Below are 57,671 nucleotides of genomic sequence, written 5' to 3' on the forward strand. Positions count from 1 at the left end.
AGGGGTTAGATAACTGACTTATAGCTGAAAGCTTTACTGAACCCCCAGCCTAGCTGGGGGTTTTCTCTATACAAAAAGAGCGCCAAGTTATGGCGCTCTAAGATCTGTCTGCATGTTAACGATCAAAAAATCGGCTTATCGAGTAATAACCTAGATTGATTTATGAAGTTAAAATCTTATCAATTAATTTTTGAGCCTCAGCTAAATAGTGACCACCAAACTGGTTGTAATGGTTGAGCAGATGATAGAGGTTATAAATATCTTTGCGCTCTTCATAGCCCCAATCCAGTGGCCAGATACTTTCATAGCCTTGAAAAAACTCCGGCTGGAAACCACCAAAATATTCGGCCAGCGCAATATCACACTCTCGATCGCCCCAATAACAGGCGGGATCAAAACATAAAGGTCCATTGACCGAATGGGCAACATTGCCAAACCACAGATCGCCATGCAATAGCGATGGGCGTGGTGAATGATTGGCTAAACGCTGTTTGATCAGTTCTACAAACTCATCAATATTGATCAGTACAATCCCTTTTTCTTGCAGCAATTGTAGCTGCCAACCAATCCGTTGTTCGGCAAAAAACAGCGGCCATTTTTTGTGCCACGGATTGGGCTGCACCGTGGTACCAATATAGTTATCAATATCGAAACCAAACTCTTTTTGTTCACCCCAACGGTGTAAATGAGCCAGTTCAACCCCCAATTGATAGCTTTTTTTCGCATCATCCAGTGGTTTTATCGGTAAATAGTTGAGGACCAAATAAGCGTGGTTTTTACTGATACCATGCAGAAGGTAATCAGGTACTTGCACGGTATTTGTTTCACGCATGATGCGCAAACTCACGACTTCAGCTTCAAATTTACTTAATAATTGACGCTGGTTCACTTTGACAAAATAACGATCAATACCATCGCTCACCATAAAACATTGGTTAATATCACCACCATGCACTTTCTCTTTTTCTACGATGTGAAAAGATTTGCCCATCTGTTCAGATAGTTGTTGAATAATGGCTGACCACATAATTCAAGCCCTCGGTTATTGACTCTACTTATTGGTTAGTGTAGGTCAAGCGAGATAATATAAAAGGTTATCCTGATATATAAATCTCTCTTGAGTAAAAATTGCAGCAACAGAAACCGCTAACTGTGATTTAACGCATAAAATCATCATGTTCACTTTCGTACTATCAGGTTCCCAGTCAGATTGGTATTGGGTGCAGTACATAAATGTCAATAATCAAATGACAAATCTCTAAGCAAGATGATTCTGGCTGATAATTGATCGGTTTCAGCCGAGTTTGATTATGAATCTCATCACTCACGTTTACTTCTGTGCAGATGACATTCGATGGCTTAGTATGATAAAACCAAGCATAAATCAACTGGCGAACAGCAGCCGTAAAATGGAGAACAAATGTGGTTGTAGAAACCGATGGCTACCTAGCCTTGATTGAACATCTTTCATTTAATATCAATGTATTTACTCAAGAAGGGGATACTGGTAGTGAAAGTGTTGAAGATGTCATCACCGATATGGTGGCCAGTAACATTATGGCTATTTTTGAACAAAACCCAGAGCTGCATTCCAGTGTCCGCTTCCAATTATTAAAAGAAGCGGATGCAGTAGTCGACGATTTAAGTGAAGTGTTAGCTGGTGTTTGGTTACGTCCTGCCACTAATGAGCAGATTGTTTTTTTAGATGAATATATCGCGTTAGTAAAAAACTTATTTGATTCCGCGGTAGCTAAATACGACTAGCTGGCGGCCAATTCCTCATCTCACTGGTTTAATTTTGCATCAATGGCGGGTTTTCAACTCGCCTGAAATGCCATAACTTAGCCGCCCAATATTGATTATCGATGCGCGAGATAATGACGCCTTTTGAGGTCGATGCATGCATAAACTGCTGATTGCCTAGATAAATTCCAACATGAATATTAGTGCGAGAGGTTTTGAAAAAGACCAAATCACCATACTGAGCTTGATGATGGGCAATCCGAGTTCCGGTTTGCGCTTGAGATACCGTGGTTCTAGGTAAACTTAGTTGCCATGCATCACGGTAAGCTTGTTGTACAAAAGCTGAACAATCCACGCCGCGTTTATTATTGCCACCCAATCGGTAAGGCACACCTTGCCACTCACTAAATACATTCGAAAAATGGCTCGCTGCGGGTTGATTGGCGACTGAAGTGGATGGTGTTAACTCTGCCTCTTTCGGTGGAGTCGCACTACACCCCGCTAAGATCAGCATAATAAATAGGGAAAACGTTGGCTTAAACGTCAACATAAGTCACCTTTTTGACAAAAAAATGAAATAAAACTGCAATCGATACTGCCTACCATGACGTCGACTCTCAAATTTAAGACGCACATACATGGCTTTGACAAAAAATCTTTCCTTAACGCAAACCCTTGGCGCAGTGTTGCTGTGCATTACCATACTGATGATCGCATTATCTGTCACCAGTTTGCGCGGTATCCAGCGGGTTGGCGCGCAATTTAGCCAACTGTCTGAGCAAGCGTTACCCTTTGCGCTCAATAATGCCGCGTTAACCCAAAATTTGCTGGAGCAAGTGCAATACCTTGGTTATGGCACGCGCAGTCAAAGCGAAGCCGAACTTAACCAAGTATTGGCTGAATGGCAAAGGCTGGATGTGCAAGCCCGTGATCAAATCGAGCTTTTACTGCAAAATGTTCAGCAGCAGGGTAGCGCACAGCAAGAATCGATCTCATCATTGCAAAATGTGATTGCTCGTTTTCAGCAGTTAGCACAATCCATCCTCTCGTTACAGCAAATCCAATTGAGCAAATCGGTTCAGATCGATCAGCAAGCACAGCAATTTCGTTATGGCTTGAGTTCGATTGGGCCAGAAATGAGTCGTATCGCCTCCTTTTTAGCGTTAGAAAATCCAGAAGCGATGGATGCTGCCAACCGTTTTACCGCCAGTGCCAGTGCGATGGAGAGTGCATTTTTATTGTTGTTGATTGAACAAGATAGACAAGTTGCACAGCAATATCGTCAAGAGCTGAGAAATCGCCAAGCGGGCTTAGCATTGGCCTTTGATGATTTCCAAGAGTGGTATCCAGAAATCAGTGAGTACGCTAGTTTAACCGCCCCTTATGCTATGGTGTTAGAGGGTTTTAAAGCCCAAGCTGTTATCGAACAAATCATCAATAAACTGCAAGATGCCCAACAACAAAATACCGATTTTGCTCATGCCTCTATTGCAGCACAGCAATTGATCACGCAACTTAATCAATGGTCGATTATGGCTCAGCAGCAGATTGTGCAAGATAAACAAGAGGTCAGCGCGACCATCGCTACAGTGACAAACATAGTGCAAGCCGGTGGGGTGCTTTTAGTCGTGGCGATCTTGATGGTGTGGTTTGCTCTGCGGCGCTGGATTGGCCGTGCGCTGTTCAATATCCGATGCCATCTTGAACGATTGACTCAGCATCAACTCAATCACTCACTTGCGCTGGTCGGGCCCAAAGATTTTCAAGATGTAGCGCAGCAGTTAAACCAAGTGATTGCCTCAACTCATGAATCGTTGGCTTTAGTGACCCGTAACTGTGAAACGCTTTATCAAACTGCAGAATTGAGTCATGGCTCGGCAGAGCAATCTAATCACAGCTTGGCTGCGCAAAATCAAGCTTTGCTGGCGATGGCGGCCACCATTAATCAGTTGGAAGCCTCGATTCGTGAAATCGCCGGGGTCAGTAATGATTGCCGCAGCGATTCTAGCCAAGCGGCAGAGTATTCTGCGCAAGGGGTAACCGTGGTTGAACAAAACCAACAACGCTTACAAGCGCTGGAAAATACCTTAAATGTCAATGATGCGGCGATGTCTGAGCTTAATCAGCGCGTTACCCGTATCCGTGAAATGGTCGATATGATCAGTGGCATTGCTGATAGCACCAATCTGCTGGCGTTGAACGCCGCAATTGAAGCCGCCCGCGCAGGAGAACAAGGCCGTGGCTTTGCGGTGGTAGCCGATGAAGTGCGTAAACTGGCCAGTGATACCAGCAAACAGACCACCAATATCCGCGATATGATGAATGAACTAGTTAGCTCCGCGAACCGTTCTCGTCAAGCGGTGGACGAGTCGCGCCATGAGATGATCTCTGCATTACAATCGAGTGAAGAGGTGAAAACCACTTTTGTCCAGATTGAACGTGCAGTGGCGCATATTCGTACGCGAGTCGCACAGATTTCCGCTGCGACCGAAGAGCAACAGCGTGCTACTGCTGATGTGAATCAAGCGGTCACTCAGATCTCTGATCAGGGGCAGCAAACCAAATTCCAATTGGATGCGATGTTAGAAAGTGCTGAGCAAGTGGCCGATATTGCCGGTCATCAGCAAGCGATGCTGCATAAATATCAATTGAACTGATCACTTTAGTTACGGCCTTTATTTTGCCACTGTCGAGTAGTGAGTAGCGCAGTGACAAAATAATCGCTGATCATCGTTAGTTTAGTGTGACGCAATTAGACCGCGATTCTTTACTGGCACAAAACCGCGTGGCTCAGTAAAATCGCTGCCATTTTTCAGTCAATTGCACTCGCCATGAGAATCCACGCCTTTCATCACTTATACCAATATCGCCTCGCGCGTTCCACTAAGCCATTTCTGGCTCGTGGCGGCAAAATTAAACGCTGTGCTTACTGCATGGTAGAGGTGAGCCACTGTTTGTGCGCACATCAGCCTGAGATTGATAGCCAAATAGCGGTACTGTTGATCGTATCGGAAAATGAAGTGTTTAAACCAAGTAATACAGGGCGTTTAATTGCCGATACCATCAAAGCCACCCATGTTTATCAGTGGAGCCGCACTGAGCCCGATCCGCAGATGCTAGCTCTGATCGCGGATCCTCAATATTATCCAGTTTTGATTTTCCCCGCCGAAACGGAACAAGACAAAAGCCGCGTGCTAAATCCAATCCCCAGCGATTTTGCTGGTAAGCAACCCCTGTTAGTGTTGATTGATGGCAGTTGGCGTGAAGCGAAACGTATATTTCGCAAATCGCCGTATTTGGCGCAATTGCCGCTGGTTTCTGTGGAGCCAGAACGCTTGTCGCGTTACATGATGCGCAAATCAGACAATGAACAACATCTGGCCACCGCAGAAGTCGCCAGTTTAGTATTGTCGATGTTTGGGGAACATAGCGCCGCCACCACGTTAGAACTGTGGTTTGAAGCGGTCAAAGAAACCTACTTAATGTGCAAAACACGCAATAAGCCCAATCATGCCAAGCCGGCACTACAGACATGGATTGCTCATCAACAAACCACAAATCATCGCTAAATCTTGATTGTGACTGGTCACTTGTTGCGCAATCAGTGCTGCTCGCTGGATAAATCCGTGCTTTGTCACGGACTGCAAGCGGTAGCTGGTGGATAATGCGCCTCACTTTTGTGTTTTTATTTTTTCCCCAAGACTGGGATAGGAAATTGAGGAGAGAAGGCCATGTATTACGGCTTTGATGTTGGCGGTACCAAAATTGAATTTGGTGCGTTCAACGCACAGTTACAACGAGTCGCCACTGAGCGTGTTGCAACCCCAACCGATGATTACCCTAAATTGGTGGATACCATTGCTGGTTTAGTACACAAATATGATGAGCAATTTGGTGTCGAAGGCGCAGTTGGATTAGGCATTCCAGGCATGGAAGATGCTGATGATGGTTGTGTACTGACCGTTAACGTGCCAGCCGCTAAAGGTAAGCCGCTGCGCGCTGATCTCGAAGCAAAATTAGGTCGTACGGTCAAAATCGAGAATGATGCAAACTGTTTTGCGCTCTCTGAAGCGTGGGATGATGAATTAAAGGATGCACCCTCAGTGATGGGGTTGATCCTCGGTACTGGTTTTGGTGGTGGTTTGATCTACCAAGGCAAAGTATTTTCCGGACGTAACCATGTCGCTGGTGAAATTGGCCATATGCGTTTGCCGATCGATGCTTGGTTCCATCTTGGCGACAACGCTCCGTTACTCAGTTGTGGCTGTGGCAACAAAGGGTGCATGGATAATTATCTCTCTGGTCGTGGCTTTGAGCTGTTGTATGAACACTATTATGGTGAACACAAAAAAGCGATTGAGATCATCACAGCACAGAAAGAGGGTGAAGCCAAAGCCGTTGAGCATGTTGAGCGCTTTATGGAGCTGCTGGCGATATGTTTTGGCAATATTTTTACCGCCAATGATCCCCACGTCGTTGTGTTAGGGGGGGGGTTGTCGAACTACGATCTGATTTATGACGAAATGCCAAAGCGTGTACCTAAGCATCTGCTTTCGGTAGCAAAATGCCCGAAAATCGTCAAAGCCAAACATGGCGACTCTGGCGGTGTGCGTGGCGCTGCTTTCCTCAACATTAAATAAATTGAAGATAGACTCCATAAATTAAGGGCTTGCAGTGCAAGCCCTTTTTAGTCTTCCGACTTGAAATTACAGCTCCAAGTCGTTTGGTAATGAATGTTTTAAAGTTACCGCTAAAGCTTGTTGGCTTAGCGAGTCGCTTTTGGTTTTTTGCCGACGCCAAAGTTTTCTTTCGGTTGCAGAGTGATTAAGCTAAAACCCAATTTTTTAAAATGGTTATCGCGGAAATTGCGTACCGATTTTGTATCTGAAATCGCTTCTAGCTGCATCTCCATCTTCAGAAATTCTTTCAGATCAATGCCTTCCGCTTCAGCCACCGCTTCATGAATGTTGTGATGCTTTTCGTATGAGAAAGTCAGGGTTTTCTCTTGGTTTTTGTAGGTGTAGATGATGGTACGCGCCATGGTTCTCTCTCAACACTAAATTAACGGGCTAAATTCTGCCTTGAAGTGGGATAATTGTCACGCTTTCACCCGCCTTTACCGTATCAATCGCCGGAGCAATCTCAATCAAGCAGTTTGCTTCACTCATTGAGCGTAAAATGCCAGAACCTTGTTTGCCCGTGGTTCGTACCGTCATCTGTCCTTGGGTGTTAAAAGCGTAAACGCCACGACTGAACTCGGTTCTGCCTTGGCGAGAGCGCAAATCTTCCAGCGCAATCGCATTGATTTTCAACGCTTGCCAACCTTGCTCACCTTGCATTTTGCGCAGGGCTGGTTCAACAAAATTGATAAAAGAAACCATCACTGCAACTGGGTTGCCCGGTAGACCGAAGAAGGGTTTGCCGGCCAGTTGACCAAACGCCAGTGGGCGGCCGGGGCGCATATTGATCCGCCAAAAATCAATTTGCCCCAGTTTCTCCAGTGCGGATTTGATGAAATCCGCATCGCCCACCGACACGCCACCAGAAGTGATCACCACATCGGCTTGTGCAGCAGCTTGCTCAAGCCATTGCATCATTTTGGTTTCGTCATCTTCAATGATGCCGAGATCGATCACTTGGCAACCGAGTGATTGCAGTAGCCCGGTCAGGGTAAAGCGGTTGGCATCAAAAATAGAGTTTGGTTTAATCTCCACGCCCGGAGCTTGCACTTCATCACCGGTTGAGAAAATCGCCACTTTAACCGGGCGCAAAACTTCTGCGTGCGCAAAACCCAGTGACGCGAGCATGCCCATTTCTGGAGAAAGTAAACGTTGGCCAGAGTGAAACACCGCTTGGCCTTGTGCCACATCTTCACCCGCTTGGCGCACGTTTTGTCCGGCTTGGATGTTCGCACCGGCAAAACTCACCATCTCAGCGTTTTGTGTGGCTTGTTCACGCATCACTACCGTATCTGCGCCTTGCGGCATGGGGGCGCCAGTCATAATTTTCACCGCTTCGCCGCGCGCAACGGTTTTCGGGTAATGACGGCCGGCCAGCACTTCTGCGACCACACGATAACGGTTTCTTTCAAGATCATCACTACGTAACGCATAACCATCCATCGCCGAGTTACAATAGGCTGGCACATTGATTGGCGAGTCTACTTGACGGGCTAAAACCCGTTGATAGCACTGTTGAATCGCGACCGATTCTGTTTCTGTGACAGGCGACATTAGCGCAAGGATCTGCTCGCGAGCTTGTTCGACAGAGAGAAAAGCAGGCGATAAGCTGTCGCAACAGGCCGCCACACGGTTTTTGGCATCGGAAGCAATCGATAGCTGCGTTTGCTGTTCATGCCACTGATCTACATAGTGAAGAACGAAATCGGCGATCGCATCAAGATGATTAATATTCATTTGTGGCAGAACTGTTTCGACCATTTCATCAGCGGCAATCGCAATGATGTTTTGATCATGAGGATAAAGCCAAGGTTTACCCACTTCAGTGCGGTGCAGCTCTATTTTGGGAAAGGCGATGTTTTTACAGCCTTCCACTAAAATCACATCAAGCTTGGTTGCATCAAATCGTGTCAACAGATAATCAAATTCTGCTTCGGCATCCGGAGTCTCGCTCATCAGAGCATGACGATTGCGCGAAGCAATCAGCATTTGTGAGGCGCCCGCTTTACGCAAGCGATAACTGTCTTTACCCGGCTTATCAACATCAAAATCGTGATGCGCATGTTTGAGCAAGCCAATTCGTAATCCGGCGGCAGTCAATTTGGGTAGCAACGCTTCCAATAGTGTGGTTTTTCCGGTACCAGAATAAGCAGCGAAGCCAAGTAATGGCAGGTTAGGGCGTTGAGGATTCTGGTTTGCAGAACAAATCATGGGTGTAACGCTCCAAATTGTGCCAACTCTTGTGGCGTATTCAAATTAAAAAAGCAGCTCGGTGCATCGCTAAAATCGACGTAACAGGTATGGCACTCATCATAAAGTAAGATGATTTTGCGATCGCCACGCGCTAAAAAGGCGCTGAGTCTGGGTAACACACGTTTGTGCCAAAGAGTAAAAACCGGCTGCTGATGTTCACCATCATGAGCGACTAAAATTTCACTATCCGGCTGTACCGCTTGGCAGAAACGGGCAACCAAATCATCACAAATTAATGGACTATCACAAGGCACAAAACCGACCCAATCGGTCGGAGCATGGGTTAAGCCGGCATGTATACCGCCTAATGGTCCTGGGTAATCGGCAAATTCATCGCTAATCACCGGAGCAAATTGTTGGTATTGGCTTTGGTTGCGATTCGCGTTGATCAGCAGAGTCGGCGTTTGTGGGGCCAGTTTGTCGAGCACATGCTGGATCAGTGGTTGGCCATTGAGCAAAATGAGCCCTTTATCTTGTCCTCCCATGCGGCTGGCTTGTCCGCCGGCGAGAATGACCCAACTAGTGTCTGAAGGTTGAAGAGTGGGAAGTGCTTGTGTGGTTATCATGGTTTTCTTTCACAATCTGCAGCAAAGGTGACTCAATCAGTTGACGATCTTTAATCCACCACTGTTTGTTACACAGAGCGGTCAGAGCGTTAGTTTGGTGACTGGTGATCACTAAACTCGCGCCACGCGCTAATAAATCTTGCGCCATTATAACCAATCTGGCGATAGATTCTTGATCCAATGATGCACTGGGCTCATCCATCAATAAAATTGAAGGTTTAACGATCCAAGCTCGTGCCATCGCCACCCGTTGCTTTTCACCACCAGAAAGCACGGAAATATGTTCGTCGGCCAGGGTTTCTAATCCAACCATACGTAGGGCGGTGATCACTTGGGCGCGTTTTTGATGGGTTGATAAACCGCTAAAGCGGATGCCATACACCACATTTTGGTAAACACTATCGTCAAATAGGTAGGGCGTTTGATGTAAATAAACCACGTCGCTTGTTGCTGAGGTGAAATACCAGCGCTGCCACCATGGTTTACCCGTCAGAATTTGACCGCAGGTTGGTGATAATAGGCCTGCGAGAATTTTCAGTAGTGTGGTTTTTCCTACTCCATTATCACCTTTAAGGTAAATCGCATCATTGGGACCAATCGATAGCTTAGGAATGTGAAATAGCACGCGATCTTTAAAGCGCATGGCCAGCTGCTCGGCCGTCAGTTTTATCGTCATGGTATTTCCTTATGTCCGTAAGTAACCTTTGCCGCGTAGAGAAGAGAGTAATACGTTGAGCCCTAATGCGAGAGCCAATAGCACGATACCGAGTGCTACCCCTTGCGCAAAGGCACCTTTGTTACTTTCCAGCGAGATGGCGGTCGGAATATTGCGGGTTAAGCCCATGATATTGCCACCGACCATCATCGAGCAGCCCACCTCGGTAACAATTCGAGAAAAACCAGCAATTGTGGCCGCCATGATCGGAAAGCGCGCCTCGCAAATCAAGGTTGCAAACAGCCTTGGTAGAGTTGCGCCAAGCGTGATTGCCGTTTCAAGTGCGCGGCGATCGGTCGATTGCAACGCGCCGTGCATCATAGCGACCAAGATCGGAAAACAGATCAACGCTTGGCCTAACACCATCGCTTGCTGAGTAAACAGCATTCTCCAATCGCCAAGCGGGCCGGCGCGCGACAGCAGCATATACAGCAACAAGCCAATCACGACCGTGGGCACTGCTTGCAAGGTATTGATCAAGGAAAGCAAGGCCCATTTACCACGAAAATCGCGGTAGGCGAGTATAAAAGAGAGCAGTACTGCGGGGAGTAGTACCAATACAATCGCGGTGAGCGAAACGCTAAAGGAGACCGCCACGATCTCCCATAGCTTAGGGTCTAAACTCACCAACAGATGCAAAGCATCAAGGGTTGTTTGCCAAAGACTCATTGAGATTTACTGCTTATCCGCATTAGCGACAAACAGTGCTTGACCATTGACGGTGAACTGATTGATCAACTGCTGGCCTTTAGGATCCACCAACCAGTCGCTAAACACTTTCGCGGCTTGGTATTGTGTGGTCGGGTAACGCTCAGGATTAACAATGATCACTTGGTAAGGGTTAAACAGTTGTTCATCCCCTTCAAACAACACTTTGAGATCCAGTTTATTGTTATAAGCCAGCCAAGTACCACGGTCGGTGAGGGTATAAGCTTGCATTTCAGAGGCCATATTCAGCGTAGGTCCCATTCCTTGCCCGATAGAGCGGTAGCCTCCGAAATTGGGTTCTATTTTATTTTGTGCCCAGATGGTGAGCTCTTTTTTATGGGTGCCGGAATCATCCCCGCGTGAAATAAATACTACGCCGCTATTGGCAATATTTTCAAATACTTGTGCAATGCTCTTGTGATCGGCGATGCTGGCTGGATCGTCTTTAGGGCCAACGACGACAAAATCGTTGTACATCAGCTTGCGTGGCAATACGCCGTAACCTGCGGCCACAAAGCTGGCTTCGGCTGCGGGTGCATGGGTCATCACCAAATCGACATCACCATTTTCACCCATTTTCAGTGCCTTACCAGTCCCGGTGGCAATCACATCTACTTTATACCCCGTATCTTGCTCAAATTTTGGCAACAGGTAATCGAGCAGGCCTGAATCGTAAGTACTGGTGGTCGTCGCAAGACGAATACGAGTGTCGTCGGCACTGGTTGCCGAATAACTGATTAGAATTAATGCTGCGGCAGCGAAACTGAACGTGGTTTTTTTCATAATACATTCCATGACTGAGTTGTTGATGGGAGAGCTTGTGAGCCGATGTGATGAGTGCCAATTAAGCACAGTACGCCATCAAGCATTAAAATAAGTGTACGTGAAACAGGTATATAGCAAATGGGATGCCAACATCATTCTGAGTGATTAAGTGACAAATTTACTTTTAAATCCTGCCAGATAGCACAGAATTTGCTGCCCAGCGATGACTCTGCTGTACGATTGAGACAAAATGTCTCAGCTTAGCCACCCGCTATGTTTAGCGTATTGCATCGTTGTGTCTCAATCGGTTATGGAAGTTCTCTATGTCGTCCTCAGTCTTAGCTCTTAAACAACCCCACTTATATCAAGCTTTCTCCGTGTTGGTTGTTGATGATGAAGTCGGTATGCAAACGGTGCTGAAAAAAGCGTTGAGCCAATGGTTTTCTCGGGTCGATTCTGCGGGCAGTATCGAAGACGCGGAAGCGCTGCGTAGTCAGCAACATTATGATCTGCTGATTTTAGATATCAATTTACCTGGGCGTTCTGGCATTGAATGGGATGAGGCATTTAGCGATCCTAATCATCGTGCCGAGGTGATTTTTATGACCGGTTATGCGGATTTGGAAACGGCGATCAGTGCGCTCAAATTAGGGGCGAGTGATTTTATCCTCAAACCCTTTAATCTCGAACAGATGCTGCAAGCCGTCCAGCGCTGCATGGATAAACGTCTTCATCAGCGTTTGCACTATGCTTTGCAGCGCGATGTGCAGCGCCACTGTACCACGCAAATTATCGGCAAATCGGCGCAAACTGAGTTACTTAAACAGCATATTGTCCAATTTGCGCCGTCTCGCGCTTCGGTACTGATTGAAGGCGAATCGGGTACGGGCAAAGAGTTGGTGGCCAGAGGGCTGCATGAAGCCAGTGGTCGTCAGGGGCCATTTGTTCCAATTAACTGCGGCGCGATTGCGCCAGAGCTGCTGGAAAGTGAACTGTTTGGACATACTGCAGGGGCTTTTACTGGGGCGAAAAAAAGTCGTGAAGGGCTGTTTCGGGTGGCGAATGGTGGCACTCTATTTTTAGATGAAATCGGCGAGATGCCGCTGACCATGCAAGCCTCTCTACTGCGCGTATTAGAGCAGCGTACTCTGCGCCCGGTGGGTTCGGAAAAAGAGGTGAGTGTCGATGTGCGAGTGGTGGCCGCTACCAACCGTAATCTGCAACAAGAAGTGGAACAGGGGCGTTTTCGCGGCGATCTCTACTACCGGCTCAATGTGCTCAAAATTCAAGTCACTCCACTGCGTGAACGTAAGCAAGATTTGTATGAACTACGGCCGTTTTTTACCCAAATGCTCTGTGCTGAACTGGGTATGCCAATGCCGAAATGGGCTTATGAAGATATTTCATCTATGCAAGATTATGCTTGGCCTGGCAATGTTCGTGAGCTAAAAAACTTAATTGAGCGCTGCTTACTGCTTGATAAACCCCCTGCGCATTATTGGCGCGAATTAAATGGTATACCACTCCAATCTGAACAGCCTGTGACAATGTCACAAGAGTTTATCGCTGAGCCTGCAGCACCGCTGGATGACGTTAAGCCGGAGCACCTCAAGCATATCGGCTATCCCGTCGACTGGCTGCTGCGTGATGTTGAAAAAGCGCATATTCAACAGGTGGTGGCATTGCATGAGGGCAATAAATCGGCCGCGGCGCGCGATTTAGGCGTAGCGCGTAAGACATTGGAACGGAAGTACAAAGAGTGGCAAAGCGGGGAGACCAGCCATGAAAGCTAAATGGGTCTGGTGGCAAAAATGGCGACAACGTTTTCAAACGACGGTGCGTTATCGACTGCTGATTTTGACCTCGGCGCCGATTATTTTGACGCTATTGGCACTGATTGCCATCAGCTTATATTGGTCACTGCATTACACTTGGAACAGTGCCTTAATGGATGTCGAGGAACGATTAGCTGTGGCGCAAAATAGCGTGACGCTATTGCAGCAGAATCAAGCTCACCAAGTGCGAGCATTTGCCGAATCCTATGATTTTCGCCAGCGACTGCAACAAAGCGAAGCTCTTGATACCTTGCCCCAATGGGTTCAGCAACAGAAAACGCGCTATGGCTTAGATTTCCTCAGTTTTGAGCGGGTCGATAACATTGAGCAAAAATTTCGCTATCTCGATCTTACTAAGCGAGAGTCTTTTTTTGATGTACTGAACGCCAATCAGCTAGCAATGCTGGATCCGAATTTAGCCAAGCAAGCGCAAATCCCGCTGCTTAACACGCAGCAAATCGAAACTCGTGGTTTAGTCAGTCGAACGGTGATCCCGGTAGCCAATCAATTCGGCGACACCATCGGTTTTCTCGATGGTGGATTGCTGCTCAATAACAGCAGTACGCTAGTGGATCAAATTCGCGATCTCATTTATCCAACTTATCAAGATCAGCTTCGCCCGATGGGCACTTTAACTCTGTTTTTGGATGACTTACGTGTGAGTACCAATGTACCGTTGGACAGCACCATGCACACTGGGCGAGCAATCGGCACGCAAGTCTCACCAGAAGTGTTGCAGCAGGTACTGAAACAAGGTCAGCGCTGGGTTAATTTGGCCTATGTGTACGATGCTTGGTATATCACGGCGTATGAGCCGATTCGCGATCAATACCATAACGCCATCGGCATGTTGTACACCGGTTATCCCATGTGGCCATTTTTAACCCGCTATATGACGAATTTGTTGGAAGTGGGGATCATCACCATACTGTTATTAATCACTTCTGGATGGTTGGTGTATCGCGGATCGCGCGATCTATTTTGGCCGATTGAGCGTATTCATCGAGTGGTGAAAATGGTGCAACTTGGTAAGAACCAACGTATCGGTCACATTGGGCTGGACGATAAACACGAACTCGCTCAGCTAGCCAAACAGTTCGATAATATGCTCGATCAACTGCAACTGGGTAATCAACAAATTGTCCAAGCAGCACATGAACTAGAAGAAAAAGTGCAATCGCGCACGGCAAGTTTGCAAGAAAAAACCGCGCAGCTTGAGCACCACATTACCTTACTCAATCAAACTCGTCATAAATTAGTGGTGCACGAAAAGCTGGCGGCACTCGGTGAGCTAACAGCTGGCATCGCTCATGAGATTAATAATCCAACCGCGGTTATTTTAGGTAATACCGAATTGATCCGCTTTCAACTGGGTGAGCAGGCGAGTCAAATTGCTGAAGAGATCGATGCCATCTTGTTGCAAATTGAGCGGATCCGTAATATCACGCGCAGTTTGCTGCAATACAGTCGTCAAGGCGGCGTGCAAGATGAAATCACCTGGCAACATGTCAATCCGATCATTGATGAGAGTGTCACTTTAGTCAAAACCGGCTCGAAAAAGCGTGATATTGAATTTGTGCTGGAACTGCAAGCCCATACTTCGGTGGAAGTGAACCGCCATCAATTATTGCAAGTGTTAGTCAATTTACAGATGAATGCGATCCATGCCATGAACGGCAAAGGCCGCATTACTATTCGCAGCCAAGATTGGATTGAAGAACAGCAAAATCGGGGCGCAGTGATCCACATTGAAGATCAAGGCTGTGGCATTAAGCCAGAAAACCTCACCCGTATTTTTGATCCCTTTTATACCACTAAGCGTGATGGCACAGGGCTAGGGCTGGCGGTATCACAGAGCCTACTTAGCCAATCTGGTGGTGAAATTAAAGTGCAATCGCAGTGGGGGATCGGCAGCGTGTTTAGCATTTACCTGCCTTGTAAGCATGAGACTAAACTGCGAGAAAGTTTGTTCATTCAATAGACTCCGCCCTAAAACACTGACCTTAGATAGATGTTCCTTACCGTGATGGCCAAATTTTATCCCAATTATGTAAAACAGAGCTTGTAGTCTGCGCGCTGAACAAGTACCGTTGCGCAGATTTTTTTATTTGTGATCCCTGTCAGCTTAATTGGCGCGCCGAAAGGAGTCCGTGTTAAGAGGCAGGCATGTTAACCCACTAAGGTACAGGCTTTGATTTCTACAGCGAATATCACTCAACAATTCGGCGCTAAGCCACTGTTTGAAAACATTTCAGTTAAGTTTGGCGAAGGTAATCGCTACGGTTTAATCGGCGCAAATGGTTGTGGTAAATCCACTTTCATGAAAATCCTCAGTGGTGAGTTAGATCCAACCGGCGGTAACGTAAGTTACGATCCGAATGAGCGGGTTGCCAAGCTGAATCAGGATCAGTTTGCCTACGAAGAGTTCACTGTGATTGACACTGTGATCATGGGTCACAAAGAGTTGTGGAAGGTTAAACAAGAGCGCGACCATATTTATGCGCTACCAGACATGACTGAAGAAGACGGCATGCGCGTGGCCGATCTTGAAGTTGAATTCGCCGAGATGGATGGCTATATGGCCGAATCCAAAGCGGGTGAACTGCTGCTGGCGGTTGGTATTCCACTAGAGCAACATTACGGCCTAATGAGCAGTGTTGCTCCGGGCTGGAAACTGCGGGTACTGCTGGCGCAAATCCTGTTTGCTGATCCAGACATCATGCTGCTCGACGAACCGACCAACAACTTGGACATCGACACCATTCGTTGGTTAGAAGATACGCTGAATGCCCGTAATTGCACCATGATCATCATCTCGCACGACCGTCACTTCTTAAACTCTGTGTGTACCCACATGGCGGACTTGGATTACGGCGAACTGCGTATTTACCCAGGCAACTACGATGAGTACATGACTGCCGCGACTCAAGCTCGTGAGCGCCTGTTGTCTGATAACGCCAAGAAAAAAGCGCAAATTGCTGAGCTACAAACCTTCGTAGCGCGTTTCTCGGCCAACGCATCGAAAGCCAAACAAGCGACTTCTCGTGCAAGACAGATTGATAAGATCAAACTCGATGAAGTGAAGGCATCTAGCCGTCAGAACCCATTCATTCGTTTTGAGCAATCGAAAGAGCTGTTCCGTAACGCTCTGATTGTGGAAAATCTTAGCCAAGGTTTTGATAGCGATCTGTTTAGCAACTTCAATGCGATTTTTGAAGTGGGTGAGCGTGTGGCGATCATCGGTGAAAACGGGGTGGGTAAAACCACGCTACTCAATACCCTAGCCGGGATACTTGAGCCTCGTAGCGGCCTGTACAAATGGTCGGAAAACTCGAACATTGGTTACTATGCACAAGATCATGCGCATGAATTTGAACAAGACATGAAGCTGATGGAGTGGATGGGACAATGGCGTCAAGAGGGTGATGATGAGCAAGTGATCCGCAGCTTCTTAGGTCGGATGCTGTTTGGTCAAGATGACATCAAAAAATCCGTGAAAGTGCTGTCAGGTGGTGAGCAAGGCCGGATGTTGCTTGGTAAACTCATGATGCACAAACCTAACATTCTACTGCTTGATGAGCCAACTAACCACATGGATATGGAATCGATCGAGTCTTTGAACAACGCACTGGAGCAGTACAAAGGTACGCTGTTCTTCGTCTCTCATGACCGTGTGTTTGTTGATTCATTGGCAACTCGTATCATTGAAATTCGTGATGGTAAAATCACTGACTTCAAAGGAACTTACGCTGAGTTCCTGCGCTCACGTGGCGTTGAGGGTTAAGCATTTAACTTGCGCAATCCGGTATTGAAAAGAGCCTCAATTGAGGCTCTTTTGCTATCCAGCACAGCGATCAGAAAATGTGTTCAACGACTATTCAATAGCTTACTTATGCTTGTTCAAGCAAGCCTTTCACATCAAACACCACTTTGTCGGCACCACTGTAAACATGGAAACGACGACCAGAAGCACGGGCTATGGTGGTAATGCCAAAACGCTGAGCTAACTCAAGCCCCATTTGAGTGACACCAGAGCGAGAGAGTAGAACTGGAATGCCCATCTGCGCCACTTTGATCACCATCTCTGAGGTTAAACGCCCGGTGGTGTAGAAAATTTTGTCATCTCCACGCACGCCATTGAGCCACATTTCACCTGCCAAAGTATCCACGGCATTGTGGCGACCGACGTCTTCTACAAATGAGATCACTTGATTGTGTTGGCAAATGGCACAACCATGCACCGCCCCGGCTTTTTTGTAAGTGTCGTTGTAGTGGGTCAACGCCTCCAGTGCCGCGTAAATCTGTGACTGTTTAATTGGCTGTTGTGGAACTTGGTAATTTTCTAGCTGCTGCATTACGTTGCCATACATGGTGCCTTGACCACAGCCGGAGGTTACGGTTTTTTTCTTGAGAGCAGGTGCCAAATGATCCAGATTTTCACGTGTGATCACCGCAGCAGAATGGGTTTGCCAATCGATGATCACGGAATCAAGGGCATCAGGATCAGAAATAAAACGTTGGTTTTTCAAATAACCGAGCACTAAAGCTTCTGGGCGTGAGCCAAGCGTCATCAAAGTGACAATCTCTTGCCAATTGAGCAAGACCGTCAGCGGGCGTTCGCAAGCGATCGATTTCACCAGTTTTTCGCCGTACTCGTCATACACTTCAACGTCAATGGTTTGCAGCGGATCGACGCTAGTTTTGATGATGGAAGGTTTAGTCACGCGGGATTCCTGTGTGTTACATGTTTGAGCTTCGATAATCCTTTGCTCAACTACGAATAAGAAAAGTCTCGTCAATCTAGCAAAAAAAGTGCCGAAGAAAAAATGACCTTAACTCAAATGGCGCAATTATTGCTTTAATTTAGATTGTGACGATTCATCGAGTCTGAGTTATGACTGAACAAACTTCTCCTCCATTTTTAATCGATACCCTATATCGCAAGACGGATAGCGCTTGGTCGCTGGCTTGCCAGCTTGAGCCTCATCTTGTCTTGCGTGGCCGTTGGCAAACCACTCAGTGGTTGTTGCACGGTTTCAGCTTAAGGTCAGAAGAGACAAGTCAATATATTGCAACCGTGCATTTGCATCTTGATGAGCGCACCGACTATCGTTTTAACCTCAGTTCACAAGCGCCGAAACTGTTTTTGATTGCAGAAAACCCCAATGAAGATCAACCGCTGAAAATTGTGCAATTGACCGCATCACAAGCGCTTGCTAGCCGCTATATGGACAGTGATTATCTGGTGCTTTCGGCCGATATGCCATTGCCAGTACAGGCGTGGATAGAAGCTTATATTGGTCGCCATGGTGAGCTACTCGAAATCCGCCGTAAGAAACGCGACGGCGCGGGGAGAGCTTGTGGCAACTGAGCCGTTCTTTTCCCGTTGGTCACAACGTAAATTAGCCAGAGAGCCAGAGCAAAAATCACCCCTTGAGCTATCAGAGGAGTTGGCTTGCGAGCCTGCACAAATCGCGCAGGAACCATGTGAATCTGATCATGGACGGGAAAGCCCCGCGTTCAAACCAAGCGATGTAGAAGAGGCTCAACAACCTAGCGTGGCGAGTTTGTTGGTCTCTGATGCAGCGCCAGCGCTGAAAAAAGCCGCGCTGCGTAAGCTGTTTTTGAGTGGCGAGTTTAACCAAATCTGTATGCTGGATGATTACAACGCGGATTACCGTAATACGGCAACACTCACCACCCAAGTGGCACACACTTTACGTCAATGGTGCCATGAGACACAAACGGTGCCAGAGATTGAACCAGAGCAACCGCCATCAAATAATGATGATGTGCTTGCAACCGTCACTCTCGCCGAAGATTCAGCGCCGCGAATTGCACCTAAGCCGCGTTCAGTTTGCGATACTGAAGTAGAGAGCGACCTATCTGATCCATAGCCGATGAGACAAAATTGACCATATCACGCTCAGGGACATTTTGACTTATTCTGCCATAGATAGGGTGAGACATAATGTCTCACTCTTATTCTGTGGGTTGATGGCTTATCGCTACCATCAAGAAATATTGTTATTTTTCAATAAAATAGTTTTGGAACGCTATTTGCTAACGCTACTTACTATCGATGGCTTGTTTAAAACGAGCCAACTCGGTTCGTGATTCTTATCAACGGAAGCAAGCAATGTTAAACCTCCTACAACAAGCGACGTCTGCCAACGCTCGGGCGCGACAGTATGCCATCGAGCATACGGTTGAGCTGACTAATCTTATTCCGCCTACGGTCAGCTACCAAAGTGGTGGCGACACGTTAATTATCGGTCCCACCACGCTGATTGAACGGATTGCCGAGCAGCTCAGCAGCATGACTTCCATCACGCTATTGTCGGTGGATGGTGAGCCCGGCACCCAAAGCAATCTGTACTATGCCGATACGCTAGAAATCAGTGGCTTTCTCGGTGCATTCACGGTCAGCGTGGAAAATCATGGCAAGCGCATCAATTTGGCGCAAGCTGCGCTCGCGGCCAACAGCTTTGATCTTGTTTTAGATATGTCGCTCAATGGTTTGATGCGTGAAGAGGTTCCTGTCCCCGGCTATTTTCCGGTCGGGCGCGGCTATCCAACCCTAGCCGATGCACTGGAACAAATTCCAACCCTGATCGGCACTTTTGATAAGCCAAAATATTTTCGTCTCGATACCGATCTGTGCGCGCATAGCTCTCGTGGCGTGAAAGGGTGCCAACGTTGTGTCGATGCGTGTCCGGCCGGCGCGCTGTCGAGTGAAGGATCGGATCAAACCGGGCATCGCATTCAAATTAACCCTTATTTGTGCCAAGGAGTAGGGACCTGTGCGACCGCTTGTCCGACCGAAGCGATTCATTACGCACTGCCCAATCCTACCGATACACAAAAATTCATTGAGCGCTTACTTGCCAATTACCAGCAAGCTGGCGGTGAGAAACCGATCGTGCTGATCTGCAGTTCACGCCATGAAAGTTACAACGTTATGGCACTCAAGCGGTTGCCAGACAATGTGATTCCGGTGGTGGTGGAAGAGCTGCCTTCGGTTGGTATCGACAGTTGGTTTGCCGCATTAGTGAATGGTGCAACTCAAGTGTTGTTTGCGGCAAGTCACCATATGCCGCCAACCATTCAACGCATTCTCAACCAAGAGGTGAGCATGGCGCAGAGCCTACTGACTCACTTAGGTTTGGCCAAAGAGACGATTGATATTGTTTATCTTGAATCGCTGCGCGAGGGGATGCCGGTTCTGTGTGAACAGCCGCTGGGACTTCATTTGGGGGATTTAGTGGGTAATAAGCGCGAGCGCCTGTTTACCGCGCTGGATGGCTTAGCAAAAACACTCGATGCGCCGCTGAGCGTGCAACCTCTCAGCCTCAATGCGCCTTATGGCACGATTGCATGCCAAACCAGCGATTGTACTTTATGTATGAGCTGTGTTGCGGTGTGTCCAACCGCAGCGCTGCATCCAGCGGGAGATAGCCCAGCCTTACATTTTATTGAACAACAGTGCGTGCAGTGTAGTTTATGTGTCAAAGCTTGCCCAGAACAAGCGCTGAGTGCTATTCCGCAGCTAAACTGGAACCCAACGGCACGCCGATCTGTGGTGACTTTACATCAAGAAGAGCCCGCTAAGTGCCTGCGCTGTCATAAGCCTTTCGCACCGCAATCGATGATCTCTCTGTTACAGAGCAAGTTACGTGGTCACTCTCATTTTGCTCATCCTGCAGCCCTGAATCGGATTGCGATGTGCGAAGACTGTCGAGTCATCGACCTGTTTGAAGCCATGGCCGATGATCCTGAGCAGCAGCTCAACTACTGAGGAGAAAGCAATGCAACCGCAATCTATGCATTCACCATCAATGCGCGCCGACATTTACCTATTGCTCGCCACACTGCTGCGTGATGTGCCTGGTGCCGATCTGTGTACTTTTTTAGCCGAATTGGAATTTGAAGCCAATGGCACCGAAATGGCACAAGCGTGGCAGGCGCTCGCCGCTGCTGCACAAAATGCTCGATCAGACTCCTTAGCTGAGGAGTATCAACAGCTATTTATTGGTATTGGCCGTGGTGAGGTGGTGCCTTTTGCCTCATGGCATTTAACCGGTTCGCTGATGGAAAAGCCGCTGGCTGAGATCCGTGAGGATTTGACCAGATTGGGGCTAGAGCGAGAGAAGCAAATCCGAGAGCCTGAAGATCACATCGCGGTGCTGTGCGAAACCATGGCTTATTTGTGTGAGCAAACCGAGGGGCAAGAGGACGTGTTTTTCTACCGCCATATTGCACCGTGGTTTGGCAAGCTAACCTGTCAAATCCGACAAGCACCTCATGCGCAATTTTATCTTGCCGTGGCCGAGCTTTTGGACGCGTTTTTGAGCTTAGAACAAGTGGCGATGACGCATGTCCCAAGCAGTCGCAACAATCGCTATCGGATCGAGGTGAAAAACCTGACCGATAAAGTTGAGCAGTAAACAGACTGGGATCAGAAAGTAGACGTCTTAAGACGCACAGTTAAGTTTTTAAAACTTAAGCAATAAGGAAGCAATCAATGAAAAAAGAGCACCAAGTAGACCACAGCAGACGCGATCTGCTGAAAGGATTAGGCACCGCGGTTGTTGCTGGTGCTGTCGTCGCTGGAGTCAGTACAACAACGCAGGCCAGTGATGTGAACGCCGAGAGTCAACCGCCATTAAAAAAAGGCTATCACGAAACGCAACATATTCGTGATTACTACAACACGCTATAGGAGCCAATGCGATGAGACTGATCAAACGTGCAGACAGCGTGACCAAACGGCCAAATCAGCTCGGTATTAGCCGCCGGGCCTTTATGAAAAACACGTCTCTGGCTGCCGGTGGCGCAGTAGTCGGAGCCTCTCTGTTCACCCCGAGCATGATCCGTAAAGTGCAGGCTAGCGACGTGCAACGCAGCGCGAAAACCGAACTAAAGCGCACTATCTGTTCGCACTGCTCGGTAGGTTGTGGGATCTACGCGGAAGTACAAAACGGAGTATGGACCGGTCAAGAGCCGGCTTTCGATCATCCATTTAATGCTGGTGGCCACTGTGCGAAAGGCGCAGCCTTACGTGAACACGGCCACGGTGAGCGGCGCTTGAAATACCCAATGAAGCTTGAAGGTGGTAAGTGGAAGAAGATCTCTTGGCAACAAGCCATCAATGAGATTGGTGACCAAGTGCTGAAGATCCGCGAACAGTCAGGTCCGGACGCGGTGTACTTTCTCGGTAGTGCTAAACACAGCAATGAGCAAGCGTATCTGTTTCGTAAAATGGCTTCGCTGTGGGGCACCAACAACGTTGATCACCAAGCGCGTATTTGCCACTCCACGACTGTGGCTGGCGTGGCCAATACTTGGGGCTATGGTGCGATGACCAACTCATTCAACGATATGCAAAATTGCAAGTCAATGTTGTTTATTGGATCCAATCCGGCAGAAGCACACCCGGTGGCGATGCAGCATATTTTGATCGCTAAAGAGAAAAATGGCTGCAAGATTGTGGTCGCCGATCCGCGGCGCACTCGTACGGCCGCCAAGGCCGATCATTTTGTTGCTCTGCGGCCAGGTACCGATGTGGCCTTTATCTGGGGCATCTTGTGGCATGTATTTAAACATAACTGGCAAGATCAAGAGTACATCCAGCAACGTGTGTTCGGTATGGATGAAATCCGCGCTGAAGTCGCGAAATGGACGCCAATCGAAGTTGAACGTGTCACAGGCGTAAGCGAAGAAGAAGTCTACACCACTGCGAAAATTCTGGCCGAAAACCGTCCGGGTTGTGTGATTTGGTGTATGGGCGGTACACAACATACCACCGGCAACAACAATACTCGCGCTTACTGTGTACTCGAACTGGCATTAGGCAACATCGGAAAATCCGGCGGCGGGGCCAATATTTTCCGCGGTCACGATAATGTGCAAGGGGCTACTGATTTAGGCGTGTTGTCCGATAGTTTACCTGGTTATTACGGCTTAACCGAAGGCTCATGGCAACATTGGGCTAAAGTCTGGGATATTGATTTCTCATGGCTCAAGCAGCGTTTTGACCCGAATATCTATCACGGCGCACTGCCGATGGAAACACCGGGGATCCCGGTTTCACGCTGGATCGATGGCGTGCTGGAAAGTAAAGACAACCTGCAACAACGAGAAAATATTCGCGCGATGTTCTATTGGGGCCATGCGGTCAATTCGCAAACCCGCGGCGTGGAAATGAAAAAGGCAATGCAAAAGCTGGATATGATGGTGATTGTTGACCCATACCCAACCGTTGCGGCAGTAATGAATGAGCGCTCCGATGGTGTGTATCTGCTACCGGCGACCACTCAGTTTGAAACCTATGGTAGTGTGACCGCCTCTAACCGCTCAATTCAATGGCGAGATCAGGTGATTGAGCCGTTATTTGACTCTAAACCCGATCACGAAATCATGTACCTGCTCAGTCAAAAACTGGGGATTGCGGATCAACTGTGTAAACACATTCAGGTGGTAAATAATCAGCCACTGATTGAAGACATCACCCGTGAATTTAATCGCGGCATGTGGGCAATCGGCTATACAGGCCAAAGCCCTGAGCGATTGAAAATTCATCAGCAACATTGGCATACCTTCCATAAAGTAAGCTTAGCCGCAGAAGGCGGACCTGTGCATGGTGAGACTTATGGCTTACCTTGGCCTTGCTGGGGCACACCGGAAATGAAACACCCAGGCACCCATATTCTTTACGATACTTCGAAAACGGTCGCCGAAGGTGGTGGTAACTTCCGCACTCGATTTGGCGTCGAATTTGAAGGTCACAACCTACTCGCGGAAGACAGTTATTCGAAAGGCTGTGAGCTGCAAGATGGCTATCCAGAATTTAGCGATAAACTGCTTAAGCAATTGGGATGGTGGAGTGATTTAACCTCCGCTGAGCAAGCGGCGGCTGAAGGTCAGAATTGGAAGACCGATCTGTCTGGTGGCATTCAACGGGTAGCGATTAAGCATGGCTGTGTTCCATTTGGTAACGCGAAAGCGCGGGCCGTGGTGTGGACATTTCCAGACCGCGTACCGCTGCACCGTGAACCGCTATATACACCGCGCCGCGATCTATTGGCGGATTACCCAACATGGGATGATCAAGCGTTTATTTTTCGGGTGCCAACCCTGTACAAATCGATTCAAGCGCAAGATAAATCGGTGGAATACCCGATCATTCTTACTTCTGGCCGCTTAGTGGAGTATGAAGGGGGCGGTGAAGAAACCCGCTCGAACCCTTGGTTGGCCGAGCTGCAACAAGAGATGTTTGTTGAAGTTAACCCGAAAGATGCCAACGATTTAGGCTTTGTTGATGGTGATATGGTATGGGTTGAAGGAGCCGAGAAAGGGCGCATCAAAGTCAAAGCAATGGTGACCCGCCGTGTGAAACCGGGGATGGCGTTTATTCCGTTCCACTTTGCTGGCAAGTTCCAGGGGGAAGATCTGCGTGAGAAATATCCACAAGGCACCCAACCGTACGTGGTTGGCGAAGCGGCAAACACCGCTACGACCTATGGTTACGATCCTGTCACTTTAATGCAGGAAACCAAAGTCACCCTGTGTAACATTCGTAAAGCGTAAGGAGCTTATCCATGGCAAGAATGAAATTCCTATGTGACACCAAACGCTGTATCGAATGTAACGGTTGTGTCACTGCCTGTAAAAATGAAAACGATGATGCGTTAGAGTGGGGTATCCAACGTCGCCGGGTAGTTACTCTCAACGATGGTGAAGCCGGTGAAAACTCGATTTCCGTGGCTTGCATGCACTGCACTGATGCACCGTGTATGGCGGTGTGTCCCGCCGACTGCTTTGTGCATACCGAAGATGGCATTGTGCTGCACAACAAAGATTTGTGTATCGGTTGTGGGTACTGCTTGTTTGCTTGTCCGTTTGGTGCGCCGCAGTTTCCTAAACAAGCGGCATTTGGCGAGCGTGGTAAAATGGACAAATGCACCTTCTGCGCGGGTGGTCCAGAGACAGAGCCCGGTTCAGAAGCTGAGCGTCGTAAATACGGAGCCAACCGGATTGCCGAAGGCAAGCTGCCGATGTGTGCATCGCTCTGTTCTACCAAAGCTTTGTTGGCAGGCGATGCGGAAAAGATCTCCGATATTTTCCGTCAACGCGTCGTGGAGCGCGGTGCTAAAGGTGCCGGCTGGACCAACGGTGAAAATCTCGCCTACGATGCAACCCGGAGTTAACTCGCTATGAGACAACAACTTTCTCGCGCTACTCATTTACTCGTGCTGGTGTTGACCGCTCTACTGTGCTGGTTAGCACAACCAGCAATGGCAGAGCAGAATGCTAAACCGGATGTGGCACAAAAAGAGATGAGCCAACTGGCAGGGGCCGACTTCTGGCATCAGGTTCGCCAAGGTGAAGCGGGCTACACCACGTCTAACTCGCCTGAGCATGGTGTATTGATCAGTAAACCTGGTGAAACTTGGTTTATCCTCAAAGAGAAATGGATGTCTCCCGCAGGAGCAATCGCGATTTTTGGTAGCATTGCGATGGTGGTACTGGCCTATATCGCCGTTGGCCCACTGATGCTGAGCAAACCGCGTACCGGTCGTAAACTCAATCGTTGGTCGCGCTCAGATAGGGCGCTGCACTGGAGTATGGCTTTTACTTTCTTGAGCTTGGCATTCAGTGGGCTGATGTTGGTATACGGGAAACACTTCTTAAAGCCTTATATTCCCAGTGAGCTATGGGGCTGGATCATCTATGCCGCTAAGCAGTACCACAACTATGTCGGGCCGCTGTTCTTTATTTTGTTGATGTTAGTGCTGTGCAAGTGGTGGCGTAAATCAATATTTAATAAAGTGGATCTGCAGTGGTTTATCAAATTAGGCGGCATGGTGGGTAAGCACAAAGGCACACATCCTTCGGCTGGTTTTTCTAACGCCGGAGAGAAAGCCATCTATTGGCTGCTGATTGTGTTTGGTACCTTGGCGGCTATCAGTGGGCTAGTGCTCGATTTCCCGATTTTCGGCCAGACCCGCCGTGATATGGAATGGTCCAACCTAATCCATATGTTTTCCGCATTGATCTTAATCTGTGGCTTTATCTTCCATATTTATATCGGGCTGTTTGGTATGGAAGGCGTACTAGAAGGCATGGTAACCGGTAAGGTAGATGAAACGTGGGCCAAAGAGCATCACGATCTTTGGTATCAAGAAGTTAAGCAGCGCGGTGAAATTGAAGAAATGAGTACACCTTCGCAAATGGTGTCACGGGATCAAACAAACGAAGAGGTGAGCCATGAAGCAAGATAGAGCGCATAAATCAGTTTGGTTTGTCTACATTGCTAGCTTACTGACGCCTTTCACCTGTTTGCTCTCAGGTGTGATTGGCATCATTTATGCCGGTTACCGATTGGATAAGAATCAAGATGGTGAAGTCGCGAATTCTCATTACTATGGGCTAATTCGCAGTTTCTTCCTTTATCTCACCTTCTTTGTGGTGCTGATTGTGACGGTGGCAACCAGCAACGGCATCATTATGGGGGTTAATCGTTACTGGATGCATGAAACGTGGCTTGGTCAATTAGGTTATGTGATCCCTTATCTGGGCGCGTTAATTGCCCTTGCAGCTATTTCGATTTGGATTTGGCGCATCATCCAAGGCATGCTGCAATATCGACGCCATTTGCCTCATTCACCCAGCAAAGGACCGAGTTGGTAAGCTAGCCATTCGTTTGCGGTACTTTGCACGATGATTGATTCGAGATCACAGAGTCAATCACCGTTGATAAAACAATGCCCCGAGTCATGGGGCATTCAGAATTCGTTTTATAACTATTTTCTCTTTATAACTATTCGCTTTATAACCATTGTGGTTATGTGCGATTAATCGCGAAAGTTATTGTATTGCAGTGGCTGCTCAAGATTGGCCTCACGTAGCAGCGCCATTACCTCTTGTAAATCATCGCGTTTTTTACCCGTCACTCGCACTTTGTCGCCTTGAATCGAAGCTTGCACTTTGATTTTGGCATCTTTGATCAGTTTGACGATTTTTTTGGCCAGTAACGCTTCCAAACCTTGTTTAAAATCCGCTTCTTTGTACCAGTTTTTACCAATATGAACTGAGTCGTTGGCTTTCATGGCTCGCGCATCAACCCCACGTTTGGCGAGATTACCACGCAAAATATCCATCATCTGTCCAAGCTGAAAATCATCTTCAGCCGCCAGTTTAACGGTCTCTTCTTTCAGAGAAAAACTGGCCTCTACGTTGCGAAAATCAAAGCGAGTCGCCAGTTCACGAGTGGCGTTATCTACCGCGTTACGCAGTTCAACGGCATCAATTTCTGAAACAATATCAAAAGAAGGCATAGGTTTTCCTTAATTACGGGAACGACGAACTTTGATCGATTGTGCCAACATGTCGAGCATTGTGGCGGTATCGTCCCATCCTAAACACGGATCGGTGATCGAAAGTCCATAAGTCAGGTTATTGAGATCATGCATTGGCTGGTTACCTTCCACAAGGAAACTTTCCGCCATAATGCCAGCAATTTGGTGGCTGCCCGCGGCGATCTGTTGGCAAATATCACGCGCGACATCCAGTTGTTGACGATGCTGCTTTTGGCAATTGGCATGGCTAAAATCAACCACTAAGCGCTCAGCCAAATTGAACTCGGCTAACTGTTGGCATGCCTCATTAATCGCCTCAGCCGCAAAGTTGGGGCCTGTATCTCCACCACGTAAAATGACGTGCCCAAATGGATTTCCACTGGTGCGGTAAACGGTCATGCGGCCATTCTTATCTGGTGAATAGAAATAGTGTGAGGCTTTAGCTGCTCGGATCGCATCAATCGCAACTTTCACATTGCCGTTGGTGGCGTTTTTAAACCCAACCGGGCAAGAGAGCGCAGAGGCCATCTCACGGTGAATTTGTGACTCAGTAGTACGGGCACCAATGGCACCCCAAGTAATGAGGTCAGCAATATATTGCCCAGTCACCATGTCGAGAAATTCTGTCGCGGTTGCTAAACCGAGTTTATTGACATCGAGCAGTAATTGGCGCGCTTTATTGAGGCCAGTTTCTAAAGCGTAGGAGCCATCTAAATTAGGATCGGTGATCAAACCTTTCCAGCCAACGACCGTGCGCGGTTTTTCAAAGTAAGTGCGCATCACCACAAACAATTGTTCTTGGTAATTGTTTTGTAGCGCAGCTAGGCGGCGGGCGTATTCGAGCGCTGCATCGGTATCGTGAATCGAGCAAGGGCCAACAATCACCAACAAGCGATCATCCTCACCAGTCAAGATCCGTTCAATTTGACGCCGAGACTGTGCAATTCTTGACGCGACAGGTTCGGTGATCGGGTGGGCGAGGCTCAATTCGGCGGGTGTTGGCATTGGACCCAATGCTTGGGTTCTTAATTCATCAGTTTTCAGTGGCATGCAAGCGCCTATCCTGTTGTGGCGAAGCGCTAAAGATAGCGAATTTGCCAGAGAGAATAAACCATTGCACCGTAAACAACGGTGTAAATGGCGTTAAATTGAGTGGCTGAAATAACATTTGGTGAAACTTTCCACACTCATCGCTCGATCAATATAGCGCTTAGGTCAGCGGAATAGATTCAATATCGACAATCCGACTCCGATTGAGCACGATTTTCCAGCGGTAGTAGGTCGGTTCAGCTTTATGATGATTCTCTTTGACAATCAAATTCAGCAGATGACGTTTTTCCACCGACTCGCGGCTCACTTGGCCATTGTTGAGCTGATAAATGTAGTTGGAACTCTTATCCATCTGGCGCATGATGGCCCGCAGGTCGACCATTAAGGTTTCGCGCGTCTCTTCATAGCCACTCATAAAGCGTGAGGTTGACATCTCAGTATGCGACCGATAATGCAAGATCTGCTCTTCACGCTGCACAATACGTTTTTTACGGATCGCTTGTATCCGGTCGGGGAGATCGCTCAATTTTTTATAATCCAACCACTCTTCTTTATCGCCCACCTGTTTACCTGTGGTTGGATCGAAATAGTGGCGGCGCCATTTTGCTTTGCCTTTACTGATCCAACGCCACATCATGTCACGCAAATCATCTTTAAAAATTTCGCGTAACGCATAAATAAACGACATGGCAATGATAAAAGAGGCGGTAATCTCTCCCCAGTAATCACGGGCAGAAATCGCAGTAATCGTCACTGCCACCATGACTAAACCGGTGGCCAGTCCTTTCACCGCGCGCTTGGTATTGTTGCCAAGTGACACTATTTTTTCATTAAGGATGATCGGATGCTCGATCAGCCGGCGCAGCAAACGCATTTTATTACTTAAGCGAGTAATGTCTTGATTGGCTTGATCGGAGTTGTATTGATTGAGCGCCCGATGAGCTTGTTCTTTTTCAATCAGAGTGATCAGGCGATCTTTATTAATTTTGTACTCATTATCCCGTGTCATGTGCGCAATCATCGATAAAAAACTTTGCTCGGTGTACCAAGACAGGTAGTTATCAATGTTGGCGTAGTAACGCTTCAACTGCTCTTCATAGGGAATGCTACGCCGTAACCGACGTAAAATATCCAGCGACAACTCAATCACACTGTCCACTTCCTCCACACTGACCGTATCGCTGGTGTTATTAAGCTGCGCGACAGCTTTATCTAGAGCAATCACATACTGGTAAGCAAACAAGCTCAAACTCACCCGATATTGTGTGGTGGAAAGATGACCACGCTGGGCTAGGCGGCTGTGTACCAGCGGCAGTAGGATCTGATCACTGTAATAGGCACGTTGCTGGTGGATCGAGCTATAAAAAAATTCAGATTCGGAGATCACTTCCGGTGAAATATCCAATTCACCCGGAATAAACAGATAAAAGTTGAGATCAAGCTCTTTACTGCCTCTCATCTGGCTGACAATCGTCAAGGTTGCCGCATCTTGCTGCTCTACGGTAATCAACGAAAACTCCTGTAAAATTGCGGGATTTATTGCTCGAATGCGAGAAAGCATACCAGAGATAACGTATAATCTCCGCAAATTTGCTGTGAGACAGTTTTATATGATTAACATTGGTCAAATTAATAGTTTAGAAGTCGTGAAATTCGCCGAATTTGGCGTTTTTTTGGATGCCGGTGAATACGGAACCACTTTGCTGCCTAAGCGTTTTGTACCGGAAGGGATTGAAATCGGGCAGTTTATTGATGTTTTTCTGTATTTTGATTCAGAAAACCAACTGGCTGCGACGACTGAAACCCCGATTGCTCAGGTCGGCGAATGGGGCTTAATGACCATCGAAGGGGTGAATAACACTGGTGCATTTGCGAATTGGGGCATCAAAGGTAAAGATTTGCTGATCCCTTACAGTGAGCAGCGAGCGCGTTTTAATGCAGGGCAGACAATTTTAGTTTATGTCTACACTGATAAAGCGTCAGGCCGCATTGTTGGTACCACCAAATTCAACAAATGGCTGGATAAAACGCCGGCTCGTTATACGCCAAATCAGGCGGTCGATTTGATCATTGCTGAACGCTCTGAACTTGGTTTCAAAGCGATTGTGAATGGCACCCACTGGGGGATGATTTTCGCCTCTGATGTGTTTGGTAAGTTATTCATTGGTAAGAAGCTGAAAGGCTACATTAAAAGTGTCCGCGAAGATGGCAAGATCGATCTTGCACTGCAAAAAATCGGCACCGAAAAAATGGATGATCTGAGCACTAAGATTTTAGACACTTTAGCGAAGAAAGGTGGTTTTCTGCCATTGAGCGATAAATCGACGCCAGAAGCGATTTTTGCCACTTTCCGCACCAGTAAAGGTACGTTCAAAAAGACGATTGGCAGCTTGTATAAGCAAGGCAAAATCGTGATTGAGGATGAGGGTATTCGCTTAGTTTAATTGCGGCGGTTAACCCAACCTCAACGCATAAAAAAGAGGCCCTAACAGTCAGGTTTAGGGCCTAGGGGAATGGCTCCGAAGAGCCTGCGCTAATCAACATCAAATCGCGATTGGTTTAGCTGTAAGCTTAGTATAGCGCTTGAAAATAGCGACCCGCGTTGACAATTTCATTCGATGGTTGAGCACTTAAAACAGATTTTTATCTCTCACCAGCTCTCTTGGTAAGCCGTTTTTCACTCGATTACCGACCCATTTACCAAGACCAATCACATGGTTAGCGTAACGGATTATCACTTCGCCTTGAGCGCTGTTCCCGCTGGGTCTGACATCTCGCCCCATAAACCATTCTCGAGCTTGATCGATATCCAATTCAACGCAGTGTGCGAGATTATCGCCAGCAAGACAGGTCGCCACTTGGTGCTGCCAGCGATAACCGGATTTATGTGCTTCAGCAATTTTTATGCCCATGCGCGAAAAACGCAATTCACCCAGTAATGGCTCTAATGCCTGTGGAAATAACCACACATCATTATCTCGTAACCAAATTTGTGAGTGATCCGGTAAGGTCACGCCAAGTGCGCGATGTAACTGCTGGGCAATCTCACTTTGCTGCTTAGCACTGGCTTTGCTAAATGGGAACTTACCTAACCGTTTGTGTACTTCAGGGGTTGGGACGGCCGCCAATTTGCGAATTTTGGCGACAAAAAAACCTTCGCAGTCATACATCTGCGGGAATATGTGTAGAAAACCTTCTTCGGTCAGAGCACGGTCGGCTTGCGCAAATAAATCCGCCAGTGACTCAAAACTGACCGCATCGCCATAGGTCTGTTTTAGATGCCAACAGACTTGCTGGTTTTCTTCACGGCTGAGGGTACAAGTTGAGTAAACCAACGTGCCGCCAACTTTCAGTGCCTGAAACGCACTCTCAAGTAAGGCTTTTTGCGTCGCGGCGATCGAATGAATCGCTTGCATACTCCAGTTTTTCATCGCATCCGGATCTTTGCGAATGGTGCCTTCTCCCGAACAGGGGGCATCAATCAGCACCGCGTCAAAACACTCTGGCAGCCAACCACCAAATACGCAGCCATCAAAATTGGTCAGCGCACTGTTTCGTACACCACAGCGTTCAATGTTGGCATGCAACACTTTAACTCGGCTGGCGGAAAACTCATTGGCAACCAACACTCCTTGGTTGTGCATTAGCGCGGCGATCTGGGTGGTTTTCGAACCCGGAGCGGCGGCCATATCCAGTACCCGCTCATATTCAGCGTTACCCATAAATAGCGCTGCAACAGGCAGCATGGAACTGGCTTCCTGAATGTAAAACAACCCTGCCATATGCTCCGCACTATTGCCAAGCGGTACTTGGCTTTCATCGGCTTCAATCCAAAATCCATTATCACACCAAGGCACCGGGGTGAGTTGCCAACCGTGCTCAGTGGCACGCTGCACAAAATCGGTGACTGAAATTTTTAGGGTATTGACGCGAATGCTTTTACGCAGTGGCCGTTGGCAAGCGGCAATAAAATCCGCGAGCTGCGTTGAGTCGGGGAGTATTTGCGCCATCGATGCGATAAATTCTTCAGGCAGGGCAATGTTCGGATGCACAGGCAAGTTCCGTTGTTCAATTAAGGCCGCTGATTATAACCAGATAGCCCAAGGACATAAAGGCTTGCCAAACAAGTGACAAAGCAGCCATAGGCTGCTTTGTGCTTGCTAAAAGTGATTTATGGTTTAGGGATTGGAGTGCGCCATTTACTCCATTGTTCTTGAGCTTGCGGATGAAGATAGAAGCTGTGATCTTCGGCTGCTGCGGGCAACAATTGCTTTTGATCTGGGGTGGCAAAGGTGATCCCGCCGCGTAACATACTGTCAAAGGTGCCGGCTTTCACATTAGCTCCCGTGATGCCAATCGTCATATCTACTCCGGATACGTTCCAAAATACGCTGTTTTCACGCAATAAATAGGTGTATTGCGGTGCAATCCGAATGGTGGTGATCACCCGATCAGCAAATTCGCCGAGGCGGACATCGATGACTTTACCCACCTCAATATCGCGATACAGGATTGGGGTGCCGACACTGACGGAGCCGCGCTTTTCACTCTGCAAGATATAGGTTTTTCCCGCGCCACCATGACGCGCTTCTTTGTGCAAAGCAAATTCATAACGGTCAGCACCACTACCGGGTTGAACTTCAATACTTTGTCCCAACAAATTCTGCACGTTTTCAATTCCGCTTAAACCGATTTTGGCTTGTGAGAGCCAAAATTGCGAATTCTGTTTAGCGATTTTAGGCGCATATTGTGGCTCGATACGCGCTGAGAGTGTGACAAACTCCGACTCAAAATCGGGGATCACTTGGAACACTTCACCAATTTGTACCCCTTGATACTGCACTGGTGTGCCCACTTTTACCCCTAAGGTACCTAAAGCGGTGAGGGTGATTTTTTCGCCGTAACGGCGAGCATGATCATAGTCACGATACAGTTTCCACATCGCACCCACTTTGTTTTCAATTCCTGGCAGGCTATCAAAGGCAATCCCACCACGCAGTAAGGTTTGTAAGGGCGCGGCTTTAACATCCACCCCATCCAGTGAGGCTTTAATTTCCACTCCTGAGCGATTCCAAAACACCGTATTGGCGGTCAGCAGATGTTGATACTGCTTTTCAATGGTTGCTTCAATTTGCACGCCGTTTTTGGTCAGCGTAAAACCGGCAATGCTCCCGACTTTTAAATTACGGTATAGCAGGGGAGAGCCTGCATTGATCGAGGGAAGCTCATTGGCAAATAGGGTCAATGAGCGTGAGCCGGATTGATTGTATTTGGCCAATTCGGCCAATGATTGGCTGGCAAACAGGCGATACTGATCAAGTACGGTGTCACTGCCTTCGCTCGCAAAACTGATCGAACCTAAAAGCAACTGTTTTGCCGGAGGAACAGAAACAGATAGCCCTGATTCCGTTAATTCCGCTGAGGCACTGCCAGTAACATAAAACCGGTTTTGTGAACGGATCAACTCCCGATACTGCTCATCAATCACCACACTAAACTCGACCGCATCGAGTTTAAGCTTAACGTCGGTAATGCTACCTACCGCGACCCCGCGATAAAGGATCGGCGTTCCGGCCTCCAAGCCAAATGAATTATCGGCGACTAAGTTAAAACTGATGCTATTAGCTCGCGCATATTTGAATTCATTCTTGCGTATCGCATTGAAAGTCCGCGCACGTTCTCCTGAGCCTGGGATCAAGGAGAGGTAATTGCCTTTAACGAGATTGGTTAAATTTTCCACCCCAGTCAGAGAGACTTGCGCTTCTTCCAAAATGAACTGGCTACCACTATTGAGCATGTCACTAAATGCTGGTTGAATCGCCGCGGCAGCGACAATGCTGTTCCGATTGTCGGTCAATTGTAAGTCGGTGATTTGGCCAATTTCGATCCCGCGATACATAATTGGCGCACCCGCAGCCGAGATATGGTTATCATCTGGTAAGGTAATGGAAATTGCGATCCCACGTCCGGCGGTATTTAGATCGCGATATAAGCGAAATTGAGCATTTTGCTCCACGGGTTTACCTTCTTCCGGTGAGTCCACCGCGATGGAACCGCCAATCAGGGCACTTAAGTTTTCCAGTCGCACATCCACGCCATCAAAACCGATCCGAGTTTCCACCCCACTGACATTCCAAAAACGGCTTTCGGTATTAATAATATGGCGGTACTCATCTTTGATTGAGATGTGAATGGTCACCGATTGCGCATCATCATCCAATTGATAGCTAAATACTTCACCAATAGGGATTTTTTTATAGACAATTTGTGAACCGACTGAAATACCGCCTAAATCATCTGCTTTGAGCGAAATGGTCAAACCGCGCTGAGCCAGCAAATCAGAGGGGGCAGAGTCTAAGGCTTGGTATTGGGTTGGGTAGTCATCTTGATGCAAGGCGCCGGGTTGAATGGCAATATAGTTGCCAGAGACTAAGGTATCGAGCCCAGAAACGCCGGATAAACTGGCGGTCGGTTTAACCATCCAAAAACGGGTTTGGCTAGATAACAATTGCGTCGCTTCTGGGTAAATATCCGCGTGCACGTAAATGCTGTCGAGAGCTTCCGAAAGTTTGATATCGCGAACCATGCCGACTTCTAAGCCTTGATAGCGAATCGTGGTACGTCCGGCAACCAACCCTTGTGCATTTTCAAACTGAATTTGAATCCGCACTCCGGCATCGTGGATCGCTTTGAATACTAACCAGCCCGCCAACACCATAGTAACCAGTGGTAAAATCCATAGTGGAGAGAATCCTCTCGATTTGCGGATATCCGGTGTGTACGCCGTTTGTGTTGTATTTTGTTGACTCATTCAAACAACCTATTGTTGAGTACCCGTGGAGTTGTTCTCATCCCATAGTAGGCGAGGGTCTAAACTCTCCGTCGCCAACATCGTCAGAACCACAACCATACCAAAAGCGACCGCCCCATAACCTGGGCTAAAATCAAGGATTTGACCTCGATCAACCAAGGTGAGCATAATCGATATTACAAACAGATCCATGACTGACCATTTACCGATCCATTTAACACCGCGATAAATAATCATCCGTTGTCTACGATGCACTTGGCGCTTAAATTTAATCGCCAATAATAAGTAGGCGAGGCCGACTATTTTAATCACCGGCACTACAATACTGGCAATAAAAATAATCAGCGCGATACCCCACATACCATTTTTGACTAACGATAAGATTCCGGAAAAAATCGTATCCTCAATCCGTTGACCTTTGGTGATCAAAATCGAAATCGGGATCAAATTAGCCGGAAAAATCGCTACCGTGGCCGCCAAAACATAAGCCCAAGTACGCTCAATCGAATTCGGTTTGCGATGCTCAAGCGGATGCTGGCAGCGAACACAATGTCGGCTTTCTGGTTGAGAAAGATGACAGTGATAGCAATGTACTTGTTTACTCGATAGGCAATATTCGCTTTCGCTGTGCCAAGCTTCCCAGTAGTGGCGAGTGCTGATCCGGCTAAGCAGTAATAGCGTGCACAACTGCAGTAGCACCAGCCCCAATAACCCAGGTCCAATAAAAATGTCGGAATAATCTTTCAGTTTAAAACATGAAACGGCCACACTGACTAAAAATACATCTAACATCACCCACGCTTTAAGATGATGCAGCAGGAATAATGCATAGCGTAGCAGTGAAAAGTAGCCAAAGCGGAGCGCGCAATGGGCGCTGATCACACTTAAACAAAGCAGTAGCGGCGCGATTGAGCTACAAAACAGCACCAGTATGGCTAAAGGCCAATAGCCTTCGCTCCATAATGCCACCACGCCTTGCGGTAAGGTGGCAGGGATCAGTACCCCAAACAAACGAATATTGATATAGCTGAAAAAATGCGAGGGAATAAACAGCAGTAAGCCGGTAATCGCCAGTGCTAAATGACCAGTAAGCAATGGCGTACCACCGCGATAGAGTTGAGTTGCACAGCGAGGACAATAAGCGGTGTAGCCTTGAGCAGCAGGCAAGGCATCGATTGCCAACTCACAACCGGGACATAAACGGATATCACGCGCTGGTGTGGCATGTTGAGGTAATGAATTGGGGATCATGCGCTGATCCCCTGATGTAACGTGAGATGAGGTGAGTGATGATTAGTGCTGCGACTGTAGCGTGCCATACAGGGTTTGATAGAGACCTTCTTGTGCAAGTAGCTCACGATGCGTGCCTGATTGGCTAACATGTCCATCTTCCAGTACATAAATTAAGTCCGCTTGTTTCACCGCTGATAGGCGATGCGCCACAATCAAGGTTGTGCGTCCTTTTAGAAACTCTGACAGCGCACGATGTAATGCCGCTTCGGTTGCGGTATCTAATGCGGAGGTCGCTTCATCCAAAATCACAAATTTCGGGTCACAAAGTACCATACGCGCGATAGCAAGGCGTTGTCTTTGTCCACCAGATAAACGGATCCCATTACGACCAATTTGCGTATCGAGCCCGTGATCGAGCTTACTGATCACATCATGCAATTGAGCGATTTCTAACGCTTGCCACAAGGCTTGATCATTAAATTGACCGCCAAGGGTAAGATTATGCCGCAAAGTGTCATTAAACAGTATAGGTTGTTGTAAAACAACAGCAATTTGATCACGAATTACTTCGAAGCTGATGTCATCACAATGCTGTCCATTAAAGCGAATTGCGCCACTTTGTGCGCGATATACCCCGATTAATAGCTGGATCAGCGTCGATTTACCACCACCACTGGCACCGACCAATGCGACTTTTTTACCCGCTGGAATGGTTAAAGAGAGCTGATTTAAGACTTGGGTTTCCTCATCATAGGAGAAATTGACCTGGTCGATCTCAATCGCGACTTCACCCGCTTGCGTAAATGGGTTGACCTTGCTGACCGGGCGATACTCTTCTTCTAGCTCTAATAAGCCATTAATTCTCGTTAAGGCCGCTTTAGCCGCATACCAAGAAAACTGAACACTGAGCAACTCTTGAACTGGACCAAGCATAAACCACAAATAACCAAACACTGCAAAAATCTGCCCGATAGAGAGGTCACTAAATACCACCATTAACATAGCAACCGCGCGGAACAGCTCAAACCCCAGTAAAAAGAGTAGGAAGGAGAGGCGACTGGCTGCTTCCGATTGCCAAGCGTATTTATCGGCATTGCTCCGCACTGCATCGGCATCGGCAATCAGGCGGCGAATAAACTCACGCTCTTTATTGGCGGCACGTAACTGATAGATACCATCTAAAGTTTCCACCAGCCGATTTTGAAAGCGCTCAAAGGCTTGGTTCTCTTTCTTCTTCAGGTGTTTAACTTGGCTACCGAGCATTTTTGAAAAATAGATAACAATCGGATTGACCAGCAAAATAAACAGCCCGAGTCGCCACTCCAGCCACAGCAGCACTATACCAATCCCGATCACGGTTAATAACGAGATCAAAAATTTACTCAACGTGGAACCAATAAATTGATCGATGGTTTCAATATCGGTGACCAGATGGGCATTAATCCCGCCGCTACCGCGGGTTTCATACTGGCGAATACTGATCCGACCTAGCTTCTCAATCATCTTACGTCGCATTTCGTAAGTAATGGTTTTCGAAACCAAGGTAAACTGGCGGTTTTGTAAAATGTTTAACAACTGGCTGATAATGCGCAGCACGATCACCATCAGCAGAGTCAGCATGATATAGCCAGTCGCGGTATGCCAAGCCTGAGGAAGAAAATGATTCATCACCGCCAACCCTTTAGCGGGTTGATTGAGCAGAACCTCATCCACCATTAATGGCATTAGTAGCGGAATAGGTACGCTGATCAGCGTGGCGATAATGGCAATCAAGTTAGCAAACAGCAGTTTAGCTTGATGTTTTTTTACTTGAGTTATCAGCCAAGAACGGCTAATAGTGTCATTGAAGTACGTCATATTAATGAGAATGCATCCTATTTAATTTGTGCGCATTGTACGTAGTTCAAGATATGAAGTCTTTCTTTTTTAAATGGAAATTATTATGAACTTACCGAAGTACCAACGTCTAACTCAGCAAGCGATCGCCTTACTCGAAGGTGAGAGCGATCTGATCGCTAATCTTGCTAATCTCAGCGCCTTACTCAATATGGAGCTGACTGAACTCAATTGGGTCGGTTTTTATTTGATGCAAGATCAAGAGTTGGTTCTTGGTCCATTTCAAGGTAAACCAGCCTGTGTGCGGATCCCGATTGGGCGAGGCGTGTGCGGGACTGCCGTGGCCGAAAATAAAGTTCAATGCGTACATGATGTTCACCAATTTGTCGGACATATTGCTTGCGATGCCGCCAGCAATTCAGAAATCGTTATCCCATTCTCAATTAATGGAAAAGTTGCAGGGGTATTGGATATCGATAGTCCAAACATAGGCCGTTTTAGTGAAATTGACCAACAAGGCCTGACCTATTTGATGAAGGAAGTGGAAAAGCTGCTCAATTCACAGGCTAATAAAGCATAATTTGCCCTTTGCCTGTGGTTTTTCCGTTGCAGGTCTTTATAATACCGCACATATTTGAACATCAATGTTTGGCGGGCAGCCGCAATAACCAGGAATCCCCATGGAAAACACTGAAAAGTTAAAAAACAGCAAAGAAGTTATCGCGTATATTGCTGAATGTTTCCCTAACTGCTTTACTTTAGAAGGTGAAGCAAAACCTCTGAAAATTGGTATTTTTCAGGATCTTGCTGATCGCTTAAATGAAGACACTAAAGTCAGCAAAACACAGCTTCGTGCCGCATTAAGACAGTACACCTCTTCTTGGCGTTATTTACATGGTGTAAAACCTGGTGCAACTCGGGTTGACTTGGATGGTAACCCTTGTGGTGAACTGGAAGAGCAACACGTAGAACATGCACAAACCACGTTAGCTGAAAGTAAAGCTCGTGTAGATGCACGTCGTAAAGAGCAAGCTAAAAAAGTGCGTGAAGAAGCGAAAGCAAACAAGCCTGCGGTGAAAAAACCACAAGCGCGTCGTCCACAACATGCACCAAAAGTAGAGAAAAAGCCCGTAGAAACGCGCACTTTGACCGCAACAGAGCTCAACGTCGGTAAATCTGTTAACGTGAATATGGGTAAAGGCAACATGGCAGCGACCATCGTTGAAATCAATAAGGAAGATGTGCGTGTTCAACTTGCCAACGGCCTACAAATGGTTGTGAAAGCGGAGCACTTGCGCGCATAAGGGAGATACTCCTTCGCATGAAATGCCGTTCAAAAATATCTCTGATTGCTGCTAGCCTTTGGCTAGCAGCCTTTTCAGTCCAGGCTCTGGAAGCCAAGCAAAAACCCGAAGATTTACCTGTTCTTGCCCCAGAAACGCAGCACGAAACCGCTGCCAAAAGGGTCACTTCACGTTTTACCCGCTCTCACTACAAACAATTCAATCTCGATGATCAATTTTCTCAAGCGATGTTTGAAAGCTATCTTGAGATGTTGGATTACAGTCGTAATATTTTTACCCAAGCCGATATCGACTCCTTTAAAGAGTGGTCTTTGCAATTAGATGATCAGCTTAAAGCGGGCAACAATCAGATTGCTTACGATTTGTATAATTTATCGATGGAAAAACGTTTTGCACGTTTCCAGTACGCGCTGTCGTTACTCGATCACGAAATGACCTTCGAAACCGATGAATCAATCGAATTGGATCGTGCTAAAGCCCCATGGCCAAAGGATATTCAACAAGTTAATCAGTTGTGGCAACAACGGGTTAAATATGATGCGCTGAATTTGAAATTGGCAGGTAAAGAGTGGCCAGAAATCAAAGATACGCTTGAGAAGCGCTATAACAATGCTATCAAACGTCTCACCCAAACCAAGAGTGAAGATGTATTTCAACTTTACATGAATGCCTTTGCTCGCGAAGTCGATCCACATACCAGTTATTTGTCACCGCGTAACGCAGAGCAGTTCCAATCAGAAATGAATCTCTCGTTGGAAGGGATCGGTGCGGTATTACAGATGACCGATGATTACACCATCATTCGCTCTTTGGTGGCGGGTGGCCCAGCTGCGCTCAGTAAACAACTCGGCGATGGCGACCGAATTATTGGCGTTGGTCAAGAAGGGGCAGAGATTGTCGATGTGATTGGTTGGCGTCTTGATGATGTGGTGCAACTGATTAAAGGTCCGAAAGGCAGCAAAGTGAAGCTGTTGATCTTACCGGAAGGTAAAGATGCCAAAAGTCACGTTGTCACGATTGTCCGTGACAAAATTCGCTTAGAAGATCGTGCGGTAAAATCAAAAGTCATCAAGAAAGCCGGGAAAAAAATTGGTGTTCTCGAAGTGCCTAGCTTCTACGTTGGCTTAGCGCAAGATACCGATAAATTACTCACTGAATTGAAAGCACAAAAAGTCGACGCGATTATTGTTGATCTACGCAACAATGGTGGTGGTGCTTTGACGGAAGCGACCGCGCTTTCTGGGCTATTTATTACCAGTGGTCCCGTGGTCCAGGTGCGTGATAGTTACGGCCGAGTGAATGTTAATTCCGATACAGATGGCAAGATCAGTTATAGTGGCCCGATGACGGTTTTGATTAACCGTTACAGTGCATCCGCTTCTGAAATTTTTGCCGCGGCGATGCAAGATTATGGTCGGGCAATTATTTTAGGCGAAAACTCGTTTGGTAAAGGTACCGTACAGCAGCATCGTTCACTCAATCATATCTATGATATGTTCGATCAAGAGTTAGGCTATGTACAGTACACTATTCAGAAATTCTATCGCATCGATGGTGGCAGCACTCAAAATAAAGGGGTAGTGCCTGATATTGTGTACCCAACGTCGATTGATCCTGCACAAACTGGAGAAAGTGTCGAAGCTAACGCATTACCATGGGACAGCATTGATCAGGCTAAGTATGGACGTTTGAATGATTTCAATGCGTTGATTGCCAAGCTCGATATCAAACATCAGCAACGAGTGGCTAAAGATCTGGAATTTGCGTTTATCACGCAAGATATTGCCAAATATCGCGCAGAAAAAGACGATAATTTATTGTCTTTAAATGAAAAAACGCGCAAAGCGCAGAGTGCTAAATTTGATGAAGAGCGTTTAGCTCGCATCAATCAGCGCCAAAAAGCGCAAGGCAAACCCGCTTATGCCAATTTGCAAGACGTCCCTAAAGACTATGAAGCGCCTGACGCGTATTTAGATGAATCGGTCAACATTATGCTGGATATGCTTGCCCGCTAATTGATCATCAACTAATTACTGGTGGCTCAAAAAGTCAAACATCAATTCAAACGGACCTAAGGGTCCGTTTCTTTCTCTCGTTTCATGCCGCAATCGTCATATTCTTCGTATTCATGGGGCCGTATTTACCGGTAATCTTGACCCACCATAGTACGCGGCGTTAGCAAACCTCCTTCAATCCATTTCAACACCGGTGGTTTACCGCTAACGCGCAGTTTTTTTAGCGCTAACTCTTGTTATTCAGTGAGTGCGGCCTAAGATGTTGGTTAATTAGTGCTTTTCGCGCTCAAGCGACTTAACGCTGCTCGATTTTATCAAGCACATCACGTCAATAAGGATTAGGACAATGGCTCACACACCTCAAGCCAAATATCGCCTCGATTATCAGCCGCCATCACACGCAATTACTGATCTCGATCTCGTGTTTGATCTGTTCGATAATGCGACGCAAGTGACTGCCGTATCGCAAGTGATACAACAGCAAGAGAGTAACCAGTTAACATTAGATGGTGAAGGATTGCAGCTCAAACAACTGCAAGTTAATGGTCAAGATTGGCAAGATTACACGGTTAGCTCAACCCATTTAGAGCTTACGGGTCTACCACGTGAATTTACGTTAACCATTGTCACGCAGATCGATCCTCAGGCCAATAGCGCACTAGAAGGGTTATATAAATCTGGTGGGGCGTTCTGTACCCAATGTGAGGCGGAAGGATTTCGGCGCATCACTTATTATCTTGATCGCCCTGATGTATTGGCCCGCTATACCACCACGATCATTGCGGATAAAGCGCAAAATCCGTATCTGCTCAGTAACGGTAACAAGATTGCCCAAGGTGAACTCGATTCAGGTCGCCACTGGGTGAAATGGCAAGATCCACATCCTAAACCAGCGTATTTGTTCGCCCTGGTGGCAGGAGATTTTGATGTGCTGCGTGATCACTATCTGACCCGTTCCGGTCGTCAGGTAGCATTAGAGATTTTTGTCGATAAAGGCAATTTAGATCGTGCGACCCATGCTATGAACTCGTTAATTAACTCGATGCGCTGGGATGAGCAACGCTTCGGTTTAGAGTACGATCTTGATATTTACATGATTGTCGCCGTCGATTTCTTCAATATGGGCGCGATGGAAAACAAAGGGCTGAATATTTTCAATTCTAAATTCGTATTGGCTAATGAAAAAACCGCTACCGATACCGACTACCTCGGAATTGAAGCCGTGATCGGCCACGAGTATTTCCATAACTGGACCGGAAACCGTGTCACTTGTCGCGATTGGTTCCAACTGAGCTTAAAAGAGGGCTTAACGGTCTTTCGGGATCAGGAGTTTTCTTCTGATCTTGGCTCGCGAGCGGTTAACCGAATTGGTAATGTACGAATTATTCGCGGTCCGCAGTTTGCGGAAGATGCAAGCCCGATGTCACATCCAATCCGTCCTGATCAAGTCATTGAAATGAATAACTTCTATACCCTGACCGTGTACGAAAAGGGCAGTGAAGTGATCCGCATGTTGCATACTCTGCTCGGTGAAAGTCAATTCCAACGTGGTATGCAACTTTATTTAACACGTCATGATGGTACTGCGGCAACTTGTGAAGATTTCGTGGCCGCGATGGAACAAGCTTCAGGGATCGATTTACAACAATTTCGTCTGTGGTATAGCCAATCGGGCACCCCAACCCTGAAAATAAGTAGCGTTTATGATGCGAGCCAACATAGCTATGAACTGAACGTTGAGCAGCACACGGAGCCAACCCACGATCAACAACAAAAGCAGCCACTGCATATCCCATTGGATATAGAACTTTATACCGCCAGTGGGGCCGTCATTCCGCTACAGTGTAACGAAAAGCCGATTGGCAACGTGTTGAATGTGACTGAGGCCAAACAAACTTTCCGCTTCGAAAAGGTGGCCGAACAGCCGATCCCATCACTGCTGCGTGAATTTTCTGCACCAGTCAAACTTGAGTACGCTTATCAAGATCAAGAGTTGATGTTGTTGATGGAGCATGCAAGTAATCAATTTGCTCAATGGGATGCCGGACAAATGCTGCTTGGCAAATACATTCGGAGCAATGTCGAGCGTGTTCAGCAAGGCCAACCCGTTGTGTTGGCGGAGGCGGTGATTGATGCCTTGCGCGGGGTATTGCTCAGTGACCATTTGGAGCCTGAGTTTGTGGCAGAAATGCTTGTGCTTCCAAGTCATAACGAAGTGTCTGGTTGGTATAAACAAGTTGATGTTGATGCGATTGCCCAAGTGCTCAACGCGATCAAAACCATCTTGGCTACTGAGTTAGAAGACGAACTTAGCGCGACTTATCACACCTTGAAGCAAGCCGATTATTCGATTGATCATGCGGCGATCGGCCAGCGTGCATTACGTAATTGCTGCTTGAGTTACCTTGCGTACACAGCACAAGGCGAGCATTTGGTGCAGCAGCAATACGCTCAAGCCAATAATATGACCGATACGATTGCCGCAATGACGGCCGCTAACCAAGCGCAGCTATCTTGCCGTGAACGGTTGATGCAAGACTACAGCCAGCAATGGCAACACGATGGTCTGGTCATGGATAAATGGTTTGCCCTGCAAGGTAGCAACCCAGCTGCGCAAGCGCTAATGGTGATTGAGCAAGCCATGCAACATCCAGCATTTAGCTTAAAAAATCCTAACCGCACGCGCAGTTTAATCGGCACATTTTTAAATGCGAATCCGGTTAATTTCCACGCGAAAACCGGTGAGGGTTATCGTTTTGCTGGGCAAATTTTGCGTGAATTGAACAGCAGCAATCCACAAGTCGCATCACGCTTAATTGATCCATTACTGAAATTCCGTTTGTACGATGAGCAGCGCCAAGCCTTGATCAAGCAAGAGTTACAACAGTTAAAAGAGATGGACAATTTAGCCCGCGATCTGTTTGAAAAGATCAGTAAAGCCCTGGCAGAGTAAATCATAAAAGGTTAACCAGGTGGCCTGCGAGCCACCTGATAAATATATGAATCATTATTTTTTCTCGCTCAATATCTCTTATCACAGCTTTGTGACGCACTACGCTGGCGCGGCCAGTGGTGTGATGGTGACCACCGATCAGGGGTTACGACTGCAACTCCCCGCGACTCGTTTGCGACCATTTTTAAGCCAAAGCGGTATCAAGGGACGGTTTCGATTAACCACCGATCAGCAGCATCGCTTTGTTAGGTTAGAAGTGATGTAGCTGGATTATTGCGCAAACGATTAGTTTGCTCCGCTAGCACTTAACCAGCCGGAGTTGATTTTGCGCAACTTAAACCGTGTTGCGGCACAATAAGCATTGAATTGACTGAAGAATACGTCAATAATAGCGCCCCGTTTATACGGGGCTTTTTTCTTTCGGAGGCATTATGCTTTACCGCTTAGCCAGAGCTGGCTTTTTTCAATTGGATGCTGAAAAAGCACACGATTTGGCCATCTCTAATTTCAAACGTTTTACCGGCACGCCGCTTGATGTTTTCTACCGGCAACAACTTCCTCATCGTCCAGTGCAATGCATGGGGCTCACTTTTAAAAATCCAGTCGGTTTAGCGGCAGGGCTTGATAAAAATGGCGAATGTATTGAAGCATTTGGCGCGATGGGATTTGGCTTTGTTGAAGTAGGGACCGTGACCCCAAGACCACAAGCGGGCAATGACAAACCACGTTTGTTTCGTTTAGTGCATGCCGAAGGCATCATTAACCGTATGGGCTTCAATAACCAAGGTGTTGATCAATTGGTTGAGAATGTCAAACGCGCCCAATACGACGGGATCATTGGGATCAACATCGGTAAAAATAAAGACACTCCGATCGAAAAAGGGGTCGAAGATTATTTGATCTGTATGGATAAAGTTTATCCTTACGCTGGTTACATTGCGGTCAATATTTCTTCGCCAAATACACCAGGGTTGCGTTCTCTACAATATGGGCAAGCTCTGGATGAATTACTGGCTGCATTAAAAACTCGTCAAGCAGAATTAGCCGCTAAACATGACAAATATGTTCCGCTGGCTTTAAAAATTGCACCCGATCTGAGTGATGATGAGATCAAACAAATCTGCCAGTCGCTGCTGAACAATAAAATTGATGGTGTGATTGCCACCAACACAACCCTAGATCGTTCACTGGTCGAAGGTATGCGCTTTGCCAATGAAAGTGGCGGCTTAAGCGGACGCCCATTACAAGCACGGAGTAGCGAAGTGATCAAATGCTTGTACCAAGAGTTGGGTGAGGCAATCCCGATCATCGGGGTAGGCGGCATCGATAGTTATGTCTCAGCCAAAGAAAAACTGATGGCGGGAGCAAAACTGGTTCAAGTATACAGTGGATTTATTTATCAAGGACCGGCTTTGGTCGCGGATATCGTCAAAAATCTGTAGTGCTTGAAATTTAACAGGCTGAATGACTAAGGAAATGCGTAACGCATTTCCTCTTTTTTTTTCTGAGTCTACTCATAGAATTACCCATACTCGTAAGGCAAGGGTAATTTAAGCGTTTTACCTAGCCCCCAAATATTTTGTTGAGAGTGGAACAATGCTTAAACCAAGTGACAAATGGAGTTGGTACTATTCAGATCGCGAAGGCTATCTGATGCTCAATCTTGGTGCTGATATGCTGTTTCGCACAAATTTAAGCCGTAACCTGCTGGTTGATTGTGCGTTTATCGAAAACCATTTCACGGTCGATGACGCCTCAGATTTTCAACTGTATAAAGAGCAAATCGTCAACCTACCTCTCAGTGAACCGCGCCAAGCTGAGCTTGCGCTGTACTGTATTGCCGCGAAACGCTTTCACAAACCAGTGCAGCCCAAAAGCTGGTTTTTCGAATCGCAAGGGGCAGGTTACACCCCAGAACAAGGTTCGCTGATCCACTTAGGCAATGCTTTTAATGATGGGGTATTTATTGCATTAGAAGTAGGGGAGCACGCCACGCTTTGCGCTTATGCTGATTTAGTCCCTTTTACTTTAACCGACAATAAAGCCTTAGAGTTTGGTCAAGTGATTAAAGTGATGCATGACCGAATGTCTGCAGCGAATACCGTTTGTTTTACTCAGCAGATGGCCATGGTTAGCTAGTTACAGTTTTAATTTTCGTTCCTTTTCTATTGGATTCTTTCATTTCTTATCGGCGTAAGCCGATTTTTTTTTGCCTGCGATTTATTCAATCGACACAGCCACATAACAAAACAATGTGAGCTCGGTACAATTTTCAAACACTACTCGCATAGCTAACTAGCACTTAATTAGAACATTCGATGGCGAATTGGTCGCGAATAATTCCCTGTTTGAGGCTATTTGTCGCTTAATTACAAGCGCAAATCACAACTGGTATATACCAAAATAGATATGCATAATTAGTCAATTTGATTGGTAAATGCTTATTTGATAGGCAACAGAGTAGAAGTGTGCGCACACTGACCAAATGTTCAGTGCGACAAGGTGATCACCAGCAAAGCGAGATTTTTTGATCGGTTGATGAGTTAGCTTTAGGTATGGTTCAGATTGTCAGTTATAATCCGAGGTCATTTTTATCAGCAAAAGAACACTATGAATCAATATCTAGCGGTGACGTCGAACGGCCTTGAAAATCTATTAGTTGAAGAGTTAAGCCAACTGGGGATCTGTGATGCCAAACCGGTTCAGGCCGGGGTTAAATTTAAAGCAACTAACGAGCAGATTTATCGTTGCTGCCTTTGGAGCCGTCTCGCATCAAGATTTGTTCGTATTGTCGCTGAGTTCAAATGTCAAAATGACTTAGACCTTTATTTATCAACCACATCAGTAAACTGGGTTAACCATTTCCACAGTTCAAAAAAATTAGTGGTGGATTTTAATGGGACGAACCGCGAGATCCGTAACAGCCAGTATGGCGCGATGAAAGTGAAAGATGCGATCGTCGATTGCTTCACTAAGAAAAACCTGCCACGACCATCGATCAGTAAGGATCTTGCGGATCTTCATATTCATGTGCGTTTACACAAAGAAAATGCGCTGCTTGGGATTGATATGGTCGGCTCGGGTCTGCACGCTCGTGGCTATCGAACCGAAGCTGGTAAAGCTCCCTTGCGCGAAACTTTAGCTGCCGCAGTTATTTTGCGTAGTGGTTGGGATGCCAGCAAGCCATTGCTGGATCCAATGTGTGGTTCTGGCACGTTACTGATTGAAGCAGCGATGATGGCTGCCAATATTGCCCCTGGATTACAACGTAACAAATGGGGGTTTGAATCATTAGAAGATTTCGACCCAGAACTATGGGCAAGCGTAAAATCTGAAGCGAGAGTGCAGGGTAAACGCGGCGTCAAAAAAATCGAGACCCATTTTTATGGCGTAGACAATGATAGTCGAGTATTACAAACCGCAAAAGATAATGCGCGTCGTGCCGGTGTCGCCGATTTGATCACCTTTACACTTGGCGATGCGGCGAAAGTGCAACGTCCAGCTAATTTTGCACAAGGGATTGTGATTTGTAACCCGCCATATGGCGAGCGGTTAGGCACTCATCCAGGTTTGATTGCGTTATACACCGCATTTGGTGCTCAGCTCAAAGCGGAATTTTCCGGTTGCCAAGCTTCTATTTTCTCTAGCTCTGATGAGTTACTCAGTTGTTTACGCATGCGTGCGGATAAACAATTTAAACTGAATAACGGTGCGTTACCTTGTCATCAAAAAAACTACATTATCGCGGTACGTGATAATGCAACAACAGCGACTAGTGGAGAAGCTAGCCCTCAACAAGCCGCCATTGCGCCTGATTTTGCTAATCGATTAAAGAAAAACTTTAATAAAATTGGCAAATGGGCCAAGCGTGAAGGTTTAGACTGCTTCCGTTTATACGATGCCGATCTGCCGGAATACAACGTTGCAATTGATGTTTATCAAGATCATCTGATGATCCAAGAGTACGCAGCCCCCAAAGATATTCCGGAAGAGAAAGCCAAACGTCGCCTGACCGATATTATTCGCGCCGCGATTCAAGTGTTGGATGTGGATGCCAACAATGTGGTGCTGAAAGTTCGTGAACGACAAAAAGGCAGCGCGCAATACCAAAAATTGGCACAACAGGCACAAACCATGCAAATTCATGAGTATGGCGTGCAGTTGATCGTCAACTTATATGATTACCTGGACACAGGCCTATTCCTTGACCACAAAATTACGCGCCGCCGTTTAGGGCAAATGGCCGCCGGTAAAGATTTCCTTAACTTGTTTGCCTATACAGGATCGGCCACGGTGCATGCCGCATGCGGCGGTGCTAAATCGACAACGACGGTCGATATGTCGAAAACCTACCTTGAGTGGGCAAAAGAAAATATGCAGTTAAATGGGCAAGTGGGTCGTCAACATCAATATGTGCAAGCCGACTGTCTGCAATGGCTAGCCAATGCTCAAGGCCAGTACGATCTGATTTTTATTGATCCACCTACGTTTTCAAATTCAAAACGTATGGAGCAAACTTTTGATGTTCAGCGTGACCATGTCACTTTAATGACTAACCTCAAACGACTGCTACGTGCAGAAGGTACGATTGTATTTTCTAATAACAAACGCCATTTTAAGATGGATATCGAAGCACTCAACGGATTAGGGCTTAATGCGCAAAATATCTCACAGCAGACTCTACCAATGGACTTTGAGCGCAATAAACAGATCCATAACTGCTGGTTGATCACCCATCAAAACTAAGCAGCGCATGATCACCTTATACAGTACGCAAGGATGCCATCTGTGTGAGATGGCTCAAGAGTTATTAGATAAAGTAGGGCTGCAAGCGACCCAGGTTGATATCGCCTTGGATGAGCAACTGTTTTCTCGTTACGCGGTCACCATTCCTGTGGTGGCCTATCAAACTAGCGAATTGTACTGGCCTTTTGACTTACAAGAATTAATAGAGTGGTTACACAACAATGGCATTAATTACCATCCATAATAGCCAGCTGGCTTTTGGTGATCATCCATTACTGGATAGAGCGGATTTTGCGTTACAAGAAAATGAAAGAGTGTGTCTGGTTGGCCGCAATGGTGCTGGCAAATCAACTCTGATGAAGGTGCTGGCTGGTGAAATTGTACTGGATGATGGCAAAGTACAAGTGATGCAAGATGTGGTGGTTTCGCGTTTAGAGCAAGATCCGCCGCGCAACCAAGCGGGCACCGTGTTTGATTATGTCTCGGCAGGCCTACAAGGCGTCGGTGAGCAACTCAAGATCTATCAAGATCAATTAGATCGGGTTGCCAGCGATCCGAGCGAAGCCAACATTAACCAACTGGCCCATATTCAAGAGCAGCTTGAAGTGGCCGGCGCTTGGCGCTTTGAAGACCGAATTAAAAATGTACTGGGTTCGTTGAAATTAGATGGCCATACTCAACTTAGCGATCTCTCTGGTGGCTGGCAGCGTAAAGCCGCATTAGCCCGGGCTTTGGCATGCGATCCCGATGTGTTACTGCTCGATGAGCCAACCAACCATCTTGATGTAACGACCATTGAATGGTTAGAAGGATTTCTCAAAGATTTCCGTGGTTCGATCATTTTTATCTCGCACGACCGTGCTTTTATCAAATCGATGGCGACTCGCATCGTCGATTTGGATCGTGGCCAACTGAGCTCATTTCCTGGCAATTATGAAAATTATCTGCTGGAAAAAGAGGAGATGCTGCGGGTTGAAGAGCTGCAAAATGCAGAGTTTGATAAAAAGCTCGCCCAAGAAGAAGTGTGGATCCGCCAAGGGATCAAAGCACGCCGAACCCGTAATGAAGGGCGAGTGCGGGCACTGAAACGCTTACGTCAAGAGCGCACTGAACGACGTGAAGTGCAGGGTAAAGTCAATTTGCAAATTGATGATACTAATCGCTCAGGCAAAATTGTTTTTGAAGCACAAAACTTACACTATTCGATTGGTGGCAAAACCATTGTTGATGATTTCAGCTTTAATATTATGCGTGGCGATCGGATTGCATTAATCGGAGCCAATGGTTGTGGTAAAAGTACCTTACTCAAGCTGTTGCTTGGTGACTTAGAGGCTGACAGTGGCAAGCTGCATTGCGGCACTAAGCTTGAAGTGGCTTATTTTGATCAATACCGTGAGCTACTCGATCCAGAAAAAACCGTCATCGACAATCTAGCCGACGGTAAACAAGAAGTGATGGTCGGCGGGCGTCTACGTCATGCATTAAGTTATCTACAAGATTTCTTGTTTTCCCCTAAACGCGCCAGAACCCCCGTCAAAGCACTGTCCGGTGGAGAGAAAAACCGCTTGCTGCTTGCGCGTATTTTGCTCAAATCGAACAATTTATTAGTACTTGATGAACCAACTAACGATTTAGACATCGAAACCTTGGAACTTTTGGAAGAATTGCTTGCCAATTATCAAGGTACTTTGCTGCTGGTCAGCCACGACCGTGAATTTGTTGATAATACCGTCACCTCAAGCTGGATTTTTGAAGGTGAGGGGAAGATTGAAGAATTTGTTGGCGGCTATCATGATGCTCAACAGCAGCGTGCCCAAGTTTTACAAGCCCGATCTGCTGAAAATATCGTCAAAAAAGAAAAAGTGGTTGAGGAGTCTCCCAAATCCGCAGCCCCGAAAACTAAGCCGAAGAAGTTATCTTATAAACTGCTACGCGAACTCGAAACTCTTCCACAAAAATTGGAAGAGCTAGAAAATGAGATCGCCGCATTACAAGATATCGTCAATCGCCCAGACTTTTTCAGTCAGCCTGTCGATAAAACACAGCCGATTTTAGACAAGTTAACTGCAACAGAGCAGGAACTCGAGATTGCTTTTGAGCGTTGGGAAGAGCTTGAAGCGATGCAACAGGAAAGTGAATAGAAAACATGAGTCGTATTACTTTTAAACGTTCGATTTTAGCCAGTGCGGTACTGCTCGCCACTCAAACCCATGCCGCACTTTATAACGTGATTGAGGTCACGCCAGATACTGGCCTAAATTATGGCAGTGCATGGGGCGTGGCAATTCAACCAAGCAATTCTTCTGATAGTTGTTTTGTTACAGCTTGCAATGATTCGGATTTTGCCTTAGCTGGCGAAACCCGGATTGAAACAGCCAGTGCCGGTAAAGCAGTGGATGGTTTAAGTTACCGTGATGAGGTCGCCTTCGGGATTGATAACGCCTTTATATACATTAAAGACTGGGATGATTTTGAAAGTTACTGCTATAACCAGCTTGGTTATGCAATCTGTGAAACTTGGGTCGCTCCATATTGGAATCGCTGGGCGGATGAAATCAATGGTCGACAACTCACTAATTCCATTGCATTCGTAGGCACAGGAACCAGCGCAGCATCGGTTGATGAAACCAAGAATATTGTAATCAATAGCTTAACTGGCGCAACCATCGCTGATGTTGTTGGAATTAGTGTTGAAACCGGAAATGTGACAGCGTATCGTCGTGATTCTATCAATGCACATTTACCTGCTAATATTAGTGCCCCTAATCTAGATGGTGCGCTTTACACCCGTGCTTGGAAAACCGATGGCACATATACAGTCGGTAGCGTGTCTCGTACGGCGAACAATGATGAAGGGGATTTTTTCACTTCTCAAGCCGCCATTTGGAAAAATGATGACGGAATTCCAGTTGAGCTATCGTGGGGAGAAAATGTAGGAGCTAAACATAATAATCGTTTATCACAAGGCAGTATGCGCGATTTGATTAGCGATGGAACTCAAATTTATGCGGTTGGCTATAACACCTACGATAACGATCATAGCTATATGCAAGCCTCTATTTTTCATTTTCAGCGTGATGCTCAAGATGATCTAATTCCCCTAACAACTACAGTAGTAGCTGGGGCGACCGCGGAAATTGGTGATGACTATGTGCACAGCAACTCTGTAGTAACTGATGTAAATAAAAATCTGCTGGCATTAGGGGAAGCCAAACGTGCCGGTAGTCGACCAGAAAATGGGGCGGCGGCTAATCGCTTATTTGTGGTGAATGATGTTTCGGCAGCCACTCCGACAGCAACCTTCTTAACCGGGGGTATTTTCTTTACCGGTGCCGGTGGTAAAGCCGGGGCGATTAACAATTACAATGAAATTGTCGGCCAAATTGATGCCGAAAATACCCGTGAAACCGATGGTAAGCCACGCCGTAAACGTGGCTTCATTTACCCACATAGTGCCAATGGTAGTGATCAGAGTCGTATGGCTATTTTTTCTAATAAGGCTTGGTGGTTAGATGATTTAACCAATGATGGTTCGGTTACTGGTATTAATAACCAATTTCGAATTATCGATGCCGCCGATATTAATGATGCTGGCGTGATTGCGGCCACTGCACTCAAATGTGAGGGTGGCTACGATACCACAGCGCACAATGCATTGTGTGGTGGTGGAGATCGTGATGAAACCGTGGTGGCAGTGAAGTTGATCCCAATTTCGAATGTAACTAGTTCAGACATCCAACAACGGATCACTGAACAACAAGTCTCTGAACGTAAAGGGGCTGGCTTAGGTTTCGGATTGTTATTGGTACTAGGATGGTTAGGTTTACGTAGAAAATAGCCATTTTTGTCAGGAAGGGCACAAGCTCACAGATTTGGGTTTGTGCCTTTTTTATTACTTGAGAAACACCAAAAAGTGATCGATGCTCAAAGATGTGGTCATAAAAACGCCACGCAAGTTTAATAGTAGTACGTTATACCCAAGTTACCGTATGAGGACTGAACGATGAAGAGACAAAAGCGTGATCGCCTAGAAAGAGCTCAATCACAAGGATACAAAGCGGGTCTCAATGGCCGCTCCCATGATGAATGTCCCTATCTACAGACGGAAGTGCGCTCTTATTGGTTAGGTGGTTGGCGTGATGCTAGAAACGATAAGCTTTCTGGTCTCTGCAAATAATTTCCCATACAACACGGCTGATCATCAGGCCGTAATGTACATCAGTAACAACAGCCCGCAATGGGCTGTTTTACATTGGCTCAAAATATGTTCAATGCGAGAAAATAATGAGCTTAGAATGCAGAGGTATCTTGGAACAAACCGACTTTAAGATCTTTCGCGACATAAATTTCTTTACCATCAACCAGAACTCGACCATCAGCTAAGCCCATCACCAGCTTACGGTTGACCACTCGCTTCATATTGATTTCATAAGTCACTTTTTTGGCCGTTGGTAAAATTTGTCCAGTAAACTTAACTTCACCAACCCCAAGCGCGCGGCCTTTACCTTTACCGCCAACCCAGCCGAGGAAAAAGCCCACTAACTGCCACATCGCATCCAGACCTAAACAGCCAGGCATCACTGGATCACCAGGGAAATGGCAATCAAAAAACCACAAATCCGGCGTAATATCGAGCTCTGCGATAATTAACCCTTTAGCAAACTCACCCTCAGTTTCCGACATTTTGGTAATACGATCCATCATCAGCATATTAGGCGCTGGAAGTTGAGGATAGCCCTCGCCAAATAATTTGCCTTGGCTCGATGCTAAAAGATCTTCTCGATTATACGAATCACGTTTGTTGTGCATTATTGATTACTCCATTTTTTGTTGGGTGCATCTTAGTGAACAGGTGTACGCCAAACAAGTCCGATCAGTGCCTGTCAAACCAGTTTTTGATCCGTTCGACAATTCCGTGTGGTTGCACAAGTTTTTCAAAATTATCAATTCGTTCCGCAATTTTTGCGATCACGCTGTCTTCATCTTCACCGCGGAAAGGTTTGCCCATCAGCAGTGGGATCGCCTCATCCACAGTAGAAACCGGCCAAATATGAAATTCACCATTTTTGATACTGGCCACCACAGATTTATGCAGCACCAAATGTTTAAGATTCGAACGCGGTAAAATGACTCCTTGTTGACCAGTTAAACCTTGATGACAACAAACTTGATAAAATCCTTCAATTTTTTCATTCAGACCACCGACCGCTTGCACACGCCCGAACTGATCCACCGCGCCAGTAACCGCAATCTGTTGATCAATCGGATATTCAGATAATGCACTGACCAGTGAACACAATTCTGCCAACGAAGCGCTATCGCCATCGACTTCACTGTAAGACTGTTCAAATACGACTGATGCAGAGAAGGGTAATGAGCCATCTAAATCCAAGGCGCTGCTGACAAACGCTTGCATGATCATCATGCCTTTTGCATGCAAATTGCCACCTAATTCGACTTTACGTTCCACATCAGAAATATCGCCATCACCAAAGTGGATCACACAAGAAATCCGGGCTGGCTCGCCATAAGTCAATGGATGCCCAGCGACTTCAATGACGGTTAAGCCATTGACTTGGCCAACTTGTTCGCCTTGTGTTTCAATAATTACTTGGCCATCAAGAATATCGTCTAACGCTCGTTCTGGCAGATAAGATTCACGTAAATAACGTTTATCTAGGGCCTGCTCAATATGCTCCGCAGTGATTGATTGATCTTGCACTTCCAAGCAAGCCTCTTCAAGCAGGGCTCGATGCCACATTAGGCAGAGTGGGGCATAATGCTGATCTTCGGTATAACGCGCACCAGCGGTCATCAGTGCTTGGATCGCATCTGTCGTTAGTGGTGGTAAATCAAATCGTTCACCTAACCAAACTAAATAAGCGAGATATTGTTCGATCGTGTGCTTATCAAGCTTTAAATCTAGCTCAAGTTCTGCAAATAAGCATAAACCGGCGTGGATATCGGCATCGAGAAAATCCACATCACCTAATTGAGTACGATCGCCAACCACGATCAATTTGAGATCATAACAAGTTGATTGAAGCTCAGAAATTGGCGATTTAGGATCGCAATTCATCGGAGCAACGGGGTCACCGAGTAGCGCTGCTTTCAATAGCGGCCAAGAGCGTGGATTGGCTAACAATAAATTAGCCGAGACAATCAGATATCCACCATTGGCTTGTGCAAGATAGCCTGAGATATGCTGAGTTAGCTGACCGTTTTCGGCTTTTACTTGGCCAAAAATCTCTGCCATATCTAACGTTTCGGTACTCAAAACCGGAACATCGGGCGCTTGCTCTAGCAACGCTTGTTTGAAAAATGTACGGTAAATGGAATTATCTGGCGCGTTAATCAACAAAATTCGGCTAAAACCACGCAGATGAACAAATTGCTCAAATGCACTGGCTAAGCGAGGTTGAATCTCGATCAGTGAAGTGGGCGCTAGGTTAGGGTAGTTTTCAAGAGCTTGGCTAAACTGCTCAAATTGAGGCGTTACACTGCGCCAGATGCTTTGGGTCATGAGATATCGAACTGATTGAAAAGAGCCAAATTATATCGAAAAAGCGCTCTAGCGAACAGCATTACTCAACAATGATCTCAGTCGCTTTTTTACAGGTCAGAATTGAAAGTTAAACTCGGCTGGGTTACGCTGTCACCATAGACAATAGGAAGTGGCTAGTATGAAATATCAACAGCTTGAAAACTTAGAATGTGGTTGGAAATGGCAATATCTCATCAACAAATGGAAAGATGGCCAAGCGATCACTCATTATATCGATCACAGTGAAATTGAATCCGCGGTTCAGAAACTGAAAGCGATTGAGCATGAACCTACCCAAGTGTTGATGTGGATTGAGCAGCATATGGCGCCAGAATTGGACAATAAGCTCAAGCAAGCGATTCGGGCCAAACGCAAACGCCACTTTAATGCAGAGCAAATTCATACCCGCAAGAAATCGATCGATTTAGATTATCGGGTATGGGAAAAGTTATCTCAGCGTGCCAACCAGTTAGGCTGTACCTTATCTGACGCCATTGAATACTTACTCAGTGAAGCATCGCGAAGCGAAAAAGCCAGCAAAACGGTGACTAGCTTAAAAGAAGATCTCAGTCGATTATTATCGGAATAAGGAAATGCACATGTTGTATGTCATATTGGTCGCAGCCATCATTATCTTTTGGTTAGTCGCGCTAGATAGACCAGTCTTAGTGGTAAATATCAAAAATGGACAACTGATAAACAGTAAAGGCCATTTACCACCGACTTTTAAACATAATTTACTGGATATCGCTCAGCACGAGCCATTCTCCGGTCGACTCAAAGTCTATCGACAAAGAACGGGAGCCAAACTGACATTTAGCAAATCTGTGCCGCGCAAAATTCAGCAGCGGATCCGTAATGTATTTCCACATCAAGGATTTGCCTCGTCCAATTCAATGTTAAAGAAAGGTCGCTAAGCCTGATTAACCGGCAACAGCCACATTGCATGAAAAGTCTGCTTGAGCCGAAAAATGGGCAAGTTCAAAGAAAACCAGCCAAGAAGTACGCTACATTTTGCTGGTTTATCTGAACCTGACGAGGTTATTGCATGAAATACTTATGGCCAGTGGTATTCTGTACAAGTCTTTTTTTCACTCATCAATCCGCCCAAGCGGATGATGCCGAGCTCAATCGAGTGGCAAAGAAAATCAAAACACAAATCGAGAAGTCGATGAAAAAAAGCAAGCCACGAACCAATGGCTATTGCGATGTTTTTATCGACCTTGATTATTCCCACACCAAACAAGCGGTAGTAAAGAAAGTGACCACCCGAGGTAACGATCAAATTTGCCAAGTCGCCACCAAAACCATCAAGATTGACAGTCAATATACTTATGACTGGCCAGAACGTCAGTTAAGAATCCACATTTCAACCAATTGATTAATAAGGAATTCATTGTAAAACACCCAAAATACAGGTGCGCATTATGTATATTATGTTAAATTTGAATTGTGTGTAAGTTAGTACATCAACCATCCTCTTACCTATGATACCCCCGCTTAAATGAGATTAAACATAATTGGATTTACCATAAAATAGCTAATAATCATATTT

The 57,671-nt window shown here is 46.6% G+C and carries 50 protein-coding genes; 32 read left to right on the forward strand and 18 right to left on the reverse strand.

Translation table 11 applies throughout. The features are described 5' to 3' along the window. Positions 1-160: 160 nt before the first annotated feature. Positions 161-1,027: a fructosamine kinase family protein gene (locus PUN32_RS03685; RefSeq protein ID WP_274721831.1), complete on the reverse strand. Its 867-nt coding sequence runs from the start codon at positions 1,025-1,027 to the stop codon at positions 161-163. A 395-nt stretch (positions 1,028-1,422) separates the two neighbouring features. On the opposite strand from PUN32_RS03685, the gene PUN32_RS03690 reads away from it, so the two are divergent. Further along, positions 1,423-1,764 (forward strand): DUF3802 family protein, encoded by a 342-nt coding sequence (locus PUN32_RS03690; RefSeq protein ID WP_166014944.1) that lies wholly within the window; start codon positions 1,423-1,425, stop codon positions 1,762-1,764. 28 nt (positions 1,765-1,792) lie between these two features. Here the strand turns inward: PUN32_RS03690 and PUN32_RS03695 are convergent, their stop codons facing one another. Then, complete coding sequence (locus PUN32_RS03695; protein WP_274721832.1) at positions 1,793-2,293, reverse strand: C40 family peptidase; 501 nt, start codon at positions 2,291-2,293, stop codon at positions 1,793-1,795. Positions 2,294-2,381: 88 nt separating this feature from the next. Here PUN32_RS03695 and PUN32_RS03700 point away from each other — a divergent pair, with 88 nt between their 5' ends. The 3 genes from PUN32_RS03700 (at position 2,382) to nagK (ending at position 6,383) form a co-directional block, all read left to right on the forward strand. Beyond that, on the forward strand, positions 2,382-4,400 hold the full coding sequence (locus PUN32_RS03700; RefSeq protein WP_274721833.1) for a methyl-accepting chemotaxis protein: 2,019 nt from the start codon (positions 2,382-2,384) through the stop codon (positions 4,398-4,400). Positions 4,401-4,574: 174 nt separating this feature from the next. Further along, a complete protein-coding gene (locus PUN32_RS03705) occupies positions 4,575-5,312 on the forward strand; it encodes a tRNA-uridine aminocarboxypropyltransferase (RefSeq protein WP_274721834.1) in 738 nt (245 codons plus the stop codon). Positions 5,313-5,474: 162 nt separating this feature from the next. Further along, positions 5,475-6,383, forward strand: a complete 909-nt coding sequence (nagK, locus tag PUN32_RS03710) for an N-acetylglucosamine kinase (protein WP_274721835.1) — start codon at positions 5,475-5,477, stop codon at positions 6,381-6,383. Between the two features lie 125 nt (positions 6,384-6,508). On the opposite strand, the gene PUN32_RS03715 is transcribed toward nagK, so the two are convergent. From PUN32_RS03715 to PUN32_RS03740, 6 genes are read right to left on the reverse strand one after another with little or no spacing between them, the layout of a single operon-like run. After that, positions 6,509-6,784 carry a DUF2960 domain-containing protein gene (locus PUN32_RS03715; RefSeq protein ID WP_274721836.1) on the reverse strand — a complete coding sequence of 92 codons (276 nt, stop codon included), beginning with the start codon at positions 6,782-6,784 and terminating at the stop codon, positions 6,509-6,511. A 28-nt stretch (positions 6,785-6,812) separates the two neighbouring features. Continuing rightward, positions 6,813-8,633, reverse strand: coding sequence for a bifunctional molybdopterin-guanine dinucleotide biosynthesis adaptor protein MobB/molybdopterin molybdotransferase MoeA (locus tag PUN32_RS03720; protein ID WP_274721837.1), 1,821 nt, complete (start codon positions 8,631-8,633; stop codon positions 6,813-6,815). Then, positions 8,630-9,241 (reverse strand): molybdenum cofactor guanylyltransferase MobA, encoded by a 612-nt coding sequence (gene mobA / locus PUN32_RS03725; RefSeq protein WP_274721838.1) that lies wholly within the window; start codon positions 9,239-9,241, stop codon positions 8,630-8,632. The genes PUN32_RS03720 and mobA overlap by 4 nt, the downstream gene beginning before the upstream one ends. After that, complete coding sequence (locus PUN32_RS03730) at positions 9,195-9,917, reverse strand: energy-coupling factor ABC transporter ATP-binding protein (protein ID WP_274721839.1); 723 nt, start codon at positions 9,915-9,917, stop codon at positions 9,195-9,197. The genes mobA and PUN32_RS03730 overlap by 47 nt, the downstream gene beginning before the upstream one ends. A gap of 9 nt (positions 9,918-9,926) precedes the next feature. Further along, positions 9,927-10,625 carry an ABC transporter permease gene (locus PUN32_RS03735; RefSeq protein ID WP_274721840.1) on the reverse strand — a complete coding sequence of 233 codons (699 nt, stop codon included), beginning with the start codon at positions 10,623-10,625 and terminating at the stop codon, positions 9,927-9,929. A 6-nt stretch (positions 10,626-10,631) separates the two neighbouring features. Next, complete coding sequence (locus PUN32_RS03740) at positions 10,632-11,447, reverse strand: substrate-binding domain-containing protein (protein WP_274721841.1); 816 nt, start codon at positions 11,445-11,447, stop codon at positions 10,632-10,634. Positions 11,448-11,752: 305 nt separating this feature from the next. On the opposite strand from PUN32_RS03740, the gene PUN32_RS03745 reads away from it, so the two are divergent. The 3 genes from PUN32_RS03745 to PUN32_RS03755 all read left to right on the forward strand — a co-directional run bounded on the left by PUN32_RS03745 (position 11,753) and on the right by PUN32_RS03755 (position 17,048). Next, a complete protein-coding gene (locus PUN32_RS03745) occupies positions 11,753-13,222 on the forward strand; it encodes a sigma-54-dependent transcriptional regulator (RefSeq protein WP_274721842.1) in 1,470 nt (489 codons plus the stop codon). Further along, complete coding sequence (locus PUN32_RS03750; RefSeq protein WP_274721843.1) at positions 13,212-15,245, forward strand: sensor histidine kinase; 2,034 nt, start codon at positions 13,212-13,214, stop codon at positions 15,243-15,245. Before PUN32_RS03745 ends, PUN32_RS03750 begins: the two co-directional genes overlap by 11 nt. Before the next feature lie 210 nt (positions 15,246-15,455). Next, entirely contained in the window at positions 15,456-17,048 is a 1,593-nt protein-coding gene (locus PUN32_RS03755) for an ABC-F family ATPase (RefSeq protein WP_274721844.1), read from the forward strand. Between the two features lie 106 nt (positions 17,049-17,154). On the opposite strand, the gene PUN32_RS03760 is transcribed toward PUN32_RS03755, so the two are convergent. After that, positions 17,155-17,988: a formate dehydrogenase accessory sulfurtransferase FdhD gene (locus PUN32_RS03760; protein WP_274721845.1), complete on the reverse strand. Its 834-nt coding sequence runs from the start codon at positions 17,986-17,988 to the stop codon at positions 17,155-17,157. A 170-nt stretch (positions 17,989-18,158) separates the two neighbouring features. Between PUN32_RS03760 and PUN32_RS03765 the strand changes: the two genes are divergently transcribed. The 9 genes from PUN32_RS03765 (at position 18,159) to PUN32_RS03805 (ending at position 26,956) form a co-directional block, all read left to right on the forward strand. Then, entirely contained in the window at positions 18,159-18,635 is a 477-nt protein-coding gene (locus tag PUN32_RS03765; RefSeq protein WP_274721846.1) for a DUF3305 domain-containing protein, read from the forward strand. Beyond that, a complete protein-coding gene (locus PUN32_RS03770; RefSeq protein ID WP_274721847.1) occupies positions 18,562-19,161 on the forward strand; it encodes a DUF3306 domain-containing protein in 600 nt (199 codons plus the stop codon). The genes PUN32_RS03765 and PUN32_RS03770 overlap by 74 nt, the downstream gene beginning before the upstream one ends. A 242-nt stretch (positions 19,162-19,403) precedes the next feature. Continuing rightward, on the forward strand, positions 19,404-21,062 hold the full coding sequence (locus PUN32_RS03775) for a 4Fe-4S dicluster domain-containing protein (RefSeq protein ID WP_274721848.1): 1,659 nt from the start codon (positions 19,404-19,406) through the stop codon (positions 21,060-21,062). 10 nt (positions 21,063-21,072) lie between these two features. Beyond that, a complete protein-coding gene (locus tag PUN32_RS03780) occupies positions 21,073-21,711 on the forward strand; it encodes a TorD/DmsD family molecular chaperone (protein WP_274721849.1) in 639 nt (212 codons plus the stop codon). 77 nt (positions 21,712-21,788) lie between these two features. Then, a complete protein-coding gene (locus tag PUN32_RS03785) occupies positions 21,789-21,986 on the forward strand; it encodes a twin-arginine translocation signal domain-containing protein (protein ID WP_274721850.1) in 198 nt (65 codons plus the stop codon). Positions 21,987-21,997: 11 nt separating this feature from the next. Next, positions 21,998-24,853, forward strand: coding sequence for a formate dehydrogenase subunit alpha (locus PUN32_RS03790; RefSeq protein WP_274721851.1), 2,856 nt, complete (start codon positions 21,998-22,000; stop codon positions 24,851-24,853). A gap of 11 nt (positions 24,854-24,864) precedes the next feature. After that, positions 24,865-25,473, forward strand: a complete 609-nt coding sequence (gene fdh3B / locus PUN32_RS03795; protein ID WP_274721852.1) for a formate dehydrogenase FDH3 subunit beta — start codon at positions 24,865-24,867, stop codon at positions 25,471-25,473. Positions 25,474-25,479: 6 nt separating this feature from the next. After that, positions 25,480-26,547 (forward strand): formate dehydrogenase subunit gamma, encoded by a 1,068-nt coding sequence (locus PUN32_RS03800; RefSeq protein ID WP_274721853.1) that lies wholly within the window; start codon positions 25,480-25,482, stop codon positions 26,545-26,547. After that, complete coding sequence (locus PUN32_RS03805) at positions 26,534-26,956, forward strand: hypothetical protein (protein WP_274721854.1); 423 nt, start codon at positions 26,534-26,536, stop codon at positions 26,954-26,956. The genes PUN32_RS03800 and PUN32_RS03805 overlap by 14 nt, the downstream gene beginning before the upstream one ends. 164 nt (positions 26,957-27,120) lie before the next feature. Here PUN32_RS03805 and PUN32_RS03810 read toward each other — a convergent pair whose 3' ends face one another. The 3 genes from PUN32_RS03810 to PUN32_RS03820 all read right to left on the reverse strand — a co-directional run bounded on the left by PUN32_RS03810 (position 27,121) and on the right by PUN32_RS03820 (position 30,184). Then, a complete protein-coding gene (locus PUN32_RS03810; protein WP_166012991.1) occupies positions 27,121-27,603 on the reverse strand; it encodes a YajQ family cyclic di-GMP-binding protein in 483 nt (160 codons plus the stop codon). 9 nt (positions 27,604-27,612) lie between these two features. Then, positions 27,613-28,674, reverse strand: a complete 1,062-nt coding sequence (locus tag PUN32_RS03815) for a 3-deoxy-7-phosphoheptulonate synthase (protein ID WP_166012992.1) — start codon at positions 28,672-28,674, stop codon at positions 27,613-27,615. 160 nt (positions 28,675-28,834) lie between these two features. Further along, positions 28,835-30,184 (reverse strand): hypothetical protein, encoded by a 1,350-nt coding sequence (locus PUN32_RS03820; RefSeq protein WP_274721855.1) that lies wholly within the window; start codon positions 30,182-30,184, stop codon positions 28,835-28,837. A gap of 100 nt (positions 30,185-30,284) precedes the next feature. On the opposite strand from PUN32_RS03820, the gene PUN32_RS03825 reads away from it, so the two are divergent. Continuing rightward, positions 30,285-31,118, forward strand: coding sequence for a CvfB family protein (locus PUN32_RS03825; protein WP_274721856.1), 834 nt, complete (start codon positions 30,285-30,287; stop codon positions 31,116-31,118). A gap of 186 nt (positions 31,119-31,304) precedes the next feature. On the opposite strand, the gene rsmF is transcribed toward PUN32_RS03825, so the two are convergent. From rsmF to PUN32_RS03845, 4 genes are all read right to left on the reverse strand, one after another. After that, positions 31,305-32,726 carry a 16S rRNA (cytosine(1407)-C(5))-methyltransferase RsmF gene (gene rsmF / locus PUN32_RS03830; protein WP_274721857.1) on the reverse strand — a complete coding sequence of 474 codons (1,422 nt, stop codon included), beginning with the start codon at positions 32,724-32,726 and terminating at the stop codon, positions 31,305-31,307. 119 nt (positions 32,727-32,845) lie between these two features. Further along, entirely contained in the window at positions 32,846-35,485 is a 2,640-nt protein-coding gene (locus PUN32_RS03835; RefSeq protein ID WP_274721858.1) for a PqiB family protein, read from the reverse strand. A gap of 9 nt (positions 35,486-35,494) precedes the next feature. Beyond that, positions 35,495-36,736 (reverse strand): paraquat-inducible protein A, encoded by a 1,242-nt coding sequence (locus tag PUN32_RS03840; protein ID WP_274721859.1) that lies wholly within the window; start codon positions 36,734-36,736, stop codon positions 35,495-35,497. 42 nt (positions 36,737-36,778) lie between these two features. Continuing rightward, positions 36,779-38,575 carry an ABC transporter ATP-binding protein gene (locus tag PUN32_RS03845; RefSeq protein WP_274721860.1) on the reverse strand — a complete coding sequence of 599 codons (1,797 nt, stop codon included), beginning with the start codon at positions 38,573-38,575 and terminating at the stop codon, positions 36,779-36,781. A gap of 85 nt (positions 38,576-38,660) precedes the next feature. Between PUN32_RS03845 and PUN32_RS03850 the strand changes: the two genes are divergently transcribed. The 12 genes from PUN32_RS03850 to rmf all read left to right on the forward strand — a co-directional run bounded on the left by PUN32_RS03850 (position 38,661) and on the right by rmf (position 53,749). Then, a complete protein-coding gene (locus PUN32_RS03850) occupies positions 38,661-39,134 on the forward strand; it encodes a GAF domain-containing protein (protein WP_274721861.1) in 474 nt (157 codons plus the stop codon). Positions 39,135-39,234: 100 nt separating this feature from the next. Further along, positions 39,235-39,858, forward strand: coding sequence for an RNA chaperone ProQ (gene proQ / locus PUN32_RS03855; RefSeq protein WP_274721862.1), 624 nt, complete (start codon positions 39,235-39,237; stop codon positions 39,856-39,858). 17 nt (positions 39,859-39,875) lie between these two features. Then, positions 39,876-41,873 carry a carboxy terminal-processing peptidase gene (prc, locus tag PUN32_RS03860; RefSeq protein WP_274721863.1) on the forward strand — a complete coding sequence of 666 codons (1,998 nt, stop codon included), beginning with the start codon at positions 39,876-39,878 and terminating at the stop codon, positions 41,871-41,873. Positions 41,874-42,219: 346 nt separating this feature from the next. Next, positions 42,220-44,826, forward strand: a complete 2,607-nt coding sequence (gene pepN / locus PUN32_RS03865; protein ID WP_274721864.1) for an aminopeptidase N — start codon at positions 42,220-42,222, stop codon at positions 44,824-44,826. Between the two features lie 46 nt (positions 44,827-44,872). Then, complete coding sequence (locus tag PUN32_RS03870; protein ID WP_274721865.1) at positions 44,873-45,091, forward strand: DUF2835 domain-containing protein; 219 nt, start codon at positions 44,873-44,875, stop codon at positions 45,089-45,091. Positions 45,092-45,257: 166 nt separating this feature from the next. Continuing rightward, positions 45,258-46,268, forward strand: coding sequence for a quinone-dependent dihydroorotate dehydrogenase (gene pyrD, locus PUN32_RS03875; protein ID WP_274721866.1), 1,011 nt, complete (start codon positions 45,258-45,260; stop codon positions 46,266-46,268). A gap of 154 nt (positions 46,269-46,422) precedes the next feature. Continuing rightward, positions 46,423-46,965: a cell division protein ZapC gene (locus tag PUN32_RS03880; RefSeq protein WP_274721867.1), complete on the forward strand. Its 543-nt coding sequence runs from the start codon at positions 46,423-46,425 to the stop codon at positions 46,963-46,965. Positions 46,966-47,436: 471 nt separating this feature from the next. Continuing rightward, positions 47,437-49,572, forward strand: coding sequence for a bifunctional 23S rRNA (guanine(2069)-N(7))-methyltransferase RlmK/23S rRNA (guanine(2445)-N(2))-methyltransferase RlmL (gene rlmKL / locus PUN32_RS03885; protein WP_274721868.1), 2,136 nt, complete (start codon positions 47,437-47,439; stop codon positions 49,570-49,572). A 7-nt stretch (positions 49,573-49,579) separates the two neighbouring features. Next, on the forward strand, positions 49,580-49,816 hold the full coding sequence (locus PUN32_RS03890; protein WP_274721869.1) for a glutaredoxin family protein: 237 nt from the start codon (positions 49,580-49,582) through the stop codon (positions 49,814-49,816). Next, positions 49,794-51,713, forward strand: coding sequence for an ABC transporter ATP-binding protein (locus tag PUN32_RS03895; RefSeq protein ID WP_274721870.1), 1,920 nt, complete (start codon positions 49,794-49,796; stop codon positions 51,711-51,713). Before PUN32_RS03890 ends, PUN32_RS03895 begins: the two co-directional genes overlap by 23 nt. A gap of 5 nt (positions 51,714-51,718) precedes the next feature. Beyond that, complete coding sequence (locus PUN32_RS03900) at positions 51,719-53,410, forward strand: DUF3466 family protein (protein ID WP_274721871.1); 1,692 nt, start codon at positions 51,719-51,721, stop codon at positions 53,408-53,410. A 165-nt stretch (positions 53,411-53,575) separates the two neighbouring features. Next, positions 53,576-53,749, forward strand: coding sequence for a ribosome modulation factor (gene rmf, locus PUN32_RS03905; RefSeq protein ID WP_166013010.1), 174 nt, complete (start codon positions 53,576-53,578; stop codon positions 53,747-53,749). A gap of 113 nt (positions 53,750-53,862) precedes the next feature. Here the strand turns inward: rmf and fabA are convergent, their stop codons facing one another. Together fabA and PUN32_RS03915 are read right to left on the reverse strand one after the other, a co-directional pair. Then, a complete protein-coding gene (gene fabA / locus PUN32_RS03910; protein WP_166013011.1) occupies positions 53,863-54,381 on the reverse strand; it encodes a bifunctional 3-hydroxydecanoyl-ACP dehydratase/trans-2-decenoyl-ACP isomerase in 519 nt (172 codons plus the stop codon). Between the two features lie 64 nt (positions 54,382-54,445). Then, positions 54,446-56,095, reverse strand: a complete 1,650-nt coding sequence (locus PUN32_RS03915) for a Lon protease family protein (RefSeq protein WP_274721872.1) — start codon at positions 56,093-56,095, stop codon at positions 54,446-54,448. Between the two features lie 160 nt (positions 56,096-56,255). Here PUN32_RS03915 and matP point away from each other — a divergent pair, with 160 nt between their 5' ends. The 3 genes from matP (at position 56,256) to PUN32_RS03930 (ending at position 57,497) form a co-directional block, all read left to right on the forward strand. After that, positions 56,256-56,705: a macrodomain Ter protein MatP gene (gene matP, locus PUN32_RS03920; protein ID WP_274721873.1), complete on the forward strand. Its 450-nt coding sequence runs from the start codon at positions 56,256-56,258 to the stop codon at positions 56,703-56,705. A 10-nt stretch (positions 56,706-56,715) separates the two neighbouring features. Further along, a complete protein-coding gene (locus tag PUN32_RS03925) occupies positions 56,716-57,033 on the forward strand; it encodes a DUF3634 family protein (RefSeq protein WP_274721874.1) in 318 nt (105 codons plus the stop codon). A 131-nt stretch (positions 57,034-57,164) separates the two neighbouring features. Beyond that, on the forward strand, positions 57,165-57,497 hold the full coding sequence (locus PUN32_RS03930) for a hotdog family protein (protein ID WP_274721875.1): 333 nt from the start codon (positions 57,165-57,167) through the stop codon (positions 57,495-57,497). Positions 57,498-57,671 lie beyond the last annotated feature (174 nt).

Source organism: Vibrio chanodichtyis (assembly GCF_028863985.1).
Classification (GTDB): domain Bacteria; phylum Pseudomonadota; class Gammaproteobacteria; order Enterobacterales; family Vibrionaceae; genus Vibrio; species Vibrio chanodichtyis.

Coding starts and splice junctions, on each gene's coding strand:
- PUN32_RS03880 (WP_274721867.1), top strand. CDS start 46,423: ATGCTTAAACCAAGTGACAAATGGAGTTGGTACTATTCAGATCGCGAA.
- PUN32_RS03745 (WP_274721842.1), top strand. CDS start 11,753: ATGTCGTCCTCAGTCTTAGCTCTTAAACAACCCCACTTATATCAAGCT.
- proQ (WP_274721862.1), top strand. CDS start 39,235: ATGGAAAACACTGAAAAGTTAAAAAACAGCAAAGAAGTTATCGCGTAT.
- matP (WP_274721873.1), top strand. CDS start 56,256: ATGAAATATCAACAGCTTGAAAACTTAGAATGTGGTTGGAAATGGCAA.
- PUN32_RS03750 (WP_274721843.1), top strand. CDS start 13,212: ATGAAAGCTAAATGGGTCTGGTGGCAAAAATGGCGACAACGTTTTCAA.
- PUN32_RS03720 (WP_274721837.1), bottom strand. CDS start 8,633: ATGATTTGTTCTGCAAACCAGAATCCTCAACGCCCTAACCTGCCATTA.
- PUN32_RS03845 (WP_274721860.1), bottom strand. CDS start 38,575: ATGACGTACTTCAATGACACTATTAGCCGTTCTTGGCTGATAACTCAA.
- fdh3B (WP_274721852.1), top strand. CDS start 24,865: ATGGCAAGAATGAAATTCCTATGTGACACCAAACGCTGTATCGAATGT.
- PUN32_RS03805 (WP_274721854.1), top strand. CDS start 26,534: ATGAAGCAAGATAGAGCGCATAAATCAGTTTGGTTTGTCTACATTGCT.
- PUN32_RS03735 (WP_274721840.1), bottom strand. CDS start 10,625: ATGAGTCTTTGGCAAACAACCCTTGATGCTTTGCATCTGTTGGTGAGT.
- PUN32_RS03730 (WP_274721839.1), bottom strand. CDS start 9,917: ATGACGATAAAACTGACGGCCGAGCAGCTGGCCATGCGCTTTAAAGAT.
- rmf (WP_166013010.1), top strand. CDS start 53,576: ATGAAGAGACAAAAGCGTGATCGCCTAGAAAGAGCTCAATCACAAGGA.
- PUN32_RS03930 (WP_274721875.1), top strand. CDS start 57,165: ATGAAATACTTATGGCCAGTGGTATTCTGTACAAGTCTTTTTTTCACT.
- PUN32_RS03740 (WP_274721841.1), bottom strand. CDS start 11,447: ATGAAAAAAACCACGTTCAGTTTCGCTGCCGCAGCATTAATTCTAATC.
- PUN32_RS03800 (WP_274721853.1), top strand. CDS start 25,480: ATGAGACAACAACTTTCTCGCGCTACTCATTTACTCGTGCTGGTGTTG.
- PUN32_RS03705 (WP_274721834.1), top strand. CDS start 4,575: ATGAGAATCCACGCCTTTCATCACTTATACCAATATCGCCTCGCGCGT.
- rlmKL (WP_274721868.1), top strand. CDS start 47,437: ATGAATCAATATCTAGCGGTGACGTCGAACGGCCTTGAAAATCTATTA.
- pyrD (WP_274721866.1), top strand. CDS start 45,258: ATGCTTTACCGCTTAGCCAGAGCTGGCTTTTTTCAATTGGATGCTGAA.
- PUN32_RS03890 (WP_274721869.1), top strand. CDS start 49,580: ATGATCACCTTATACAGTACGCAAGGATGCCATCTGTGTGAGATGGCT.
- PUN32_RS03790 (WP_274721851.1), top strand. CDS start 21,998: ATGAGACTGATCAAACGTGCAGACAGCGTGACCAAACGGCCAAATCAG.
- PUN32_RS03700 (WP_274721833.1), top strand. CDS start 2,382: ATGGCTTTGACAAAAAATCTTTCCTTAACGCAAACCCTTGGCGCAGTG.
- fabA (WP_166013011.1), bottom strand. CDS start 54,381: ATGCACAACAAACGTGATTCGTATAATCGAGAAGATCTTTTAGCATCG.
- PUN32_RS03825 (WP_274721856.1), top strand. CDS start 30,285: ATGATTAACATTGGTCAAATTAATAGTTTAGAAGTCGTGAAATTCGCC.
- PUN32_RS03695 (WP_274721832.1), bottom strand. CDS start 2,293: ATGTTGACGTTTAAGCCAACGTTTTCCCTATTTATTATGCTGATCTTA.
- PUN32_RS03715 (WP_274721836.1), bottom strand. CDS start 6,784: ATGGCGCGTACCATCATCTACACCTACAAAAACCAAGAGAAAACCCTG.
- PUN32_RS03915 (WP_274721872.1), bottom strand. CDS start 56,095: ATGACCCAAAGCATCTGGCGCAGTGTAACGCCTCAATTTGAGCAGTTT.
- pepN (WP_274721864.1), top strand. CDS start 42,220: ATGGCTCACACACCTCAAGCCAAATATCGCCTCGATTATCAGCCGCCA.
- PUN32_RS03780 (WP_274721849.1), top strand. CDS start 21,073: ATGCAACCGCAATCTATGCATTCACCATCAATGCGCGCCGACATTTAC.
- PUN32_RS03775 (WP_274721848.1), top strand. CDS start 19,404: ATGTTAAACCTCCTACAACAAGCGACGTCTGCCAACGCTCGGGCGCGA.
- PUN32_RS03785 (WP_274721850.1), top strand. CDS start 21,789: ATGAAAAAAGAGCACCAAGTAGACCACAGCAGACGCGATCTGCTGAAA.
- PUN32_RS03870 (WP_274721865.1), top strand. CDS start 44,873: ATGAATCATTATTTTTTCTCGCTCAATATCTCTTATCACAGCTTTGTG.
- prc (WP_274721863.1), top strand. CDS start 39,876: ATGAAATGCCGTTCAAAAATATCTCTGATTGCTGCTAGCCTTTGGCTA.
- mobA (WP_274721838.1), bottom strand. CDS start 9,241: ATGATAACCACACAAGCACTTCCCACTCTTCAACCTTCAGACACTAGT.
- PUN32_RS03900 (WP_274721871.1), top strand. CDS start 51,719: ATGAGTCGTATTACTTTTAAACGTTCGATTTTAGCCAGTGCGGTACTG.
- PUN32_RS03765 (WP_274721846.1), top strand. CDS start 18,159: ATGACTGAACAAACTTCTCCTCCATTTTTAATCGATACCCTATATCGC.
- PUN32_RS03815 (WP_166012992.1), bottom strand. CDS start 28,674: ATGCCACTGAAAACTGATGAATTAAGAACCCAAGCATTGGGTCCAATG.
- PUN32_RS03840 (WP_274721859.1), bottom strand. CDS start 36,736: ATGATCCCCAATTCATTACCTCAACATGCCACACCAGCGCGTGATATC.
- PUN32_RS03895 (WP_274721870.1), top strand. CDS start 49,794: ATGGCATTAATTACCATCCATAATAGCCAGCTGGCTTTTGGTGATCAT.
- PUN32_RS03810 (WP_166012991.1), bottom strand. CDS start 27,603: ATGCCTTCTTTTGATATTGTTTCAGAAATTGATGCCGTTGAACTGCGT.
- PUN32_RS03925 (WP_274721874.1), top strand. CDS start 56,716: ATGTTGTATGTCATATTGGTCGCAGCCATCATTATCTTTTGGTTAGTC.
- PUN32_RS03685 (WP_274721831.1), bottom strand. CDS start 1,027: ATGTGGTCAGCCATTATTCAACAACTATCTGAACAGATGGGCAAATCT.
- PUN32_RS03850 (WP_274721861.1), top strand. CDS start 38,661: ATGAACTTACCGAAGTACCAACGTCTAACTCAGCAAGCGATCGCCTTA.
- nagK (WP_274721835.1), top strand. CDS start 5,475: ATGTATTACGGCTTTGATGTTGGCGGTACCAAAATTGAATTTGGTGCG.
- PUN32_RS03835 (WP_274721858.1), bottom strand. CDS start 35,485: ATGAGTCAACAAAATACAACACAAACGGCGTACACACCGGATATCCGC.